At 53.4% G+C, this 57,671-nt stretch carries 44 protein-coding genes and 6 tRNA genes (1 of these 50 running past the window's edge); 28 read left to right on the top strand and 22 right to left on the bottom strand.

Going from position 1 to position 57,671, the window contains the following annotated elements; genetic code table 11:
• Positions 1-581, top strand: partial view of a pyridoxine/pyridoxal/pyridoxamine kinase gene (gene pdxK / locus ABIB59_RS22630; protein WP_039079735.1) — the 3' portion only. It extends 256 nt beyond the left edge of the window; only the last 581 of its 837 coding nucleotides appear in the window; the start codon falls outside the window, past its left edge; the stop codon is at positions 579-581.
• A 48-nt stretch (positions 582-629) separates the two neighbouring features.
• Here pdxK and crr read toward each other — a convergent pair whose 3' ends face one another.
• From crr to cysZ, 5 genes are all read right to left on the bottom strand, one after another.
• Entirely contained in the window at positions 630-1,139 is a 510-nt protein-coding gene (crr, locus tag ABIB59_RS22625; RefSeq protein WP_039079736.1) for a PTS glucose transporter subunit IIA, read from the bottom strand.
• A gap of 40 nt (positions 1,140-1,179) precedes the next feature.
• Positions 1,180-2,907 carry a phosphoenolpyruvate-protein phosphotransferase PtsI gene (ptsI, locus tag ABIB59_RS22620; protein ID WP_039079737.1) on the bottom strand — a complete coding sequence of 576 codons (1,728 nt, stop codon included), beginning with the start codon at positions 2,905-2,907 and terminating at the stop codon, positions 1,180-1,182.
• Between the two features lie 44 nt (positions 2,908-2,951).
• Complete coding sequence (gene ptsH / locus ABIB59_RS22615) at positions 2,952-3,209, bottom strand: phosphocarrier protein Hpr (RefSeq protein WP_039079738.1); 258 nt, start codon at positions 3,207-3,209, stop codon at positions 2,952-2,954.
• 382 nt (positions 3,210-3,591) lie between these two features.
• Positions 3,592-4,563 (bottom strand): cysteine synthase A, encoded by a 972-nt coding sequence (gene cysK, locus ABIB59_RS22610; protein ID WP_039079739.1) that lies wholly within the window; start codon positions 4,561-4,563, stop codon positions 3,592-3,594.
• Positions 4,564-4,704: 141 nt separating this feature from the next.
• Positions 4,705-5,466 carry a sulfate transporter CysZ gene (gene cysZ / locus ABIB59_RS22605; RefSeq protein ID WP_039079740.1) on the bottom strand — a complete coding sequence of 254 codons (762 nt, stop codon included), beginning with the start codon at positions 5,464-5,466 and terminating at the stop codon, positions 4,705-4,707.
• A gap of 230 nt (positions 5,467-5,696) precedes the next feature.
• Between cysZ and zipA the strand changes: the two genes are divergently transcribed.
• The 3 genes from zipA to ABIB59_RS22590 all read left to right on the top strand — a co-directional run bounded on the left by zipA (position 5,697) and on the right by ABIB59_RS22590 (position 8,977).
• Complete coding sequence (gene zipA, locus ABIB59_RS22600) at positions 5,697-6,674, top strand: cell division protein ZipA (RefSeq protein WP_354037117.1); 978 nt, start codon at positions 5,697-5,699, stop codon at positions 6,672-6,674.
• 71 nt (positions 6,675-6,745) lie between these two features.
• The gene (gene ligA / locus ABIB59_RS22595) at positions 6,746-8,761 is read left to right on the top strand and encodes an NAD-dependent DNA ligase LigA (protein ID WP_071193714.1); all 2,016 of its coding nucleotides are present in this window, start codon (positions 6,746-6,748) and stop codon (positions 8,759-8,761) included.
• A complete protein-coding gene (locus ABIB59_RS22590) occupies positions 8,762-8,977 on the top strand; it encodes a DUF3820 family protein (protein WP_039079743.1) in 216 nt (71 codons plus the stop codon).
• On the opposite strand, the gene ABIB59_RS22585 is transcribed toward ABIB59_RS22590, so the two are convergent.
• On the bottom strand, positions 8,974-9,963 hold the full coding sequence (locus tag ABIB59_RS22585; protein ID WP_354037115.1) for a bile acid:sodium symporter family protein: 990 nt from the start codon (positions 9,961-9,963) through the stop codon (positions 8,974-8,976). The two genes, ABIB59_RS22590 and ABIB59_RS22585, sit on opposite strands and share 4 nt — an antisense overlap.
• An 89-nt stretch (positions 9,964-10,052) precedes the next feature.
• On the opposite strand from ABIB59_RS22585, the gene ABIB59_RS22580 reads away from it, so the two are divergent.
• Positions 10,053-10,982: a LysR family transcriptional regulator gene (locus ABIB59_RS22580; RefSeq protein WP_354037113.1), complete on the top strand. Its 930-nt coding sequence runs from the start codon at positions 10,053-10,055 to the stop codon at positions 10,980-10,982.
• Here ABIB59_RS22580 and ABIB59_RS22575 read toward each other — a convergent pair.
• From ABIB59_RS22575 to ABIB59_RS22555, 5 genes are all read right to left on the bottom strand, one after another.
• Positions 10,973-11,356, bottom strand: coding sequence for a FlxA-like family protein (locus ABIB59_RS22575; RefSeq protein ID WP_107223183.1), 384 nt, complete (start codon positions 11,354-11,356; stop codon positions 10,973-10,975). The genes ABIB59_RS22580 and ABIB59_RS22575 overlap by 10 nt on opposite strands.
• Before the next feature lie 591 nt (positions 11,357-11,947).
• A tRNA-Lys gene (locus tag ABIB59_RS22570) sits at positions 11,948-12,023 on the bottom strand.
• Between the two features lie 4 nt (positions 12,024-12,027).
• Positions 12,028-12,103, bottom strand: a tRNA-Val gene (locus ABIB59_RS22565).
• A gap of 46 nt (positions 12,104-12,149) precedes the next feature.
• Positions 12,150-12,225 (bottom strand) — tRNA-Val (locus ABIB59_RS22560).
• 44 nt (positions 12,226-12,269) lie between these two features.
• Positions 12,270-12,345 (bottom strand) — tRNA-Val (locus tag ABIB59_RS22555).
• Between the two features lie 257 nt (positions 12,346-12,602).
• On the opposite strand from ABIB59_RS22555, the gene gltX reads away from it, so the two are divergent.
• Positions 12,603-14,018: a glutamate--tRNA ligase gene (gene gltX, locus ABIB59_RS22550; RefSeq protein ID WP_107224722.1), complete on the top strand. Its 1,416-nt coding sequence runs from the start codon at positions 12,603-12,605 to the stop codon at positions 14,016-14,018.
• A 45-nt stretch (positions 14,019-14,063) separates the two neighbouring features.
• Here gltX and ABIB59_RS22545 read toward each other — a convergent pair whose 3' ends face one another.
• Both ABIB59_RS22545 and ABIB59_RS22540 read right to left on the bottom strand, forming a co-directional pair.
• Positions 14,064-14,459, bottom strand: a complete 396-nt coding sequence (locus ABIB59_RS22545) for a YfeC-like transcriptional regulator (RefSeq protein WP_079496194.1) — start codon at positions 14,457-14,459, stop codon at positions 14,064-14,066.
• 1 nt (position 14,460) lies between these two features.
• A complete protein-coding gene (locus ABIB59_RS22540; protein WP_039079749.1) occupies positions 14,461-14,823 on the bottom strand; it encodes a YfeC-like transcriptional regulator in 363 nt (120 codons plus the stop codon).
• 220 nt (positions 14,824-15,043) lie between these two features.
• Between ABIB59_RS22540 and ABIB59_RS22535 the strand changes: the two genes are divergently transcribed.
• Both ABIB59_RS22535 and ABIB59_RS22530 read left to right on the top strand, forming a co-directional pair.
• Positions 15,044-15,119: transfer RNA gene (locus tag ABIB59_RS22535), tRNA-Ala, on the top strand.
• Positions 15,120-15,159: 40 nt separating this feature from the next.
• Positions 15,160-15,235, top strand: a tRNA-Ala gene (locus ABIB59_RS22530).
• Positions 15,236-15,500: 265 nt separating this feature from the next.
• Here the strand turns inward: ABIB59_RS22530 and ABIB59_RS22525 are convergent.
• The gene (locus ABIB59_RS22525; protein ID WP_039079750.1) at positions 15,501-16,688 is read right to left on the bottom strand and encodes a NupC/NupG family nucleoside CNT transporter; all 1,188 of its coding nucleotides are present in this window, start codon (positions 16,686-16,688) and stop codon (positions 15,501-15,503) included.
• 351 nt (positions 16,689-17,039) lie between these two features.
• Here ABIB59_RS22525 and ABIB59_RS22520 point away from each other — a divergent pair, with 351 nt between their 5' ends.
• A complete protein-coding gene (locus tag ABIB59_RS22520; protein ID WP_039079751.1) occupies positions 17,040-18,278 on the top strand; it encodes an Nramp family divalent metal transporter in 1,239 nt (412 codons plus the stop codon).
• Positions 18,279-18,338: 60 nt separating this feature from the next.
• On the opposite strand, the gene ypeC is transcribed toward ABIB59_RS22520, so the two are convergent.
• The 3 genes from ypeC to ABIB59_RS22505 form a co-directional block, all read right to left on the bottom strand.
• A complete protein-coding gene (gene ypeC / locus ABIB59_RS22515) occupies positions 18,339-18,671 on the bottom strand; it encodes a DUF2502 domain-containing protein YpeC (RefSeq protein ID WP_039079752.1) in 333 nt (110 codons plus the stop codon).
• Between the two features lie 113 nt (positions 18,672-18,784).
• A complete protein-coding gene (gene mgrA, locus ABIB59_RS22510; protein WP_110294596.1) occupies positions 18,785-19,783 on the bottom strand; it encodes an L-glyceraldehyde 3-phosphate reductase in 999 nt (332 codons plus the stop codon).
• Positions 19,784-19,889: 106 nt separating this feature from the next.
• Entirely contained in the window at positions 19,890-21,122 is a 1,233-nt protein-coding gene (locus ABIB59_RS22505; protein ID WP_354037109.1) for an ion channel protein, read from the bottom strand.
• A gap of 205 nt (positions 21,123-21,327) precedes the next feature.
• Between ABIB59_RS22505 and glk the strand changes: the two genes are divergently transcribed.
• Entirely contained in the window at positions 21,328-22,293 is a 966-nt protein-coding gene (glk, locus tag ABIB59_RS22500; protein WP_039079755.1) for a glucokinase, read from the top strand.
• Here glk and ABIB59_RS22495 read toward each other — a convergent pair.
• Both ABIB59_RS22495 and ABIB59_RS22490 read right to left on the bottom strand, forming a co-directional pair.
• Entirely contained in the window at positions 22,290-23,018 is a 729-nt protein-coding gene (locus ABIB59_RS22495; protein ID WP_039079756.1) for a LytR/AlgR family response regulator transcription factor, read from the bottom strand. The two genes, glk and ABIB59_RS22495, sit on opposite strands and share 4 nt — an antisense overlap.
• A gap of 12 nt (positions 23,019-23,030) precedes the next feature.
• Positions 23,031-24,728, bottom strand: coding sequence for a sensor histidine kinase (locus ABIB59_RS22490; RefSeq protein WP_039079757.1), 1,698 nt, complete (start codon positions 24,726-24,728; stop codon positions 23,031-23,033).
• A 388-nt stretch (positions 24,729-25,116) separates the two neighbouring features.
• Here ABIB59_RS22490 and alaC point away from each other — a divergent pair, with 388 nt between their 5' ends.
• The gene (alaC, locus tag ABIB59_RS22485) at positions 25,117-26,358 is read left to right on the top strand and encodes an alanine transaminase (protein WP_039079758.1); all 1,242 of its coding nucleotides are present in this window, start codon (positions 25,117-25,119) and stop codon (positions 26,356-26,358) included.
• A gap of 80 nt (positions 26,359-26,438) precedes the next feature.
• On the opposite strand, the gene ypdK is transcribed toward alaC, so the two are convergent.
• Positions 26,439-26,510 (bottom strand): membrane protein YpdK, encoded by a 72-nt coding sequence (gene ypdK, locus ABIB59_RS22480; protein WP_099458783.1) that lies wholly within the window; start codon positions 26,508-26,510, stop codon positions 26,439-26,441.
• A gap of 808 nt (positions 26,511-27,318) precedes the next feature.
• On the opposite strand from ypdK, the gene ABIB59_RS22475 reads away from it, so the two are divergent.
• The 4 genes from ABIB59_RS22475 to ABIB59_RS22460 all read left to right on the top strand — a co-directional run bounded on the left by ABIB59_RS22475 (position 27,319) and on the right by ABIB59_RS22460 (position 30,806).
• Positions 27,319-28,545, top strand: coding sequence for an EAL and HDOD domain-containing protein (locus ABIB59_RS22475; protein ID WP_071196160.1), 1,227 nt, complete (start codon positions 27,319-27,321; stop codon positions 28,543-28,545).
• Positions 28,546-28,737: 192 nt separating this feature from the next.
• Positions 28,738-29,484, top strand: a complete 747-nt coding sequence (locus tag ABIB59_RS22470) for an SAM-dependent methyltransferase (protein ID WP_125124107.1) — start codon at positions 28,738-28,740, stop codon at positions 29,482-29,484.
• A 170-nt stretch (positions 29,485-29,654) separates the two neighbouring features.
• A complete protein-coding gene (locus tag ABIB59_RS22465; RefSeq protein ID WP_039079761.1) occupies positions 29,655-30,284 on the top strand; it encodes an ECs1377 family protein in 630 nt (209 codons plus the stop codon).
• Positions 30,285-30,557: 273 nt separating this feature from the next.
• Positions 30,558-30,806 (top strand): hypothetical protein, encoded by a 249-nt coding sequence (locus tag ABIB59_RS22460; RefSeq protein ID WP_039079762.1) that lies wholly within the window; start codon positions 30,558-30,560, stop codon positions 30,804-30,806.
• 111 nt (positions 30,807-30,917) lie between these two features.
• On the opposite strand, the gene ABIB59_RS22455 is transcribed toward ABIB59_RS22460, so the two are convergent.
• Both ABIB59_RS22455 and ABIB59_RS22450 read right to left on the bottom strand, forming a co-directional pair.
• The gene (locus ABIB59_RS22455; protein WP_354037106.1) at positions 30,918-34,262 is read right to left on the bottom strand and encodes a CapA family protein; all 3,345 of its coding nucleotides are present in this window, start codon (positions 34,260-34,262) and stop codon (positions 30,918-30,920) included.
• 10 nt (positions 34,263-34,272) lie between these two features.
• Positions 34,273-35,166 carry an alpha/beta hydrolase family protein gene (locus ABIB59_RS22450; protein ID WP_354037104.1) on the bottom strand — a complete coding sequence of 298 codons (894 nt, stop codon included), beginning with the start codon at positions 35,164-35,166 and terminating at the stop codon, positions 34,273-34,275.
• A 119-nt stretch (positions 35,167-35,285) separates the two neighbouring features.
• Here ABIB59_RS22450 and ABIB59_RS22445 point away from each other — a divergent pair, with 119 nt between their 5' ends.
• The 13 genes from ABIB59_RS22445 to ABIB59_RS22385 form a co-directional block, all read left to right on the top strand.
• Positions 35,286-36,989 (top strand): condensation domain-containing protein, encoded by a 1,704-nt coding sequence (locus ABIB59_RS22445; protein ID WP_354037102.1) that lies wholly within the window; start codon positions 35,286-35,288, stop codon positions 36,987-36,989.
• 3 nt (positions 36,990-36,992) lie between these two features.
• Positions 36,993-37,691: a cysteine protease LapG gene (gene lapG, locus ABIB59_RS22440; protein WP_193794031.1), complete on the top strand. Its 699-nt coding sequence runs from the start codon at positions 36,993-36,995 to the stop codon at positions 37,689-37,691.
• 9 nt (positions 37,692-37,700) lie between these two features.
• A complete protein-coding gene (gene lapD, locus ABIB59_RS22435; protein WP_354037100.1) occupies positions 37,701-39,647 on the top strand; it encodes a cyclic di-GMP receptor LapD in 1,947 nt (648 codons plus the stop codon).
• Between the two features lie 26 nt (positions 39,648-39,673).
• Entirely contained in the window at positions 39,674-40,018 is a 345-nt protein-coding gene (locus ABIB59_RS22430; protein WP_317077083.1) for a tryptophan synthase subunit beta, read from the top strand.
• A gap of 280 nt (positions 40,019-40,298) precedes the next feature.
• Complete coding sequence (locus tag ABIB59_RS22425) at positions 40,299-44,171, top strand: retention module-containing protein (protein ID WP_354037098.1); 3,873 nt, start codon at positions 40,299-40,301, stop codon at positions 44,169-44,171.
• 180 nt (positions 44,172-44,351) lie between these two features.
• Positions 44,352-45,701, top strand: coding sequence for a TolC family outer membrane protein (locus tag ABIB59_RS22420; RefSeq protein ID WP_039079767.1), 1,350 nt, complete (start codon positions 44,352-44,354; stop codon positions 45,699-45,701).
• A 101-nt stretch (positions 45,702-45,802) separates the two neighbouring features.
• Entirely contained in the window at positions 45,803-47,989 is a 2,187-nt protein-coding gene (locus ABIB59_RS22415) for a type I secretion system permease/ATPase (protein ID WP_354037096.1), read from the top strand.
• Positions 47,976-49,340, top strand: coding sequence for an HlyD family type I secretion periplasmic adaptor subunit (locus ABIB59_RS22410; RefSeq protein ID WP_039079769.1), 1,365 nt, complete (start codon positions 47,976-47,978; stop codon positions 49,338-49,340). The genes ABIB59_RS22415 and ABIB59_RS22410 overlap by 14 nt, the downstream gene beginning before the upstream one ends.
• 397 nt (positions 49,341-49,737) lie before the next feature.
• The gene (locus ABIB59_RS22405) at positions 49,738-50,346 is read left to right on the top strand and encodes a hypothetical protein (RefSeq protein WP_354037094.1); all 609 of its coding nucleotides are present in this window, start codon (positions 49,738-49,740) and stop codon (positions 50,344-50,346) included.
• Between the two features lie 645 nt (positions 50,347-50,991).
• Positions 50,992-52,350, top strand: coding sequence for a TolC family protein (locus ABIB59_RS22400; RefSeq protein WP_354037092.1), 1,359 nt, complete (start codon positions 50,992-50,994; stop codon positions 52,348-52,350).
• A complete protein-coding gene (locus tag ABIB59_RS22395; protein ID WP_079496206.1) occupies positions 52,350-54,575 on the top strand; it encodes an ATP-binding cassette domain-containing protein in 2,226 nt (741 codons plus the stop codon). The genes ABIB59_RS22400 and ABIB59_RS22395 overlap by 1 nt, the downstream gene beginning before the upstream one ends.
• Positions 54,565-55,815, top strand: a complete 1,251-nt coding sequence (locus tag ABIB59_RS22390; RefSeq protein WP_079496207.1) for a beta-barrel domain-containing protein — start codon at positions 54,565-54,567, stop codon at positions 55,813-55,815. The genes ABIB59_RS22395 and ABIB59_RS22390 overlap by 11 nt, the downstream gene beginning before the upstream one ends.
• A 78-nt stretch (positions 55,816-55,893) precedes the next feature.
• Positions 55,894-57,671: cadherin repeat domain-containing protein (locus ABIB59_RS22385; RefSeq protein WP_354037090.1), on the top strand; the 1,778-nt coding region annotated here is incomplete at its 3' end.

The following is a 57,671-nucleotide window of genomic DNA, read 5'->3' as shown; positions in this document are numbered from 1 at the left end:
GCGAACTGAAAGCGGTAACAACAGGTTATATGGGCAGCGCCAGCCAGATTGCGCTTCTGGCGCAGTGGTTAAAAACGCTAAAAGAGAAACACCCACATTTGCCGGTGCTCGTCGACCCTGTCATCGGCGATATCGACAGTGGTATGTACGTGAAGCCTGAAATTCCCGAAGCCTATTGCCAACATTTGTTGCCGCTGGCGCAGGGGATTACACCCAATGTCTTCGAACTCGAAATTCTGAGCGGTAAACACTGCCGCGATATGCAAAGTGCGGTGGAGGCAGCGAAAGGGCTGCTCTCTGACACCTTGCAGTGGGTTGCCATTACCAGCGCGCCAGTCCCTTCTGATGATAACTGCATCCATGTGGTTCTGGTGACGAAGGAGAGCGTTGAAATAAGTTCTCACCCGCGTATTGCGGCGGATTTAAAAGGAACCGGGGATCTGTTCTGCTCTGAACTGGTCAGTAATATTGTCCAGGGGAAACCGTTGGCCGAGGCGGTAAATGGGGCGGGGGCGCGCGTGACTGACGTTATGCGCTATACGCTGGAGAAAGGCTACGACGAGCTGATTCTTCCGGCGTAACAAACAAAAATGGCACCGCAAGGGTGCCATTTTTATATGCATCAAGAATTACTTCTTAATACGAATAACCGGGGTTTCACCAACGGTAACGCTACCGGTCAGTTTAATCAGTTCTTTGATTTCGTCCATGTTGGAGATAACAACCGGAGTCAGGGTAGACTTGGCTTTCTCTTCCAGCAGCGGCAGATCGAATTCAATAACCGGGTCGCCGACTTTCACGCGCTGACCTTCTTCTGCGATACGTTTGAAACCTTCGCCTTTCAGTTCAACGGTGTCGATACCGAAGTGAACGAACAGCTCAATGCCGCTATCGGATTCGATAGAGAAGGCATGGTTGGTTTCAAAGATTTTGCCGATAGTACCGTCAACAGGCGCTACCATTTTGTTGCCAGTTGGTTTGATAGCAATGCCATCACCAACGATTTTCTCAGCGAATACAACATCCGGAACATCTTCAATGTTGACGATTTCGCCGGAAAGCGGAGCAACAATCTCAATGGTTCCAGTGTCTTTTTTATCATCAGAAACCAGAGATTTCAGTTTATCGAACAAACCCATGATCTTCTCCTAAGCAGTAATTTGGGCCGCATCTCGTGGATTAGCAGATTGTTTTTTCTTCAATGAACTTGTTAACCAGCGTCATTAACTCGTCCGTTGTCGGTTGGGCAAGAGCCTGCTCTGCTAAAACCTTCGCATCTTCGAAGTTAGTATTGCGAATAATCTTCTTAATGCGCGGGATAGAAATGGCACTCATACTGAATTCATCCAGACCCATCCCCAGCAACAGAAGTGTAGCACGTTCGTCGCCTGCAAGCTCACCACACATACCGGTCCACTTACCTTCTGCATGAGATGCATCAATAACTTGCTTGATGAGAGTCAGTACAGACGGCGACATCGGCTGGTAAAGATGTGAAATCATATCATTACCACGGTCAACTGCCAGAGTGTACTGCGTTAAATCATTGGTACCGATACTAAAGAAATCAACTTCTTTGGCTAAATGACGAGCAATAGTGGCGGCAGCAGGGGTTTCGACCATCACGCCAACTTCAATTGTCTCGTCAAAAGCTTTACCTTCGTCACGCAGTTCCTGTTTGTAGATTTCGATCTCTTTTTTCAGTGCACGCACTTCTTCAACAGAGATGATCATTGGGAACATGATGCGCAGTTTACCGAAAGCGGAAGCACGTAGAATCGCACGTACCTGGTCGCGCAGGATCTCTTTGCGATCCATGGCGATACGCACTGCACGCCAGCCCAGGAACGGGTTTTCTTCTTTCGGGAAATTCATATATGGCAGCTCTTTGTCACCGCCAATGTCCATGGTACGTACGATAACGGCCTGAGAACCACAGGCTTCGGCAACCGCTTTGTATGCTGCAAACTGTTCTTCTTCAGTCGGCAGGGACTCGCGGTCCATGAACAGGAATTCGGTACGATAGAGACCTACACCTTCCGCGCCGTTACGCTCAGCGCCTGCGACGTCGCGCACGGTACCGATGTTGGCACAGACTTCGACCTGGTGGCCGTCCAGCGTGATGGCGGGCAGGTCTTTCAGTTTAGCCAGTTCGGCTTTCTCTTCGGCTACCTGAGCCTGCGTGTTACGCAGCGTCTCAACTTCTTGTTCGGTCGGGTTAACGTATACTTTGTTGTTAACCGCATCGAGAATCAGATAGTCGTCATTTTTTACCTGAGAGGTGACGCTGCCGGTACCCACAATCGCAGGCAGTTCCAGAGAACGCGCCATGATGGAGGTGTGGGAAGTACGGCCACCCATGTCAGTAATGAAACCGAGGACCTTGTTCAGGTTCAACTGTGCGGTTTCTGACGGGGTCAGGTCAGCGGCAACCAGAATCACTTCGTCCTGAATAGCGCTCAGGTCGATGATAGGCATGCAAAGAATATTGCGCAGCAGACGCTTACCGATATCACGTACGTCAGCCGCACGTTCTTTCAGGTATTCATCGTCCAGCTCTTCAAGGGCAGTCGCCTGACCTTCGATAACTTCATGAGCCGCCGCGTCGGCAGTCATGTGCTTATCTTTAATCAGGGCTATGATTTCCTGCTCCAGCTCCTCATCTTCGAGCAACATAATGTGGCCTTCGAAGATAGCTTCTTTTTCTTCACCGAAAGTTTCGCCAGCTTTCGTTTTGATCGCTTCAAGCTGCGCTGATGCCTTGGCACGACCGCTCAGGAAACGCTCAACTTCCTGGTCAACCTTATCGGCAGAAATTTTTTTCCGGTCAATGACGATTTCGTCTTCTTTCAGCAGAAGTGCTTTGCCAAAAGCGATACCCGGGGATGCTAAAATGCCTGAAATCATAACCCTACCTTACTTGTGACTGATCTTTAAAAGAACCCGGGAAATTACTCGAGTTCTGCCATCAGTTTAACCAGATGTTCAACTGCTTTTTGTTCGTCTTCGCCTTCTGCGGTCAACGTCACGACAGTACCCTGAGTCAGGCCCAGAGTTTGCAGTTTGAACAGGCTTTTTGCGCTGGCGCTTTTGCCGTTGGAAGTCACAGTGATCTCAGAAGTGAAGCCTTTCGCTTCTTTAACAAACTGAGCAGCAGGGCGGGTGTGCAGACCGTTCGGAGCGGTAATGGTAACTTCTTGCTGGAACATTGTATTTCCCCAACTTATAGGTTTAGTGTTGTGGAACTAAAGTCTAGCCTGGCGGCTGGACTTTAGCCTGTATCGTTAGCGCCGGCGTTACGGTATACGACTCAGAAGCGTGGAAAACACGATCCGGTGCTGGCGCTTCTGGCCTTTGACGTTTCGCACGTCATTAAACATTATGCAGCGAAAGCGAGAATTGAACCAAATCATAAAATCGATTCAGCTTCGTGAAATCAGAAACCGATTAATTTCGCGCATCAAAATAAATGTGATGGTTAAATACCAGACCCGAGGAGTCTAATCAATGCCAGGAGGGGTGAAACTTTGATGTGCTCCACAAAAAAGCACCTTCTCAGGTGCTTTTTTGCGCTTTTTTAACAATCTGGCATCACTGTTGCAGTTCTTTTTCAGTAAACAGATCGGCAAACAACGCGGTGCTCAAATAACGCTCACCGGAGGATGGCAGGATAACCACAATATTCTTGTTAGTAAAGGTTTCATCTTCCTGCAGTTTCAGTGCAGCGGCGACGGCAGCACCGGAAGAGATGCCCGCAAGAATACCTTCTTCTTCCATCAGACGGCGTGCAGTACTGATCGCTTCTTCATTGGTAATTTTTACCACTTTGTCGATCAGTTTTAAATCAAGGTTGCCCGGAATGAAACCAGCGCCAATCCCCTGGATTTTGTGCGGACCTGGTTTCAGCTCTTCGCCTGCCAGCGCCTGGGAGATAACCGGGGAATCGGTCGGCTCAACCGCTACGGTGATCAGGTCTGATTTGCCTTTTGTGCCTTTAATATAGCGAGACACGCCGGTCAGCGTACCGCCGGTGCCCACGCCAGAGATAAATACGTCCACCTGACCGTCGGTATCTTCCCAGATTTCCGGGCCCGTGGTTTTTTCATGAATTTCCGGGTTAGCCGGATTGCTGAACTGCTGCAGCAGGAGATATTTAGAGGGATCGCTGGCGACAATTTCTTCCGCTTTCTGAATCGCGCCTTTCATGCCTTTCGCGCCTTCGGTCAGCACCAGATTCGCGCCCAGCGCTTTGAGCAGCTTACGGCGTTCGATGCTCATGGTTTCAGGCATTGTCAGGGTCAGTTTATAACCGCGAGCTGCGGCAACGTATGCCAGTGCGATACCGGTGTTGCCACTGGTTGGTTCAACCAGTTCAATACCCGGTTTCAGCACGCCGCGTTTTTCGGCATCCCAAATCATATTGGCACCGATACGGCATTTAACGCTGAAGCTCGGGTTACGGGATTCTACCTTTGCCAGGATGCGTCCATTACCGATGCGGTTCAGTCGAACCAGCGGCGTGTGACCGATAGTCAGCGAGTTATCTTCAAAAATCTTACTCATGGCCTGTCCTTAACTGTATGAAATTTGGGAACCACCCCAGCATACCCACTTACTGTCCCTGGGGAAGTAAGGAATTCGCATATCTATATGCTGAGCCGAAATAATGGTAACCAGTATGGAATAAGAACCGGAATAATTCCTTTAGCGCCAGGCGGCGTTCTTTTCACGATAACAGTCGACCCACATTGCTGTTGCACCGCAGACTGCAACTGGCATCACGACCAGATTCAATACCGGAATCAGGGTGAACAGGCTGGTAAGCGCGCCAAATTGCATGTTCGTTACCTTACGTGTCCGCAAGGCGACGCGCATCTCTTTGAACGGCACTTTGTGATTATCAAACGGGTAATCACAGTACTGGATGGCCAGCATCCAGGCGCTGAACAAAAACCACAGCACAGGCGCGACGGTTTGACCGATACCCGGAATGAAATAGAGCAGTAATAAAACGAGCGCGCGTGGCAGATACCAGGCAAGCTTCTGCCATTCGCGCTTCATAATACGCGGGATATCTTTAATGATGGCGGATACGCCGGCATCGGGCGGCGTCGCACCGGTTAAGCGGGCCTCAAGCTGTTCGGCGAGCAGGCCATTGAACGGTGCGGCAATCCAGTTGGCGATAGTGGAGAAGAAATAGCTGAACACCAGCAGGATTGACACAACCGCAATTGGCCAGAGCAAATAGCTGAGCCACTGTAGCCAGTCAGGAACATGGCTCATAAGCGCGGGGATCCAGTTGTCGAGGCGGGTAAATAGCCATGCAAAAGCGCTCCCCATCAATATGATATTGACGAGAAGCGGCAAAATGACGAAACGGCGAATGCCCGGCAGCGTGATGAGCTTCCAGCCTTGAGAAAAATAGAAAACGCCGCTGCGTGATGAGGTTGGGGAAGATGAAACCATAGCCGGGCAATACTCCTTTTATTACAGCCAGAAAAGCAAAAACCTATATTATCTGTTCGCAGGTGAAAAAACCCGTTCGGAAATGTTCGAAAAAACAGCAAAAAGCACAATTTCGTTCATCTTTATGCTGTGAAAGGCATGTGTACACTTGCACTTGACGTAATCGGCAAATACTCTTAGTGAGTAAATGTTTGCCGTGTTGGCAAGGTGTTAGAACAACAGAGAATATAATGATGCAGGATTTGCGTCTGATATTAATCATTGTTGGCGCGATCGCCATAATCGCTTTACTGGTTCACGGTTTCTGGACCAGTCGTAAAGAACGTTCCTCAATGTTCCGCGATCGACCGTTAAAACGTATGAAGTCGCGACGTGACGACGATGACGCCTACGACGAGGATGTCGAAGAAGATGACGACAGCGTGGGCGAAGTCCGCGTTCATCGGGTAAACGCGCCGCCAAAAGCGGGAAGTGAACCTGAGGCTCCGCGTCAACAGCCACAGCATCAGTATCAACCCCCGTACGCGTCGGCGCAGCCTCGCGCAACTGCTGCCCCTGCCCGCCATGAAGAGCGCCAGGCTCAGCCGGTACAGCGTGCGCCGCAGGTGGAGCCGCAGCAGCCCGTTCAGGAGCCGCGTGAGCGCGAATTTGCTCAGCCTGTGGCACCTGCACAGCCACAGCAACCTGCGTTTACGGCGGCACAGCCGTCGCATCATGAACCTGTCGCGCAACCTGAGCCTGAACCTGAGCATATTGAAGAAGCCCCGGTTGCGGAAAAACCGCAGCGTAAAGAGACGGTCATTATTATGAACGTCGCGGCGCATCAGGGCAGCGCGCTACAGGGTGAGCTATTGCTCAACAGTATTCAGCAGGTTGGTTTCAAGTTTGGCGATATGAGCATTTTCCATCGCCATCTCAGCCCGGACGGTAGTGGTCCTACGCTGTTCAGCCTGGCTAATATGGTTAACCCAGGAACATTTGATCCGGAGCGGATGAGCGAACTCACCACGCCTGGTATCACTATGTTTATGCAGGTGCCATCTTACGGTGACGAGCTGCAAAACTTTAAACTGATGCTGCAAGCCGCGCAGTACATTGCTGATGAAGTTGGCGGCGTGGTGCTTGATGATCAGCGTCGTATGATGACTCCGCAGAAGCTGCGTGAGTATCAGGACAGAATCCGTGAAGTCAGGGACGCAAACGCGTAACGGCCACGGTTGCTTCGTTATTTCCCCAGAACCCCCGCCCGTCGGGGGTTTTTTATCATTGATGGTGCGACATGGAATCAATCGAACAAAAGCTCACTGAACTACGAACCACTCTTCGCCATCACGAATATCTTTATCATGTCATGGATACGCCTGAGATCCCGGATGCGGAATATGACAGGCTGCTGCGTGAACTCCGCGAGCTTGAGGCGCAGCATCCTGATCTCATCACGCCGGATTCACCCACACAGCGTGTGGGTGCCGCGCCGCTGGCCTCATTTAGCCAGGTACGCCATGAAATCCCGATGCTGTCGCTTGATAACGTCTTCGATGAGCAGAGCTTTCTTGCCTTCAATAAACGCGTTCAGGATCGGCTGAAAAGTACCGATGCGCTCATTTACTGCTGCGAGCTGAAACTTGATGGCCTGGCTGTCAGCATCCTCTATGAAAACGGCGTGCTGGTGCGTGCCGCAACCCGTGGCGATGGGACGACCGGTGAGGACATTACCACCAACGTACGCACGATCCGCGCTATTCCGTTGAAACTGCATGGCGACAATATTCCGGCGCGTCTGGAAGTGCGTGGTGAAGTTTTCCTGCCCCAGGCCGGGTTTGAAAAAATTAACGAAGAAGCGCGTCGCACCGGAGGCAAAGTGTTTGCTAACCCACGTAATGCGGCGGCTGGCTCTCTGCGTCAGCTTGACCCACGTATTACGGCGAAGCGACCACTTACTTTCTTCTGTTATGGCGTGGGCGTGCTTGAAGGCGGTGAACTGCCCGATACCCACCTCGGACGCTTGTTGCGCTTTAAAGAGTGGGGTTTACCGGTCAGCGACAGGGTGACGCTGTGCGACTCGCCGGAGGCGGTGCTGGCTTTTTATCACAAGGTAGAAGAGGACCGCCCGACGCTGGGCTTTGATATCGATGGCGTGGTCATTAAGGTCAATTCCCTGGCGCTCCAGGAACAGCTTGGTTTCGTTGCTCGCGCGCCGCGTTGGGCGGTGGCTTTCAAATTCCCTGCCCAGGAGCAGATGACGTTTGTTCGTGACGTCGAATTTCAGGTGGGGCGTACGGGGGCGATTACCCCCGTTGCGCGGCTGGAGCCGGTACATGTCGCAGGCGTGCTGGTGAGTAATGCCACGTTGCATAATGCGGATGAAATTGCCCGTCTTGGTCTGCGCATTGGCGATAAAGTCGTGATTCGTCGTGCGGGCGATGTGATTCCCCAGGTGGTCAATGTGGTGGAGTCTGAGCGTCCTGATGGTACCCGGGAAGTCGTATTTCCAGCCCACTGCCCGGTATGTGGTTCGGATGTAGAGCGCGTGGAAGGCGAAGCGGTTACTCGCTGTACCGGGGGGTTGATTTGCGGCGCACAGCGCAAAGAAGCGCTGAAACATTTTGTCTCCCGCCGGGCAATGGATGTTGACGGGATGGGCGATAAAATTATCGACCAACTGGTGGAAAAAGAGTACGTCCATACGCCTGCCGATCTGTTCCGTCTGACGGCAGGTAAGCTGACAGGTCTGGATCGTATGGGACCGAAATCGGCACAAAACGTAGTTAATGCATTAGAAAGTGCAAAAGAGACCACATTTGCCCGTTTCCTGTACGCGCTGGGTATCCGCGAAGTAGGCGAAGCCACAGCGGCGGGGCTTGCGGCGTACTTCGGTACGCTGGAGGCGCTGGAAGCGGCTTCCATTGAGGAACTGCAAAAAGTACCCGATGTAGGCAAAGTGGTCGCGGCGCATGTCTTTAACTTTTTTGCCGAAGAGAGTAACCGCGATGTGATCGGCCAATTGCTGGCAGAGGGCGTGCGCTGGCCTGCGCCGGTAGTCGTCAACGCCGAAGAGATAGACAGCCCGTTTGCCGGTAAAACCGTAGTGCTGACCGGTAGCCTGAGCCAGATGTCGCGCGATGATGCCAAAGCCCGCCTGGTTGAGCTTGGCGCGAAAGTGGCAGGCAGTGTGTCGAAAAAGACGGATCTGGTTATCGCCGGCGAGGCCGCGGGTTCCAAGCTTGCGAAAGCACAGGAGTTGGGCATTGCGGTGATTGATGAAGCGGAAATGCTACGGCTGCTGGGTGCGTAAATGGAAAAAGAACAGCTTATTGAGATTGCGAACACTGAGATGCCATTCGGGAAGTATCAGGGGCGGAAGCTGATTGATTTACCTGAGGAGTACCTGCTGTGGTTTGCCCGTAAGGATTCGTTTCCTGCCGGGCATCTGGGCGAACTTATGCAACTGGCTTTGCTGATTAAAACGGAGGGGCTGGCCCATCTGGTGCAGCCCCTGAAACGCCGTTAGGCCTTCGCCGTTTCCTGTGCCTGCAGTTTTTCTGTCTGGCGTTTGTAGCGACGTGCCAGTACCGCGCAGACCATTAGCTGGATTTGATGGAAAATCATCAGAGGCAGCACCATCATCCCTATCACTGATGTCGGGAACAGAATGTTGGCCATCGGAATACCGTTGGCCAGGCTTTTCTTGGAGCCGCAGAATACGATGGTGATTTCATCCGCTTTATTAAACCCGAGTTTACGGGCCGCGAAGATATTAATCGCGATAACAATCGCCAACAGAACCATGCTGAATACCACGATAAACAGCAGTGAACTTACGCCTACCTTGTGCCAGATCCCATTAACAACGGCTTCGCTAAACGCGGAATAGACGACCAGCAGAATGGATGTTTGATCGGTTTTCGAAATCCACTTCTTATTACGCGCCACCCATGCACCCGTCCACCGGCGTGACAGATGACCCAGGACAAATGGCAACAACAGTTGCAGCATAATTTTGCCAACCTGTTCCAGGCTCCCGTCAGCGCCATGCAGATTCATTAGCAGGCCAACCAGCAGCGGGGAGAGGAATATACCTAACAGGCTGGAGGCGGAAGCGGAACAGACGGCAGCCGCGACATTTCCTCCGGCAAGTGAGGTAAAGGCAATAGCCGATTGTACGGTCGCCGGCAGAATACACAGATAGAGGAAACCGGTGTAGAGCTCCTGGCTCACATTGACGGGTGACCACCAGACAAACAGTACCCCTAAAACGGGAAATAAAATGAATGTGCTGCACATCACCCACAGATGCAGTCGCCAGTGGCTACCCCCGGCAATAATCGCTTCTCGAGACAGTTTCGCGCCATGCATAAAGAACAGCAACGCAATGGCTGCGGTGGTCAGCCCTTCAAAGAAGGGAACAAAACCGCCGCGGGCCGGGAAGAAAGTGGCCAGCAGAACGGTACACACCAGCGTCAATGTAAAAGGGTCAAGGACACGAAAAAGTTTCATAAACACTCCTGAAATTCGGTGCCAACAGTTTGCGTTTTTTGTTTTGAGAAATAAAATTAATTTATTGAATCAATATATGAATTTATTAGATGAATTATTCGTTGCGACAGCTTCGTGTCTTTGTCACGGTAGCACATGCCAGAAGTTTCAGCCGGGCAGGGGATATTATTGGGTTAAGCCAATCGGCAGTGAGCCACAGCGTAAAAGAACTGGAGCTGCAGACCGGAGTCCGATTACTCGATCGTACTACGCGTGAAGTGGTGCTGACAGAAGCCGGGCAGCAGCTCGCAGCCAGACTGGAAAGATTGCTTGAGGAACTGAATGACACGTTACGTGACGCCGGACGTGTGGGTCAGCAACTATCCGGTACAGTGCGCGTGGCGGCAAGTCAGACGATTTCGGCTCATTTGATTCCGCAATGTATTGCGCAGAGTAACCGTCTCTATCCAGAGATCGACTTTATGCTGCATGATCGGCCGCAACAGTGGGTACTGGAGAGTATTCGTCATGGTGAAGTGGACTTTGGCATCGTTATCGATCCCGGTCCGGTGAGTGATTTGCAGTGTGAAGAGATCCTGGAAGAGCCGTTCTTTTTGCTCTGCCATCACGATCACGCCTGGGCGACATCGCAAACCATACCCTGGTCAGCACTGCAAGATTCACGTCTTGTGGTTCAGGACTACGCTTCGGGCAGCCGTCCATTGATTGATGCCGCCCTGGCACAATTTGGCATCACAGCCGCTATCGTTCAGGAGATAGGGCATCCGGCTACGTTATTTCCTATGGTAGAAGCGGGGATTGGGATTAGCATCATGCCCGCGCTGGCGTTACCGTTGCCGCAGGGGAGCCAACTGTGTGTGAAACGCTTAAAGCCAGAGATTAAGCGTAAGATCATGCTGGTGCAGCGAAAAAATCGTTCGCTTTCGGGAGCCGCGCAGGCGCTATGGGATGTGGTGCGTGAACAGGCCCGGTGTTTGAACCAGGCCCGGGAAGACGACCCGCTATTCCATCAGATGTAAATATCGATCTGGTTGTTGTCAGAAGGGGTGTTAACACCTTCTGGTTTAACAGCGGACTGGCTCTGTTTTTCGTCATTTTTTTTCTGCGCTTCCTCTGCCTGTTTGTATTCCAGTTGGGCCAGTTGCGCTTGTAACTGCTTGATCTCAGCCTGTAGCAGCTCCCGTTGTTTCTGGCTGTCAGCATCGGCACTGCCTGATGTCGCGAGATCTTTCAATTGCTGACTCAATTTAGAGATTTGCTGCATAATGTTGCTGATCTGCGAAGCAATATCGCTGTTTGAGGAAGACGAGCCGCCGGTGCTACTGGTGCTGCTTTTGCCACCGCTGATGCTGCTGGAAATCACAGTTGATGTGGTTGCCTGAATTGTTGTCATTTCTCTTTCCTCTCTAGCCCAAAACACCATTAACGGTGGAAAAGTACCGCTGGCACATGCGGATCCGTGCCGCGCTCAGGGTATTATATCTCTATATTAAGCATAAATTATGGCAAAGCGTTATCAGACCTGCCTGCAGATAACTTAATGGTTTTATTGTTTTTACTGTATGGGATAAGTTGGTTTTTTCGACTGGCTTTTTGGTGTTTTTAAAGGGTTTATTATCTTGCCAGGTAGGGCGAGTTTAATGGTTTTTATTCTTTCCTGTTCCTGGGCAGAGAGTAAGGAACAAAATACGTGTCGGAAGAAGAACGGTATATTGCAGATAGCAAAAAAGCGCCGCCAGCGCCATTTTTACATTGGTGGGTCGTGCAGGATGACTCGGCTTTGCCTCGCCCTTCGGGCCGTCGCCGCAGGCGGCTCCGTTGTCTCACTTCGCTACTCGTCTCATCCTGAGACTCGCCCTTCAGGCCAACGCTATCGCGTTGTTCAAAATTGTTCCCGACAATTTTGTCGACTCGAACCTGCAGCAGGTTCGAATCTTGTATATTGCAGATAGCAAAAAAGCGCCTTTAGGGCGCTTTTTTACATTGGTGGGTCGTGCAGGATTCGAACCTGCGACCAATTGATTAAAAGTCAACTGCTCTACCAACTGAGCTAACGACCCGAAGTGGTGGGTGATGACGGGATCGAACCGCCGACCCCCTCCTTGTAAGGGAGGTGCTCTCCCAGCTGAGCTAATCACCCACTTCGGTACTTCATATTGTTGTAAGAAATCCAGCTGGCGAGAAAGTGGTGGGTGATGACGGGATCGAACCGCCGACCCCCTCCTTGTAAGGGAGGTGCTCTCCCAGCTGAGCTAATCACCCACTTCTCAATTTCTTACATTACACGGCGGAGACTACCTAAGTAGTGGTGGGTGATGACGGGATCGAACCGCCGACCCCCTCCTTGTAAGGGAGGTGCTCTCCCAGCTGAGCTAATCACCCCCGCTGTGTGGAGTCGCATTATAGGGAGAGTTGAAAATGAGTCAACGCATTTTCAAAAGAAATTGTTCGTTCGTCGTAAAATTAAACAAACCGCTGTTGAATCGAGCGTGGACGCATGATTTATATACAAAATACATATAGAAGCTTGTGATTGTGGCAACAACATTGAGGAATCACCCCACAGTGATAGAATATTGCGACCTCAATTTCCAGGATTTGCCGGTTGTCGGCATATTTATCAAACGTAAGGCCTTTTCATGAAAATCAAAACTCGCTTCGCGCCAAGCCCGACTGGCTATCTGCACGTCGGCGGTGCGCGTACTGCTCTTTACTCCTGGCTTTTTGCACGTAACCACGATGGTGAGTTCGTGCTGCGTATTGAAGACACCGATCTTGAGCGCTCAACGCCAGAAGCTATTGAAGCCATCATGGATGGTATGAACTGGCTGAATCTGGAATGGGACGAAGGTCCGTATTTCCAGACCAAACGTTTTGATCGCTACAACGCGGTTATTGATGAGATGCTGGAAGCGGGCACTGCTTATAAATGCTATTGCTCCAAAGAGCGTCTTGAAGCGTTGCGTGAAGAGCAGATGGCGAAAGGTGAAAAACCGCGTTATGACGGTCGCTGTCGCCATAGTCACGAACATCATGCCGCGGATGAGCCATGCGTTGTTCGTTTTGCTAACCCGCAGGACGGTTCCGTTATATTTGACGACCAGATCCGCGGGCCGATCGAATTCAGCAACCAGGAACTGGACGATCTGATTATTCGTCGTACAGATGGATCTCCGACCTATAACTTCTGCGTAGTTGTCGACGACTGGGATATGCAGATCACACATGTGATCCGTGGTGAAGACCATATCAACAACACACCGCGTCAGATCAACATCCTGAAAGCACTTAATGCCCCGGTGCCGGTTTATGCGCATGTATCCATGATTAACGGTGATGACGGTAAAAAGCTCTCCAAACGTCATGGCGCGGTCAGCGTGATGCAGTATCGTGACGATGGCTACCTGCCGGAAGCGTTGCTGAACTACCTTGTCCGCCTGGGCTGGTCGAGCGGCGATCAGGAGATTTTCTCCCGTGAAGAGATGATCAAGCTGTTCTCACTTGGCGCGGTGAGCAAATCTGCGAGTGCGTTTAATACCGATAAACTGCTGTGGCTGAACCACCACTATATCAACACCCTGGCGCCTGAGTATGTGGCGACCCATTTGCAGTGGCACATTGAGCAGGAAAATATCGACACCCGCAACGGCCCGCAACTGGCGGATCTGGTGAAACTGCTGGGCGAGCGTTGCAAAACGCTAAAAGAAATTGCGGCAAGCTGCCGTTACTTCTATGAAGATTTCGCTGAGTTTGATGCTGATGCCGCGAAAAAACACCTGCGTCCGGTCGCACGTCAACCGCTGGAAGTGGTGCGCGATAAACTCGCCGCGCTGGCTGACTGGACTGCGGAAAACGTGCACCACGCGATCCAGGCAACGGCTGATGAGCTGGAAGTAGGGATGGGGAAAGTCGGTATGCCTCTGCGCGTCGCCGTAACGGGGGCAGGGCAGTCTCCTGCGCTGGACGTTACCGTGCATGCGATTGGTAAATCCCGTAGCATTGAGCGTATCAATAAAGCGCTGGATTTTATTGCTGAGCGCGAAAGTCAGCAGTAAGACGGCACATAAAACGAAAACGGCAGGTTTTACCTGCCGTTTTTTTTACTCCGCATCTATCGCTGTAATGCCAAGTCTTTGTAGAAAACCCTGAATTCCTTCGCGCGCGAGTAACACCACCAGCCGTTCTTGCTCAAGCGGCGTCATGTTTTGCAGCACGCCATTAATTTTCAAAAGCGCCGAGGTCTGTTTATCCGCCTCATAGTGTGGAAAGGGCTCAGCCAGCGAGGCCGGGGAGTGGCGTTGGCGCATGGTGGGTGTTTTCATAATGAAATGACGAACATTTTTATCGATATGGATAAGACGCGCACGACCACCTTTTACGCCGGGCAAATTTTCCGTTGACCATTTTTGCTCGCGGATCCAACGATTCACCGTCTGTTTTGCCACGCCGAGAAAATCCGCCAATTCCTCAGTCGTCATTTTATCAGGTAGTTTCATCTTATTTCTGTTCACGAATACCCAGACGAGACAGCAAACCGGTAATGCCGTCGCGAAGTAACAATGAGGAAAGCTGTTTCTGTTCGGGCATTGTCATCTCTTTGGCCAGCGTCAGAAGCAGTGTTTCCAGAGTAGGGTCTTTAGCAGTAAGAGAAGAGAACGTTATTTCATGGGCCGAGCGTTGGGCATTGCGGATAAATTCACGGACCTGCTCATTAACATGCACCAGCCGGGCTTTTCCACCCTGTACGCCTGGTTTAGGGGAAGTGACCCAGCCTTCTTTACGCACCCATTTGTTGATGGTCTGGCGGCTGTAACCGGTAAGCTTGGCGAGCTCTTCCGGGGTCATTCGTTCCTTGAGCATGTTATTTCCAGAGTGGTTGTAGGGATAATTAGTGAATAATGTTATAGCATCATTTTATGCGAAAATGTGACATGTTTAACTACTGGCTGCGAGATGTTTCGCAATGTCTTTCATTTGCATGCTTTTTCAGCGATTGATTGCGACCAGATAATTTTGCCGTTGACACCTGGCGAGGGAATTCATATTATGCCGCCCGTCAACACGACACGCTTTACGCGATGGGGCTATAGCTCAGCTGGGAGAGCGCTTGCATGGCATGCAAGAGGTCAGCGGTTCGATCCCGCTTAGCTCCACCAAATCCTCCACCCAGGTGATTTGGTGCGTAAAGAACATTGTGGGGCTATAGCTCAGCTGGGAGAGCGCTTGCATGGCATGCAAGAGGTCAGCGGTTCGATCCCGCTTAGCTCCACCAAAATTCAAACCCTCGCTACGGCGGGGGTTTTTTATTTCTCCGTTTTGTCTCCTCATGTACATTCTTTCCAGGTTTAACTGCAATTATGGGTTTATGAATATTGCGCCGGTAAAAACAGTGATTGGGGAATTTGCCGAGACCGGGAAATAGTGCGCATTGTTAATGAACGCATCGGGACTATCTGCAAGGGATATTAACGGGGAAAGCGTGGCCGTTATTTGCGGCGGGGAAGAAATAAACCGGGGTTGCCCCCGGTTTATCTGAATTACAGTACCAGTGCCGCGATAGAGGCGGACAGGACGCTCACCAGCGTTGAACCGTAAACCAGTTTCAGACCAAAGCGGGAAACCACGTTGCCTTGCTCTTCGTTCAGGCCTTTAATCGCACCGGCGATAATACCGATAGAAGAGAAGTTAGCGAAGGAAACCAGGAAGACAGACAGGATGCCTTCCGCACGCGGAGACAGGCTGGATGCGATTTTCTGCAGATCCATCATCGCCACGAATTCATTGGAAACCAGTTTGGTTGCCATGATACTGCCCACCTGCAGCGCTTCTGAGGACGGTACACCCATTACCCAGGCAATCGGGTAGAAGATGTAGCCCAGAATTCCCTGGAAGGAGATGCCGAGGATGGCAGCGAACAGGGCGTTCAGACCAGAAATCAGAGCGATAAAGCCGATCAGCATCGCCGCAACGATAATCGCGACTTTAAAGCCCGCCAGAATATACTCGCCCAGCATTTCGAAGAAGCTCTGTCCTTCATGCAGGTTAGACATCTGCAGGTTTTCTTCGCTCTCATCGACGCGGTACGGGTTGATCAGGGACAGCACGATAAAGGTGCTGAACATGTTCAGAACCAGCGCTGCGACCACATATTTCGGCTGCAGCATGGTCATGTACGCGCCAACAATTGACATCGAAACGGTAGACATCGCGGTAGCCGCCATGGTGTACATGCGGTTGCGGGACATTTTTCCGAGGATATCTTTGTAAGCGATGAAGTTTTCAGACTGACCCAGAATCAAGGAGCTGACTGCGTTAAACGATTCCAGTTTACCCATGCCGTTGATTTTGGACAGGACGGTACCGATAGCGCGAATAATAATTGGCAGTACGCGGATATGTTGCAGGATACCGATCAGCGCAGAAATGAAGACAATCGGGCAGAGCACTTTCAGGAAGAAGAATGCCAGACCTTGATCGTTCATTTTGCCGAAGACGAAGTTTGTCCCTTCGTTGGCAAATCCGAGCAGTTTTTCAAACATCTCGGAGAAGCCTTTCACAAAACCCAGACCCACGTCAGAGTTCAGGAAGAACCAGGCAAGCAAGACTTCGATCACGAGCAGTTGGACAACAAAGCGAATGCGGATTTTTTTGCGGTCACTGCTTACAAGTAATGCAAGCAGCGCCACAACGGCAAGCGCCAGAACAAAGTGCAGAACGCGGGACATATTTGCTCCAAATATGAGACGGGTAGAAATTTCGTGCACATTCTATGTAACAAGCGGAAAGAAAACGAGATCAAACACACAGTATATTAATGACCTGTGACCAGACTCAAAAATAGTGATCCGCCATACATTTCTGTTATGTTAAGTAAAAGAATGAAAAGTTGCACTGTAATGCTAAACTCTTAACAAGACGGTGTGATTTGCATCCCATCGTCCCTGTCTTAAAAACATCCGGCCCGTCATCGTTTCTGACTATCGAAGAAATCAATCGAATCTACTCTAAATGAACTTGATAATCATTCTCATTTTGGTAGCATGAAACATAGCAAAGGCTATATTTAGGGGCAAGAAATGAACAACAGTCGCGTTGAGAGTAGCAGTGGACGTGCAGCGCGCAAGTTAAAGCTCGCGTTAATGGGACCTGCGTTCATTGCGGCGATCGGGTATATCGATCCGGGTAACTTCGCCACTAATATTCAGGCCGGGGCCAGCTTCGGTTACCAACTGCTGTGGGTGGTTGTCTGGGCGAACCTGATGGCCATGCTGATTCAACTGCTGTCAGCAAAATTAGGGATTGCTACGGGTAAGAACCTCGCAGAACAAATTCGCGACCATTACCCGCGTCCGTTGGTCTGGTTTTACTGGGTACAGGCGGAAATTATCGCCATGGCCACGGACCTTGCCGAGTTTATCGGCGCCGCCATCGGTTTTAAGCTGATCCTCGGCGTGTCGCTGTTACAAGGTGCGGTACTGACCGGTATTGCCACTTTTTTAATTCTGATGCTGCAACGCCGCGGGCAGAAACCGCTGGAAAAAGTCATTGGTGGGCTGCTGCTGTTTGTTGCGGCGGCTTATATTGTTGAGCTGGTTTTCTCACGTCCTGAACTGGCTCCGCTCAGTAAAGGCATCTTGATCCCAAGCCTGCCGGGTACCGAAGCCGTGTTTCTTGCCGCCGGTGTGTTAGGGGCAACAATCATGCCGCACGTGATTTACCTGCACTCCTCATTGACCCAGTATCTGCATGAGGGAACGCGCCGCGAGCGGTATTCCGCGACCAAATGGGATGTGGGTATCGCGATGACTATCGCCGGATTCGTCAATCTGGCGATGATGGCGACTGCCGCTGCCGCATTTCACTTCAATGGTCATACCGGCATTGCCGATTTGGACGAAGCCTATTTAACGCTTGAACCGCTGCTCAGTCATGCGGCGGCTACCGTGTTTGGCCTGAGCCTGGTGGCTGCCGGGCTTTCTTCCACCGTGGTAGGGACGCTGGCCGGGCAGGTGGTGATGCAGGGGTTTGTGCGTTTCCACATTCCATTATGGGTACGCCGGACCATCACCATGATGCCATCGTTTGTCGTTATCCTGATGGGGCTTGATCCCACACGCATTCTGGTGATGAGCCAGGTACTGCTCAGTTTCGGCATCGCCCTGGCGCTGGTGCCATTGCTGATCTTTACCAGTGACCGCGGGTTAATGGGGGAACTGGTGAATACGCCGACGGTCAAGCGCGTTGGCTGGCTGATTGTGATCCTGGTGGTGGCGCTAAATGGCTGGCTGCTGGTGGGAACCGCTTTAGGGGTATAACGCTAAATATTGGCAAAGAAAAAGGAGCGCATGCGCTCCTTTTTGCTTATAGCCTGTTTGTTAACGCCAGTGACCATGGCCGTGACCACGTCCCGGGCCGCGACGATCATCGCGATCATTCCAGCCCTCACGGTAACCGCGTTCGTAAGCATCACGTTTATCCCAGCCACGGTGGTAGCCACGGTCATGCATACGCCAGCGATGGTCACGCCATTCGTAATTACGATGCCAGTAGTCGCGGTCGCGCCAGCGTCCGCCGTCCCAATAATTGCCGTAATTGTCGCGATCGCCAATTTGCAATTTTACAGAAGGCAGCAGTGTTATTTCGCCAGCGTTAGCGACCAGCGGGGCACATGCCATTAATACTGCTGCGAGAATCAGTGACCTGAACATAGTTTTCTCCTTCGCGATCGGGTCTGTTGCAGCAATATTATGTAACGTTTATGCCCGCATCTTCGGCGGAACTCCTAAATCCGCAGTGACAGCACTTTTTGCTAAAAGTGCTGTTATTTTGCGCTGTTCAGGATCGCGTCGATGTTGGCGCATTCCGCTTCGCTGAACTGGCGATTAGCCAGCATGCCGACGGCGTCATCGAGCTGGCTGGTTTTACTGGCGCCAATCAGCACGGAGGTCACCTTGTCCCCGCGCAGAACCCATGCCAGCGCCATTTGCGATAATTTTTGCCCACGGGCAACCGCCAGATCATTCAGCTTGCGGACTTTTGCCAGCTTTTCATCCGTAATCTGATCGGGATTGAGGAAACGGCTACCGCTGGCGGCGCGTGAATCTGCCGGAATACCATTCAGATAACGGTCGGTAAGCTGTCCGCCTGCCAGCGGCGAAAACGCAATGCTGCCGACCCCTTCTTGTTGCAGCACAGTCAACAGCTCGTCTTCCACCCAACGCTCGAACATCGAATATTTGGGCTGATGGATAAGGCAGGGCGTGCCCAGATCATTGAGTATCTCAATGGCCTGGCGCGCCAAATCGGCCGGGTAATTCGACAGACCGACATACAGCGCCTTGCCCTGGCGGACAACGTGGTCCAGCGCTCGCATGGTCTCTTTCAGCGGCGTTTCTGGGTCCGGACGGTGGTGATAGAAGATATCGACATAATCGAGCCCCATCCGGCGCAGGCTTTGATCGAGGCTGGCAATCAGGTATTTGCGTGAACCCCAGTCCCCATAGGGGCCATCCCACATGGTATAGCCTGCTTTGGTCGAGATGATCAGTTCATCCCGATAAGGCAAAAAATCTTCCTGCAGCAGACGACCAAAATTGCGCTCGGCAGAGCCGGGAGGCGGCCCGTAGTTATTGGCGATATCGAAATGGGTTATCCCCAAATCGAAAGCATGTCTGAGTAGCTGACGGCTATTTTCAATGAGTGTGGCATCGCCAAAGTTATGCCACAGTCCAAGTGAGATTGCCGGAAGCTTAAGACCACTGTCACCGCAGCGGCGAAATTCCATTTTCTGATAGCGATCCCCGGAGGCCAGATAAACCATACATATGCCCTTAATGTCAGTGTATACGTTTACACACGTGGTCTTCGAGCTTACACCAGCTTGCCGGTTCTCGCTGATTTCCTCTGCTAAATTCTGCCGTTACGCACTATTTTTTGCGTGGTGCGATCATTACCGGCTTTCCTGCCAGCAGCAGCCAGGCGGGTAACATCACAATGCATAACAGGGGCAGCAGACTGGTATCCGGCACCACGGCGGCAGCCATGAACAGGCTCAGCCAGGCGTCGCGGGTGACGACCAGCACCATGCCGAGAATGGCACACGAAATAGTGATTGCTGCCGGGACGGCGTTGACATGTTCATGCAGCATCAGGCCGAGAGCGACGCCAACAAACACCGCCGGGAAGATGCGCCCGCCGCGAAAACCACAGGCCGCCGCAACCACCAGCGCCGCCAGTTTTATCACTGCGAATAGCAGATAATCCGTTACGGTAAAGGTCTGCGCGAACGCCATTTGCTGCATCTCATCCAGCCCTTTAAACAGGGTTATATTGCCGCCAATAACGCCGAGCACGCCCAGAATAAAGCCGCCGATCCCGAGCATCAGTACCGGGCTTTTCAGGCGATGCATCAACTGGTGCAAACGTGGCAGGCACCAGACCGCTACCATCCCCAGCGCAATCGCGATGGCGCAGACGACCGCACCGCTGATGATATCGACCAGATGCATTTGCGGATAATGCGCAACAGGCAGAGCGAAGTGGGGATGGAAAAACAGCCCGGTGGTCAGGGCGCCTGCGGCGGCGGCCATCAGCGGGGCGAACAGGCGGTCCCATAGCGGCAGGTCAGTATTTGAATTCAGTGTCTGGGAGAAAATCAGCGCGGCTGCCACGGGGGTGCCAAACAGTGCGCCAATGGTTCCGGCAGAGGCGAGAATAGTCCAGTCGAGAGGGGCAACGCGCGGGAACAATTTTCCACCCAGTGCCACAGCCAGGGCAATATTGAGCACCATAATAGGATGCTCCGGCCCAAGGCTCACGCCACCGGCCAGGCCAAGTACCAGGGCAACCAGCAGGCCGGGCAGGGCAGTGACATGTACAGGTGCGCCAATCAGCGGCTCGGTTGCCGGATCCGGGCCGCCGTGTCCGGCGCTGTAACGAATCACCAGGCCGACCGCCAGCCCGGTCAGGGTCAGCATCATAATCACCCAGAAAGGGGAGTCAGGGGTAAAACCCAGACGATAAGGCAGCCCATTCCACAGTATCAATTGCAGAACGGCGGCCACTTTCATGACCAGCAATAACACCAGACTGGATGCGACACCGATAATCAGCGCGGGAAGCGCCAGTAGCAGCATCGTTCGGGCTCGCGGATGGAGCATGTTCATTTCCTTTTAACTGAGCACAGAGGTCACAGCACGCTCGTGGAAAATATCCGGCGAGTGCAGATATTGCTGAAACCGTTACGTTAATTTGTGACGAAGATCGATAATCCCGGGGCACTCATGCTATGTTCGTTGTCGTTACAGCGCCTTGAATTTACAGTGTGCCAAAGATTTATTCTGACTTTAGCGGAGCCGTAAAAGAATGACAAAATATGCTTTAGTAGGGGACGTGGGCGGCACGAACGCACGATTAGCGCTCTGCGATCTCAGTAGCGGAGCCATCTCCCAGGCCAAAACCTATTCCGGCCTTGATTATCCCAGCCTTGAGGCGGTGGTACGCGTGTACCTCGATGAGCATAAGGCAGAGGTAAAAGATGGCTGTATCGCCATCGCTTGCCCTATTACCGGTGACTGGGTGGCGATGACCAACCACACCTGGGCTTTCTCTATCGCAGAGATGAAAAAAAACCTTGGCTTCGCACATCTGGAAATCATTAACGATTTCACCGCTGTCTCTATGGCGGTGCCGATGCTGAAACCAGAGCATCTGACTCAGTTCGGCGGCGGTGAGCCGGTTGAGGGCAAGCCAATCGCGGTCTATGGCGCGGGCACGGGCCTTGGCGTATCACATCTGGTGCATGTCGATAAGCGCTGGGTCAGCCTGCCGGGTGAAGGCGGACACGTGGATTTCGCGCCGAACAGCGAAGAAGAGGGCATTATTCTGGAGGAGCTGCGCGCGGAGATCGGCCATGTGTCTGCCGAGCGTGTTCTGTCCGGTCCGGGGCTGGTCAATTTGTACCGCGCAATCGTGAAATCGGACGGACGGCTGCCGGAAAACCTGCAACCGAAAGATGTCACCGAACGTGCCCTGGCGGATAGCTGTATCGATTGTCGCCGCGCGCTGTCGCTGTTTTGCGTCATTATGGGGCGTTTTGGCGGCAACCTGGCGCTCAATCTCGGTACGTTTGGCGGTGTCTATATCGCGGGCGGTATCGTGCCGCGCTTCCTGGATTTCTTTACCGCCTCCGGTTTCCGCGGTGGTTTTGAAGATAAAGGTCGCTTCAAATCCTACGTACAAGACATCCCGGTCTTCCTGATCACGCATGATAACCCAGGCCTGCTCGGCGCCGGCGCGCACCTGCGCCAGTCGCTGGGGTATTATCTCTAAAGATGCATTAACTGCCTGAATTCTTTTACCTTACTGCGGCTGACGGGTACCTGGAAATCCAGGTCTCTCAGCCGCACGATATAGGTGTTATTGAACCAGGGCTCAATTTCGCGAATTTTATCCAAATTGACGCAGTAGGAGCGATGGCAGCGGAAAAAGTGCGCCGCCGGGAGCTTGCTGCAAAACTCCGTAATATTCATTGGCATGACATAGGATTCACGTTTGGTGTAGACAAACGTCATCTTTTCATGCGCTTCTGCGTAATAGATATCGTGAATACTGGTGACGATGATGCGTTCATCTTTCACCAGGTTGATTGTCGCATTCTCGCGTGGGGCAGGGCTGGCACTGGTGCCGGTTTGTTGCTGCCAGGCTGTTTCCAGCTTTTGCAACATGCTAATAATGCGCGATTCCTGATACGGTTTGAGAATATAGTCAAACGCTTCCAGTTCGAATGCTTCTACCGCATGCTCTTTCCAGGCGGTAATGAACACGATAAACGGTTTATGGGCGAACTGACTGATATTCTGCGCCAGAAGGACTCCGTCCAGGGACGGGATGTTGATATCAAGGAAAATGGCGTCCACTTTGTTGTGCTGTAAATATTTCAGCACGTCGAGACCGTCCTCAAATGTACCCACAATGTCCATCTGGCTGTGCGTTTTGATAAGCCAGCTCAACTCCTGTTGCGCCAGGAATTCATCTTCAACAATGATGACCTTCATTCACTTCCCCCGTTAAGGCAACAGCGTGGCCGGCGTGGTCACAGGTGTGGTGTGCAAGGGCACATAAAACGCAATTTCGGTACCCGGCGTCAGGCGGCGGATATGCAGCCCCTCGCCATACAGTAACTTCACGCGCTGGTGGACATTGAGCAAACCGATTTTATTACCCGGCATTTCGTCGGCTTCCACACGGGCGATCATCTCGGGTGCAATGCCGTTCCCCGTATCGCGTACGGCAATACGCACGCGGTTGCCGCACTCCGCCACGCTGATGGTCACTACCCCTTTTCCTTTACAGGGCTGAATACCGTGAACGATGGCATTTTCGACCAGCGGCTGAATCAGCAGGCTGGGAATAACACAGCTCACCTCTTCATCAATGTCATAAATGACCGTCAACTTGTCGCCAAAACGGGCCTGTTCAATAGCGATATAGTCTTTGATTTGATAGAGCTCTTTTTTGATATCAATCTGCTCATCGTCTTTTAATTCAATGTTATAGCGCAGGTAGCGCGACAGATTGAAAATCAACTGACGGGCGGTGTCCGGATTAAGACGGATAGAGGATGAAATCGCATTGAGGGCGTTAAAAAGAAAGTGTGGGTTAATCTTGCTTTGCAATGCGCGCAGTTCCGCTTTATTGGCCATCTCACGTAGCTGCTCGGCACGGGAAACTTCCAGTTGCGTAGAGATAATTTGCGACAGACCAACCGCCATCTCCTGCAGCGAGGAGGTGATTTGATGCGCATGGCAATAATAGATTTTAAGCGTGCCGGTGACGATCCCCTTTTCCCATAGCGGGATCACCAGCATTGAGTGGATCTGCGGCGTTCTGTGGGCTTCATCATTGTTTTTAATGATGATCTCCCCGGTATCAATCGCCTGGCGTGTTGTCGGGCTAATGATATCGTCACTGTCCCGGTAGTTGTCTTCGCCCACGCCGACATACACCAGCACATGGTCGGCGTTGGTGATGGCCACGGCGTCGGCATTAATATCGCGGCGAATGATGTCGCATACCTGACGCAGGGATTCGCTATTGACGTTGCGAAACAGCGGCAGGGTTTTATTGGCGATATCCAGCGCCAGTTTGGCCTGGCGTCCGGCAATGGCTTCTTTTTCACCTTCCACGCTTTGTACCAGCAAAACGATAAAGCCCACACAGACGCTACCCAGAATCATCGGCACGCCAATTTTCGATACGATATCCAGGCCCAGTGCGGTCGACGGCGCCCAAAGTACCACCAGCGTCATGGTCAGGGTTTCGCACAACATCCCGGCGATGATGCCCACGCTCCAGTGCTTTTGCTTAGGGATTTTGCGATTTATCCAGCCAGAGAGAACACCGGCAATAATACTGGTAATCAGGCAGGGTACGGCTGTTACGCCGCCGATATCAATCAGATAGCGGTGTATCCCGGCGATAACGCCGGTAATAATGCCCACCCAGGGGCCAAATAAGATGCCGCCGGACATCACCGCAATAATGCGCACATTTACCAGCGAGCCTTCGACCGGTACGCCGGACCAGGTGCTGAACAGCGCAAACATTGAGAAGATAGCCGTGACGGCGAGCAACTCTTTTGGCGTGTGCGCCGTTTTATGCAGTAACTCGCGGAACAGGCGGATACGGATCAGAAAGAAAAGGCAGATCAGCATCAGCGCCGCGCGATCAAATACCGCCAGCAGCATGTTGAATATTTCGTGCACGGGAAGGCTCATGTAAAAGGCGTGAAAAAGCTATGATAAAAAACATCGCCGCCAATGACCAGTCAGGTGCGCGTATTTGGCAATGAGGAAAACCCCCTTCCTTAAAAGGGGATTGATACCGGTCGGAAGATGTTTCGCCACATGTGAAAAAATGCCTTATTAGAACGTAACTTCATTGATATCAGCTTGTTAAATTTGAGGGTGTATATTTTCTCTTGTTGCCAGGGTTTTGTTTTGCGCATTTTTTTGGCTTCCCCTTTTTTAGACGTAAAATTTTTTCACATTTCCTCTCGACAGCAGGTTTTTTTTCAGGCTATGTTCAGGAAACGCCACAACCGTGGCGGCGTCGCTCGGACGGTCCGGGCGCTAACGTTAATCTGAGGAAGTTATGGCTGAATTCAGTCCTGAACGCCGTTTTACGCGTATCGATCGTCTCCCCCCTTATGTTTTCAATATCACGGCTGAACTGAAAATGGCTGCGCGTCGGCGCGGCGAAGATATTATCGATTTCAGCATGGGTAATCCTGACGGTCCGACACCGGCCCATATCGTTGAAAAACTCTGTACTGTTGCCCAGCGCCCGGACACGCACGGTTATTCCACGTCGCGCGGCATTCCGCGTTTGCGCCGTGCCATTTCTCGCTGGTATCAGGATCGCTATCAGGTCGATATCGATCCGGAAAGCGAAGCGATCGTCACCATCGGTTCAAAAGAGGGGCTGGCGCATCTGATGCTGGCAACCCTGGACCATGGCGACACGGTTCTGGTGCCCAATCCGAGCTACCCGATTCACATTTACGGTGCGGTGATTGCCGGGGCTCAGGTGCGTTCTGTGCCGCTGGTGGAAGGCGTTGATTTCTTCAATGAGCTGGAGCGCGCGATCCGCGAAAGCTACCCTAAACCGAAGATGATGATTCTGGGCTTCCCCTCCAACCCTACCGCGCAGTGCGTAGAACTGGAGTTCTTTGAAAAAGTGGTCGCTCTGGCAAAACGCTATGATGTGCTGGTCGTTCACGACCTGGCCTATGCGGATATCGTCTATGACGGTTGGAAAGCGCCGTCGATCATGCAGGTTCCCGGTGCTCGCGACGTGGCGGTTGAGTTCTTTACGCTCTCAAAAAGCTACAACATGGCGGGATGGCGTATCGGCTTTATGGTCGGCAATAAAACGCTGGTGAATGCGCTCGCGCGTATTAAAAGCTACCACGACTACGGTACCTTTACGCCGCTGCAGGTGGCAGCCATCGCCGCGCTCGAAGGCGACCAGCAGTGCGTGCATGATATTGCCGCACAGTATAAGCGTCGCCGCGATGTGCTGGTAAAAGGCCTGCATGAAGCCGGATGGATGGTCGAAATGCCAAAGGCGTCAATGTACGTCTGGGCGAAAATCCCTGAACCTTATGCCGCCATGGGTTCGCTGGAGTTTGCTAAGAAGCTGCTACAGGATGCCAAAGTTTGCGTGTCGCCGGGCATTGGGTTTGGTGATTATGGCGATACGCATGTGCGTTTTGCCCTGATTGAAAACCGCGATCGTATTCGCCAGGCGGTAAGGGGCATCAAAGCGATGTTCCGCGCCGATGGTCTGCTTCCCGCTACCACAAAATCCACGGCGGAAGACACAGAGCAGTAAGCCTGGGCACACAGGCCTTTTCACAAATGAAAACAGGAGCCAAATGGCTCCTGTTCTTCTTTTCGTTCTACGAACGTTGCTCAGATCATCAGGGCAAATGTACCGGCCCAAACAATGACCATCACCGAAATGCCCATAAAGAAATATTTCACGCTTCATCGCTCCGCATACATACGTATGCATTCATGACCAGATCAGGACTGAGTATAGAGAGGTGAAACTACGCCAAATTGAAAATGGGAATTTTCTCCCTTTCGGCCACAGCTCCATCTCAGAATTCTTGATGCGTATCGCATCAGACGGGGCTAATGTACGCCTAAATTTTGCGCCTTACAAGGGGCATTTTTTTAAATACTTTCCGCAACTTACAGAGTGTCGGGCTTTGGCGACAGATTAATTTCTTTGCGGAATAAATGCCCGTTGAGCGACGCGTTGTCACAGGATTGAAACCTGTAATTTGACCGTTGAATTACAAGGTTATTTTGTGATCGGTCGCACGTTTTGTGCTCGCCACTGCGAATGGACAGGCGAGTCGATACAGCATTGTCAGTGGGGGTGTCTTTTCAAGAGGTATGCATCACCGACCTGAAAACAGTGCTTTTTACCGAACAGCAAACCTGTATTTGTGAGTTATGCCTTCATTGTTATCACTTCAAAAATTGCGATGTCTCTCATTTTTGCCATAAAACTGCGTATAACATCATTTATAAGTTTAACTGGCAGTGAATGAGATGATAATAATTTGCTATTAAAATGGATTTGCATAATTTTCATGGAATTTGGTTTGCAGGCTAATTGTATTCTCTGAAACTGAACGCCTGGGGGAAATTTACTTAGCCTGATCATGGCTACGCGAGAATAAGTATCTTTCAAATAACTCAATTAAATAAATGAACAATCGGATTAAAGTTAAATTTAATTTCTGGTTCACTTAATCTAATGGATACTTAGGGGGAAGCTATGGACTCTTTCGTTGCCAGACAGCCGATATTCGATCGTGACTTGCATACCGTAGCCTATGAGCTCCTTTTTCGTTCTGGAATGAATAATTATTTTCCAAACGTACCGGCCGATTATGCGACCAGCCAGATGATCTCCGACCAGTTCCTGGGTATCCCAACTTTTCGCTTTGTAGGGGAGAACATCTCTTATATTAATTTCCCCTATCAAATGATTGTTCAGGGGATGGCTGACATCTTACCTCGCGAACGCGTCGTCATTGAAATATTGGAAGATGCTGTCCCTGATGATGCGCTGTTCGAGGCCGTGCGCTATCTCTTCGCCTCAGGCTATACGCTGGCATTAGATGATTTTGCGATGGACGAGGCGTGGGATCGTTTTTTACCCTATATAACTATCCTGAAATTTGACGTTAAGGCAAATTCGTTTGAAGAAATCAATGGATTTCTGAAACGTCATGCATTGCAGTTAAAAACAAAAAATCTGCTGGCGGAAAAAATCGAAACATATGACGAGTTTAAACAATATAAAGACCAGGGCTTCCATTTGTTTCAAGGTTATTTTTACAGTAAGCCGGAAATTATTCAGAGCAAACGCCTGCCACACAAAGCTGCACACCTCTTCCAGTTGATGAGCGAAGTTAACGCGCCAGAGTTAGATTTTGATAAAATCGGGCGTATACTCGAACATGATTTATCGTTGACTTACAAGATCTTAAAATATGCCAAAAATATTGTGCATCGCGTTAGTGGCATAAGCGCTGTCGACAACTTAACGCTCAAAAAAATTGCTATCTATTTGGGGCGAAGTGAATTAACTCGCTTTGTTTCGCTGGTTTGCCTGGCCAATCTCTCTAATAAAGACACTAACGAGCTTTATCATCTTTCCCTGTCCAGGGCTAAATTCTGCGAAATCATTGTTGCGCGTACACATTCAACGTGTTGTGCGCAGGAGGCATTCTTATGCGGATTGTTTTCATTACTGGATGCCATGCTGGAGATCCCGCTTGAGGAAATTTTCGAGCAAATAACACTTCCTTTATCCGTTCGCAATGCGCTGGTGCACAAACAGGGTACGCTTTATGACCTGCTTAGCCTTGTACAAAGTTATGAGCGCCGTGAATGGGAAGCGGTACAGCAACAGGCAAAAAAACTGAATATTCCAGGCTGGGCGGCTGTTGATGCAATGGGGGAAGCTCTCGCCTGGGCGGATGCGACAGTCTCATGACACCGCTCCAAAGAGGGCATTTTTCACACGGCAGATTAATCATTTTGGCGTATGAATGCGGTCATTATCACGAAACATGCAGGCGATATTTCGTACTGTTGAGATAACGTTTAGGTTAAGGTGATATATTTTTAATCACCACAACCTTTAAGGTTATTGGTCGTTACATCAACAGTAAAAGGAATTTCTGCATTGGATATCCCCCGTATTTTCACGATCACCGAAAGCGAACACCGCATTCATAACCCCTTTACGCCAGAAAAACTCGCGACACTCGGTGCGGTACTACGCCTGAAACCGGGCATGCGCATACTTGATCTTGGCAGCGGTTCGGGTGAAATGCTCTGTACCTGGGCGCGCGATTATGCCATCACCGGCGTCGGCGTTGATATGAGCCAGCTTTTCAGCGAACAGGCGAAACAGCGTAGCGAAGAACTTGGCGTCAGCGAAAACGTGACATTTATTCATGGCGATGCGGCAGGTTTTGTCACGGATGAAAAATGTGATGTGGCAGCCTGTGTGGGCGCAACCTGGATTGGTGGCGGGGTAGCAGGGGCTATCGCGCTGTTACAAAAAAGCCTTCGCCCCGAAGGGATTATCCTTATTGGCGAGCCTTACTGGCGGCAGCTACCGCCAACGGAAGAGGTAGCCCAGGCCTGTTTCGCCAATGCGATAGCAGACTTTCACACGCTACCTGAGCTTGTCGCATCATTTGATGAGCTGGGTTTTGACGTCGTCGAGATGGTACTGGCAGACCAGGAAGGGTGGGACCGGTATGAAGCGGCGAAGTGGCTGACGATGCGCCGCTGGCTTGAGGCCAACCCTGATGATGATTTCGCGCCAGAGATTCGTGCGACGCTTACGGCAGCGCCAAAACGCCATGTTAGCTGGACGCGTGAGTTCCTGGGCTGGGGTGTATTTGCGTTAATGGCGCGCTGACCGTCCCGTCATAACGTCCCTCCCTGAGCGGGGTATCTTCAGATACCCCGTTTTTCTGTTGGTATGGCGTCGGGATATCTTAAAACAAGAGTGCTTTCGACCACGCCGCTTCGTTGCTAAAATAACCGCCCGGCAGATTTACACTTATCCGCAGGAATGAGGGAGACGCAGTGGTGGATCGTATTGATTATGAAATCGAAAAATATAGCTTCACCGAACTGAATGAATCTCCCCGTATCGCTCGCCAGTGGGCAGACACGCTTGACGAGTGCCGTCAGACGCAGGCGAACGCCGAAGAGCGATTACGCATTGCGCTGCTCAACGTCGATTACGTGACCAGCTTTGAGCTTCCTTTTCGCTTATTGTTAATTCGCGCGCCGCAGTTGATTGCCAGCCTGCGTGATGAGCTACAAATCGGTCAGAAAAACGTTATTTTCAACGGTAAACGTTTCGGCTGCGTCTATACCCTGAAAACCGATTTAAGCGATATACCGGATGCATTCCAGTATCGCCTTTCAACCCGTATCCGGCGGGTAGATGCCTCCGGGTCAGTGGCTACGCCTTATCAGCAAATCGCCAAAGAGGTAAAAGCTCCACGCGAACGACTCAAACTGGCGCTGGAAAGAGGGCTGCCGGTTACAGCGCTTGACGGGCTTTTCTGGTTTGGGATCCAGCGTATTGCTGCCGATGTGCAACGGTTGCGAAAAAGCGGTATGGCGATCGCCACGGCGGAAGTGGATATCTTTGACAACCTGACGGGTACTACCCGGCGAGTCCCGGTGTATCGCAGCGTGACGTAAATTCGCCTGCCGATGTTCACCGAACAGATGTGAAAACCCTCCTTTATGTTTGAGCAAACGTCGGCTGGCTGCGTTTGCTCTTTTGCGCACGTCAGTGATATCTCTTTATCCTTTATTGATACTTATATTATTACGCCACATTAACTGAAATTTTCAGGTTTAATATATGAGAGTTTGAGTTAAGTTTTATTTTAATATTCTTTTTATAATCTCCTTAATTTGTTCATCTTTCAGGCATTACTATTTCTATGGTTTTGCTTAAGGATGAATAAAATGAAAATAATTGGATTGGATGAGCATCGCAGTTTACGTGGGAACGGCGCGCTTAAATATTTCGAACTTGAAGGTGTACCGAGTGACGAATGGGCGCGTATTTTTCAAAGCCACTTTGTGAATCAGGATATAAAAGTATGGATTGAGGGATATTGCATAGTCCTCCAGTGCCAGACTGAAGAGATCCCGAAATACAGAGAGCTTTTACAAGCTAAGTGCGATGAAATCACAGCACAATTAATACCTTAGGGACTTATAGCCCGTTAAAAAGGCGATAAGTATCCGGTCAAAATAAGTAAACGGCATCTGAAAAGTGGGATATCCACTGTGTAAGATGCCGTTTTTTATGCCAGAGCGGTGTTAACTTTCGCCAAAGCACTCACTAAGCGACATGACCAGCCTGCATTCATTATCGACAGTCAGCGCACGCCAGCCCGTGCCCGTTTCTCCTTCCCGAATAACAGGCATTCCCTGTTGCGTCAGATGCGTAATCAGCGTTGAAAACTCCACCTCATTCACCGGACGGGGCTGCCAGAAGGTCTTTTTATTATCAGTAAAGATGGGCAGCAACTGAATTTGCGGCTGCCGGGTACCCACTAACAGACGAACGATAAAACCGTAAGCCGGCATGCCGCGCTCCTGATATTCACCGTTACTGTTAAACACTGCATTACCGATGCTGTAAATCACCAGGCTTTGATCCTGCTGCGTCGCTTCGCCTGCCATATGGGGCCCGGAGCCAATAATCAGATCGGCACCGGCATCACTCAGTTGCTTAGCCAGGGTGCGCTGCCGGGCGGTGGTCCAGCGGTAGTCCAGCCCCCAGTGAGCAAGAACAATCAGCGTGGCGGGGTGAGCGCTCGCTTTCTCTTTGCGAAGCTGTTCAATCAGCCCACCACTGATACAGGCGACGCCCGCGCGGCGAGGGCGGGCATAAAAGGCGCACTCCTCTTCCATATAACGTCGATACCAGTAGGCGCTGAAAATCTTGTACGTCCGCTTGCCCACGGTGACGACCAGCGGCGCTTGCGCCTGCTGCGCGTTTATCCCGGCGCCCACGCAGGCGATTCCCGCCTCGCGAAACGCTGTCAGCGTGCTATACAGACCGGGTAACCCGGCGTCCATCGCGTGATTGTTGCCCAGCGCCACCGCATTGATGCCCTGTTTGCGCAGGGCGGCGACAGAGGCGGCCGGATCGCCTGTCAGGCAGAACGGTTTACGGCCAGCAAGACTGGCGCTGAGATCGGTGGTCAGCGCCGCTTCAAAGTTGGCAAGCGTCATGTCGCTGTTGTGAAGAAGGGGTGCGATAGCCGCAAAACTATAGTCATAGCCGTAGCGCTGGAGTGCGTCATCAATACCGCGGGCCTTACGCCGGGCGGTGTACCACTCACCGAAATAGGTATCCCCCAGAAATGTCAGCGTCGCCGTCGGTGAGTCAATCTGGCGAACGCTGGGGGCACAGGCGACCGGTTGATGGGCGGTATCGGCCTGCGCCAGCAGTTCATCCAGAAGATAATCAAGGTGGAAAGCATCGTTTGCTCCCGCCGCGCAGGCCAGCCAAAGTTCGCCTGAAAACCATTGCAGCGCGAAACCCCAGTTTCCGGCACTGAATTGCCCCCACGCGCTGCCGTTACTGTGCAGATTGCCAGTTTTGCGATAGATGCGCTCGCCGATGACGGCTTCCTGTTCGCAAAACCACGGCAACAGATGCGGATAGCGCTGGTAGAAATGGCGCACAAGCCTGGCGATATCCAAAAGTGCCGTGCGCTGCCCTGGGCGCACGCGACCGGAGACGGTATTCATATGCGTGTGCGGCATGCCGATAGTGGCGCTCAGTTCCCGCAACTGGGCCAGCGCTTTTGCACTGCTGCCAGCCAGATGCTCTGCCAGGTTAATGGCCGCATCGCAGGCGTTATGTAGCAACATTCCCTGTAGCAGGGACTTCACGGTCAGTTTGTCACCCTGCCTGAGTGTCAGCGCCGGGTTACCTTTCAGGATATCCGCCGCGATCTCCCGCACGGTGATGGCGGTCTCCAGGGTGGTTTTTTTATTTAACAGGCGATCGGCGACACAACAGGCCAGCAGTAACTGGCTGAGGTAGTGCGACGCAAAGGGGCTATCGGCCCGTTCCGCGACGCGTTGCTCACCGGTCGAGAGGTTGATCAGCAGGCGCGCGGTGTGCCCTTTACGCAGCGCGGGCAGGGCGGCAAGTCGGGTTTTCAGTAGACTGACAACCTGCCTGAAATCCGAGTTTCGCACGCTGCCTTTTACCAGCACGATATCGCCGGGGCGCAGCGACGGGGCGGCGGCGTCAACCAGCGCCTGCGCCGTCAGAAAATGACCACCCCGCGTGGCTTCCGGCAGTGTCTCATATAATGCCTTCATCTCCTCGCCGTGCAGAAAGGCGTGCTGGCAGCCAGCTTCCAGTAATGGCGTCGCCAGAGAACGGTGAATGGCCTGGCTCTGATCGCCGAGATTAACAATGCGTCCCAGCAGGGCAATGACACGCCCGCCATGAGCACGGGCACGTTGCGCCGCCACCGCAAACGCATTGAGCATGGAAAGATATTCGGCGTTGTAACTGTCATTAATCAGCGTGGCTGTGCCGCCGCCAGGCAGGGACAACGGGGTAATGCACAGATGCTGACCATCGCTGCGATAACCCTCAAGGCCTGCGATAATCTGCGACAGGTTCACGCCCAGCAGATCGGCGGCAATCAGCGATGCAACCGAATTGAGCGCGCCACCGTTACCGGGCACGGCCAGCCGGTAGCTGACGACCTGCTTATGAAAAGTGACCGTGACTCTGCTTCCGTTGTCGTCTGGTGTTATCCCGGTGATACGTACATCTGCGTCCGGGGTGAATCCGTAACTGATAATCCGCGCGCCGTCGCGTTCAACGCTTGCCGCGACAGTCGCATACTCGGCCATATCGCGGTGCAAAATGGCGTAGCCACCGGGGATAAGACCATGACTGATGCGCGCCTTATAGCGTGCCACGTCATTCAGGGTGGTCACGTTCTTGCCCACCTGAGTCATCCCGATTTCGGTAATGATAACGATGTGCGGCTTAATGCGATGCCCGACGCCTCCATTACGCATCCAGAGCGCGGAGATGGCCACTTCCATCACGACGGCCTGTGGGTTCGATACTGCACGCGCCAGGGTGACGGAGGCGCCGGTACGGGTGTTGTGATTGCCGCGGCTGGCTATCACAGACAGGTTGTCGGTCAGGATCGCCTCCAGCATCTCTTTGGTCGAGGTTTTGCCGACGGTACCTGTGACGGCCACCAGTTTGCCGTTAAAACGCCGCCGTGCTTCTTCGGCCAGTAAGTGAAGCGCCTGATAACTGTCACCTACCACCAGTTGTGGAAAGCCAGGCGGCAGGCCTGCGAGTTTGCGCTGGACAATCGCGCCGCAGTAGCGGGAAGCCTGCTCTGGCAGCAGGGTGTGCGTATCCTTCCAGCCCGCGTAAATACCGGTATTACCTGAGCCTTGCAGCCAGGTATCGGTGTCGATCGCAACGAACAGACAAGGGCGGTCATACGGCGTGTTGTCATGCAAAATGGCGATGTCGCCCGCAATCCAGGCGGCATCCGGGCGGTTGTGCCAGAGGCTGCCGGGCAACAACTGCGTAAGATCTGCGGCGGTCCAGCCCGGCGTGTTGGGGCCAGTGTTGCGCGGACGAGGGGGTTTCTGGCGCATGGTTGTATCCTTACTCATTCAGGGCAGTGCCGTGGTGCGGGCAAAGGGCTATCGCATTAACCCCCTGATTACCCTGTAAATCATGGTATTCCGGCGCGACGGCGGGGCGTTCGAGTTGCTTCACCTGATGGCCATGTTCACGCAAAGCCTGTACGAACCGGGTTTGCAGATCGAACGGCGTGTTACGATCCTGCCGGTTGCCGATCACCAGGATTAATCGTGCGGGATCGTTCGCTATACCCGCTACGTGGTCGAGGGGATCCCACGGGTTAGCGAGCCCGGTGCCGTCCAGGCCTGGGGCTGATGCCTCGTCACGTTCTTTCCGCATACGCCCGGCCCGTTCCAGTAGCCCCCATGCGCCGGAGGTGAGCACGGCACAGTCAATATCCCGGCGTCCAAACGTGAGCAGCGCCGATGCGGCCGTTGCGCCACCGCTGTGTCCGCTGAGGATAAAGCGCGCAATACCGTAGCGTGCTTTGATGGCATCTACGGCGGCATTCAGCGCGAGAAATTCTTCTGCCTGGCGGCGGCGATAGTGGTTGCCGCTGGAACCATAGGTTCCCGGACGGGCAACAATTAATGTTGGTAGCCCGCTTCGACGAAAAATGGCCTGCGCCTCGCGGCGTTGCGCGTCGGCTGTATTGGCCGGGATCTGGTCTGGCGGGCGCTTAATCAGCGATACCCGATCGCCTTTAAACATCACCAGCGCCAGAGGCGCATCGTGCAGGGAGCCCGCACTAAAGTAGCGAATACAGGCCGCGCCGCCCGCATACTGAACCCACACGGCGTCATCGCCAACCGGACAGGTCTGCGGGTTAGCGGGCTGGTTCCACAGTAGCGGCGTGTCGGCATGGGCGACCACACCGACAAGCAGCAACAGAAAAAGTGCGTAAAAGGGCCTCACAGCACCGCCTCAACGGGCAAAGATATAGATGTACAGAATACACAACCAGGCATTCATAATGTTATTATGATACAAGGATTTTCAGCACTGGGGATGCCCGGAAGCAATTAAGGAGTCAAATGTCGCTCAGCCACTTACTTGCGCAAACCCGCCCGGTGATGGAAACGCTGGATGTAGCGGCGAAACCGTCTCTGTGCCCGTCCTGGGTCATCTTTTTTAGCGTGTCCGACAGTAAAAGCCGTGCCCACGTTGTGCGCGGCTGCGGCGAGACATTCGACAAAGCCTGGCAAGAGGGAACGCAGGCGCTGCAACAGTGGCGTAAAAAGAGCGGTCTTAAGGCCTGCTGGCTGCGAGTTGACATGGTCGACAAGGTCGACGCGCTACGTTGGGATACGCTGCAAGCTCGTCTGGCGAAGACCAAACGGAACTATTTTCGCTTCGGGCTGAGTCTGGACCCGGCTTTTTGCTATGCCATGCTGGAGCAAGAGATCGCCGCCAACGCGCTGCTCTATAACGGCGATCACGGCGTCGCTACCCCTAACGCCAGTAACCTTGCCCATTATTCCCGTCGTCGCTTTGGGGCGGTCTTGAACTGGCCTGAGCACCCTGACCAGACGCTGTGGCGTTTCACTACCCGCGCGCTGTTTTGCGATGGTGAGCAGGTATTGCCCATCGAGTCGGACGGACGTAACAGCGGCTATCGCCAGTTGCCCGAGTGGCAGGAGACTGCCCTGGAGCCGATGATTGACTCGGCGACAGATTACCTGGCACGCCAGGTGACACCTTCCGGACGTTATCATTACGGCTGGTTCCCCTGCTTTGATCGCGCCATTCCGACCTATAACGCCTTGCGCCATGCCAGCTCGACCTACGCCTTGCTCGAAGGGTGGGAAGTGACGCAACACCCCGCCCATTTTGCGGCTATTGAGCGGGCGCTGGATGCCCTGTCTACCACGTTTATTCGTACCTGCTCCTTGCCCGATGGCGGCGAAGCCGATTTCCTGGTAGATACGGGTGATGAGATCAAACTGGGCGGTAACGCGGTCTGTATCCTGGCGATGGCGAAATATACAGAACTGACCAATGACGAGCGCTATCTGGGTGCGATGGCGCGGCTGGCGGCTGGCATCGGTTTTATGCAGAACGCGCAGAACGGGGGCTTCGTACATGTGCTCAATGCCGGGGATTTATCACTCAAGGCGGAGCACCGCATTATCTATTACGACGGGGAAGCCGCCTTTGCCCTGATGCGTCTCTATGGGTTGACGAAGACACCGCGTTGGCTGGAGATGGTCGAGCGGGCAATGGACTATTTTATCGAACAGAAACACTGGCAGGCCCACGACCATTGGCTCAGTTACTGCGTTAATGAACTGACGCTCTACCGGCCGCTGGAACGCTATTATCAGTTCGGTCTGGATAATGTGCGCGGTCATCTCGATTTTGTGCAGGAACGTATTACCACTTACCCCACGTTGCTGGAGTTGATGATGGCGGCGTCGCGGATGATAGAACGGCTTGCCGTTTCGCCATATCAGCACCTGTTAGTGGACTTCGACATGACCGTGTTCAACCAGGCGCTGGAAACCCGTGCCCGCTACCTGGCGAATGGTTTTTTCTGGCCGGAGCTGGCCATGTTTTTTAAAAATCCGCCGCGTATTGTCGGCAGCTTTTTTATTCGTCACCACAGCTATCGCGTCAGGATTGACGATGTCGAGCATTACCTTTCCGGCTATGTCGCGTACCGTAAACGCTGGCTGACGCGACCTGAGCGCGCCATGCAACTGACAATGCCCGTTAGCAACGTTGCCCGGACAGGCTGATGTATGCGGCGCCCCCATCGTCATTTGTTGTGTGCAACGCTGCGACGCGGGTTATCCTTCGCGCTGGTGGTGTTGCTTATTTTCTCTCCAGGACTGGGCGCCGGGTGGGATTTTAACGCCATCTCCACGCAAACTGAGCGGCTCTACGGCCCGGCGACGCCAGCCGCCAGGCAGCGGATTGATGAGTGGGCCGCCTTGCTTAAAAATCCACCGCAGGGCACGATTCAGGATAAATTGAATCAGGTAAACCGGTTTTTTAATGCCCGAATGGCGTTCAAAGATGACATTGTCGTCTGGCATCAGCAGGATTATTGGGCAACGCCGATAGAATTTTTACGTAAAGGGGCAGGGGATTGCGAAGATTTTGCGCTGGCGAAATATTTTACGCTGCGTGAGATGGGAGTTCCCGCCAACCAGTTGCGTATTACTTACGTTAAAGCACTTCAGTTAAATCAGGCGCATATGGTGGTGACGTGGTATGCCACCCCTGATGCGATCCCATTAGTACTGGATAACCTGAAAACCGCCATCTTGCCTGCCACACAGCGTACAGATCTGCTCCCGGTTTATGCTTTTAATGGGGAAGGGCTGTGGTTGCCGCAATCCGGCGGGAATAAACGCGTGGGGGACAGTAAACGACTCTCCCGCTGGCAGGATCTTCTCACCAGAATGCGTGCAGAAGGATTTGAAATTAATGAATAGGATGTGGCTATGTCCCTTTATAAGCAGCTACTGATCGGCATCTGTTTATTTACGCTCGTCATTTTCTGCGGCAACTTTTTTGTTTCTCTGGAGGGTTCCAGGGAGCAATACCGGAATCAGCTCAGCGCCCACGCACAGGATGCGGCAACGGCGCTGGGGCTGTCATTGACGACCCATATTGATGATCCGGCAATGACGGAACTGATGGTTAACTCCATCTTTGACAGCGGTTATTTTTACCGTATTCGGGTGGTGGATATTAAAACCAACAAACCCATCATTGAACGCACCGACAATCCGCAAAGCGCCAGCGTGCCGGACTGGTTTGTCCGCATGGTAAATCTGAGTCCTGGGGAGGGTGACGCCATTGTCACGCATGGCTGGACGCAGGTTGCCAGGGTTGAGGTCGTTAGCCATCCGATGTTTGCCCTGGCGCGTCTTTGGGACAATATGGTCGCCAGCTTTTTGTGGCTTATCGGCTGTAGCTTGTTATTTATTCTCGGCGTAACTCTTCTGCTGCGCCGTCTCTTGCGACCGCTTAACTACATTGTGGAGCAGGCGATGGCTATCTGTCGCCGCGAGTTTCTCAATGTTCCCGCGCTGCCGAAAACGCCGGAACTGCGCCGGGTCGTTGAGGCGACCAATCTGATGGTGACGCAACTTGAGGCGTTGTTTGGCGAGCAGGCGCAGCGCACCGAATCCTTGCGCCGGGAGGCTTACCACGACAGCCTGACGGGCCTGAACAACCGTCGCGCTTTTGATATGCAATTGCAGTCGCGTCTGAGCGATGAAGAGAATGACGCGGGTCACCTGATCCTGTTGCGGGTTCAGGATCTTATCGGCCTTAATCAGCGTCTTGGCGGCGCGAAAACCGATAAGCTGCTGATCGCGGTGGCAGATATTCTCAATGGCCTGCAAAAGCATTACTTCCGTAATGAAGGTTTCCTGGCCCGTGTGCGCGGCGGGGAGTTTGCCATCCTTGCCCCGCAGTTCCTGCATAATGAACTCGACAACCTGACTAACACCCTCAGTACCCAGCTTAAGGCGCTGTCAGAAACAGGAATGAGCGACGTGACACCGGTCGCCCATTTCGCGCTGGTGCCCTTCCATGTTGGCGACAAGCCACAGACGATACTGATGCAGGCAGACCAGGCGCTGGCGATGGCGGAAACCGAAATGCGCTTTTTTGCCAGCACGGATATGACGGTTACAGACGATAGCGAAGAGGATCATCATAGCTGGTATACCCGTCTGGATGCGGTACTGACAGACGGTGCTTTCGAGCTTTTCTCGCAGCCGGTTTATGAATGCAACAATGCGCATGTTGTTTTGCATCATAAAGTGCTTGCCCGTATCAGAACGCCGGAGGGCGAGCTGATACCCGCAGGACGTTTTATGCCGTGGATCCACCGCCTCGATCTCAGTCGCCGCATGGATATTGTGATGTTGCAACAGACGCTGCGCGAGATGGAAAAATCAAACCGGCCACTTGCACTGAGTATTAGCGGTGCCAGTGTGGCTGATGACCAAAGCCTTCATGCACTGTTACAACCCTTGGTGAGTGCGCCACAATTGGCATCGCGCCTGACGCTGGAACTGGATGAAAACGAGCTACCCGATGCCGAGCGGGTCACTATTCTGGTCAAACGGCTTAAAACGCTGGGCTGCCGTTTAGGGATCCAACATTTTGGCGGCCGGTTCCATCTCATCGGCAATTTGCCGCAGTGGGGGCTTGCCTGGCTCAAAGTTGACGGTAGCTACATTCGTAATATTGATAGTGAAGAAGATAAAAAACTGTTTATCGAGGCCATTTATTGGGCAACCCGACAAATTAATTTGCCACTGATTGCTGAACGTGTGGAAACAGCGGGCGAACTGGCGGTTCTCGAAAATATCGGCCTGTATGGCGCAATGGGGCGCTATTTTGCTGATGCCAGCACCCTGGGTGGAAATTAACCTGTCAGGCTAAAAAGAGGCTGAAAATGTACTACATAGAACGCGATGAAGCGGGGCGTATTATTCAGGTGGAGCTTGTCCCTTTTCATGCCATGACAGAACAAAGTGAAGTCAGCACAGCAGAAATTGACGAATGGATGCGGCAGAGAGAAATTCGTGAGGCATCGCTACTGCAATTGCGGCAGAGCGATCTTGAGATGGTTCGCGTCCTGGAGGACCTGATCGAAGTGCTGATGAGTAAAGGCGTCATCAGCATTACCGATCTGCCACCGGTCGCTCAGGCAAAGCTGACCAGCCGTGCACAGGCGCGTCGTTCGTTGAGTGGTCTGGAAGGATTAATTTCCGATGATGACGATGAGGGATATATATAATTCGTCATTTTTACTTACTTAATATATATCATGTACGACACAGGGACTATTGACAAAGTCCCTTTTTTTTAACCTAAATTCCTGCCCGCACTACTATTCATTCACTTCATCTATTAATATAAGGTCCTTAAGCGAAGCGGCATCAATAAATCCTCTGCCGGAACGTGCTTTCATTACCTTTGTTACATGTTGCATTACAAATACTAATTAAATTCTCTTTTAGCATTCTACGCCTGGTCAGTGGATGAATTGGGCGAGAACAGGATCGAGGGAACTACACATGAGCGGCGTCTCTGGGATCGTCAAAGCGGTAATAGGACAAGTGTTTGCAGTAGCACCTGATGGCAGCCAGCGTTTATTGGTTGAAGGTGACAGGGTCCTTGAAGGAGAACAGGTCGAGACAGGGGCTTCTGGTGCAATTACCTTGTCTTTGGCGGATGGCAAGCAACTGGACCTTGGCCGTGACAGTCACTGGGACAGTACGGGCAGCGTGACCACTGAACCTACGGCTACTCAGCAACAAAATGTTGCCGCTATACAACAGGCGATCGCAGATGGGCAGGATCCGACGCAAACCCTTGAAGCGCCAGCCGCGGGTCCCCAGGCAGGTGGCACTGGCGGAAGTGATGCCGGCGGAAGCGGCGGCGGATCGCACACACATGTGGTCCTCGATTTAACCGGTCAGATCGTTGACCCTGGTGCCGGATACCCAACGGTTGGCATTGATTTCCCTGATGCCGAACGCCCTCAGGAATTAACGCGGCTTGATCCTGGCGTTGCCACTGCATCAACGCCTGCCGATCCCAATACGAATCCGAACCCGCCCGATGATTCCGACGCAGATGCGGATTCCGATGCGGATGCGGATGCCGATGCAGATGCAGATGCAGATTCCGACGCGGATGCTGATGCCGACGCTGACGCCGACTCTGACGCCGATGCCGATGCTGATGCAGATTCTGATGCAGACGCAGATGCTGACTCGGATGCGGATGCCGATGCCGATGCGGATGCCGACGCGGATGCGGATTCCGATGCGGATGCAGATGCGGATGCTGATTCCGACGCGGATGCCGACGCTGATGCAGACGCAGATGCTGACTCGGATGCGGACGCCGATGCCGATGCGGATGCCGACGCGGATGCAGATTCCGACGCTGATGCAGATGCAGACGCGGATTCTGATGCCGATGCAGATGCGGATGCTGATGCGGATGCTGATGCAGATGCGGATGCTGATGCAGATTCCGATGCCGACGCAGATGCTGATGCAGATTCCGATGCCGACGCGGATGCAGACGCGGATTCTGATGCAGATGCCGACGCGGATGCGGATTCCGATGCGGATGCGGATTCCGATGCGGATGCCGATGCGGATGCCGACGCGGATGCGGATTCCGATGCGGATGCGGATTCCGATGCGGATGCCGACGCGGATGCGGATTCCGATGCGGATGCGGATTCCGATGCGGATGCAGATGCGGATGCTGATTCCGACGCGGATGCCGACGCGGATGCGGACGCCGATGCAGATTCCGACGCGGATTCCGACGCAGACGCTGATGCAGATGCGGATGCAGATTCTGATGCGGATGCCGACTCTGATGCCGACGCTGATGCAGATGCAGACTCTGATGCGGATGCGGATGCAGACTCGGATGCCGACGCGGATGCTGATTCTGACGCTGACGCTGACGCCGATGCCGACGCCGACTCTGATGCGGATTCCGACGCAGACGCCGACGCAGACGCCGACGCAGATTCTGATGCCGATGCAGATGCGGATGCAGATGCGGATGCTGATGCAGATTCCGATGCCGACGCAGATGCTGATGCAGATTCCGATGCCGACGCGGACGCGGATGCGGATTCCGACGCAGACGCCGACGCCGACGCAGATTCTGATGCGGATGCGGATGCTGATGCAGATTCCGATGCCGACGCAGATGCTGATGCAGATGCTGATGCAGATTCCGATGCCGACGCGGATTCAGACGCGGATTCTGATGCAGATGCCGACGCCGACGCCGATTCAGACGCCGATGCCGACGCCGATGCCGACGCAGATGCCGATGCCGATGCCGATGCGGATGCCGATGCGGATGCCGATGCGGATGCCGATGCGGATGCAGATGCGGATGCTGATTCCGACGCGGATGCCGACGCTGACGCCGACGCAGACGCCGACGCAGACGCCGACGCAGATTCTGATGCAGATGCGGATGCTGATGCAGATTCAGACGCCGATGCAGATGCAGATTCCGACGCAGACGCGGATGCGGACGCCGACGCCGACGCGGATGCCGATGCAGACTCTGATGCAGATGCAGATGCGGATTCTGATGCCGATGCGGATTCTGATGCCGATGCGGACGCGGATGCAGACTCTGATGCCGATGCAGATTCCGACGCGGATGCGGATGCCGACGCCGATGCTGATGCCGATGCAGATTCTGATGCCGATGCAGATGCAGATGCAGATGCTGATGCCGACGCCGATGCGGATGCAGATTCCGATGCTGACGCCGACGCTGATGCGGACGCGGATTCCGATGCGGATGCAGACGCGGATGCTGATGCTGATGCTGATGCAGACGCGGATTCCGATGCCGACGCCGATGTGAAGCTGACCGTGACGATCACGCCTGGCGGCAAAACAACGGATACGTCAGATAATACGATCACCCATATCAATGGCGGCAGCGGGAACCCGAACGGATACGATATCCAGAACGGCGTGATCGTGGCGATTGGCAGTAACGTACATGTCTGGCTGACGCCGGATAGCCCGGATGGCGCCATCAAGGGCGACTTTGTGCCGAAATCCGACAGCGCGTCGCAGATTCACTACTACACCAGTAGCGGTAATGCCAACACCGACGATAGTGCCAAAGGGCACACCGATATCTTCGTTGTCGGTGACCATACGGGCGGTTATTACCAGCAGAGTGACTGGCCGAACAGCAAATATAATTTCGTCTCCCTCAAAGGGATCACTGGCAACGGCAACGTAACGGAAGGCGATGTCGGCAAAGACTATATTTTTGTTCAGGGTAACAGTGAGGACTACAAGGTAACAGGGGTTCCTCATCCGCAGAACCATCAGAACAACGATATTGATAATCTGCAGATTACCGATGAGAACGGTAAGCATCCTTTTGAAAACGCGAACCATATTGAGGGCGTGGTCTTTGGTGACGGGCCATCGTCATCTCACGGCGGCAGCACCACCACAAGCTACACGGTCACGTTGAATCTTGACGTTAACCTCGAAAGCTCCGACAGCAATGACCATCTGAACGCCATTACGGTTGGCGGGATCCCTGAACACGCGACCTTTAGCGGCAATTACACGGATGTCACTTATGATGCGGTCAACAAGGTCTATGTTCTGACCTTTGCCAGCGACACGACACACTATTCCGGACAGGTCAGCGTTGAATTACCGGATGGCAAGAGCACACTTGGCGATATTACTCTGGATGTCGACTCCACCGCGTCCGATCAACTCGAACACCATTTCACCTTTGATGGTGAAGAGGGCGGGCAGCACATCAGCGACAGCCATAGTGATGGCGCAGATGTAAACCATCTTGCAGATACGTCTGACGAGACACATATGACGTTGAGTCATATCGCCGATGAGAGCCATTCAGACAGTGACTCGCTGTCGGATACCGACAGTCAGGCGCGGATGAGCAGCAGCGCCGCAAATGACACGCAAACGACAGAAGCTGATCACAGTTTGCTCACTGACAGTAGCCACGGCGCATCGTTAATTGATGACACAAGCTTAATGCTCACCCCGCTGGCTGCCGATAACACATCCGGTCACGCAGAGACACCGACGGCATCGGCGGATAACGCGATGACGCCTCTCTCTGCCCATGCGCAGGAGGAGGCGGCAAACACCCCGACCACCGCCGTGGACAATGACCAGCAGTTGAACTTTAGCGACATCATCCATGATGAAGAACATCACGACCTCAGCAGTTTGATCCAGGCGGGGCCGCAGAGTGAAACGGCGAATAACCCGACGGAAGCCGAGCATGTCCCGGCCGAAGGCGGTATGACTGCGAATACTGATAGTTACGATGCTGGCCACGAAGCGATGGTTGATAACCTGATCTCTAAACCGGAAGAAACAACCTGATAAGCCGCCGCTTAGCGCCCCCGGGTGGCTAAGCGGCCTGTCACCGCAATGTGAATTCAGGGCTGGCGAGAGATTACGAGCAATTAAAACAGCCAGGACGCAATTTCTCCCCCGGTTCCGTGGCATTTTCCCTGGTGGGTCATCCCCACAATCAGGGGCATAACGAAAAGGAAGACAAGAATGAAATATGGTAGCCAGTTATTCATGGGTGCAGCGTTGACTGTGTGCGCGACACAGAGCCAGGCTACTACCCTTGAGCAGGCGGTAAAAGACAGCCTGTTATGGCACCCACAAGTTAACGCCTCGGCAAACAGTCGATACTCCGCTGAACAGGATCTTCGCGCCGCCAAAGGCGGCTATCTGCCTTCGCTGGATCTCACCGCCGGTAGCGGCTGGGAACAAACCGACAATTCCACGACCCGCGCGGCGGGCGAGCATTTGCGTAACCTGAACCGCAGCGAATCGGCTATTAACCTTACGCAAAACGTCTTTAATGGCTTTGCGACTACCAGCGAAGTCGCTCGCCAGAAAGCAACGGTAAACTCGCGCGCCTGGACCGTGTTGAATACCAGCGAAAGCACCGCCCTGCAGGCTATTCAAAGTTATCTTGATGTGCTGATGCGTGAGCAGATGGTAAAACTGGCGGAAGACAACCTGCACAATCACGAGCGCGTGTTTGATCAAATTCGCCTGCGCACCGCCCAGGGGGTAGGCCGCCAGGCCGATTACGATCAGGCGGAAGCCCGCCTGGCGCAGGCGCGGAACAATCTCCTGACCGAACAAACCAACCTTGAAGACTCCAGAGCTAATTATCAAAGCGTTACCGGCAAAGATGCCGACACGCTGGTGATGCCAGGCAAAATTACGGTTCCCGCCTCACTGGAGGCCGCCCGCAAAGTGATGCTGGAAAACAACGCGCTGCTCAAACAGGCTGATGCCGATGTGGAAGCGACACGCCAGCAGTATGAAGCGCAGAAATCGCGTTTTTACCCAAATGTTAATGTCGAAGTCGGTCGCACGATGGACAACAACCTTGACGGTACGCGCGGACATAACCAGGAATGGCAGGCAATGGTGCGTATGCGCTACAACCTGTACAACGGTGGTAGCGACCAGGCGACACTCACCTCTTACGCCTACAAAATGAAAGAGGCTCAGGATGTGAAAAATAATGCCCTGCGCCAGTTAAACGAGGAGTTGCGTCTTGCCTGGAATGCGAAGAACAACGCTGAACAACAGGTGCCGATCGCCAAAGAATATGCTGAGCGTAGCGTGACGGTGCGCAGCGCCTATCAGGAACAGTTCAGCCTGGGCGACCGTACGCTGCTCGATATGCTCGACAGTGAAAATGAAGTCTTCACGGCACAACGCCGTTACGTTGAACTGCAATTTGTCGACATGTTTACGACCTATCGCATCAGTGCCCGTACGGGGGAACTGCTTAAGAGTCTGAACATTCAGCCGCCATCGGCCTCACAGCCGCTTGATCAGGCTCAGCGTACGCAGGCGGAACTGCCGGAACTGAATTAATACGGCTCTAAAGAGTTGTGGGGTGACTGGCGGCATAAAACCGGCGCTCACCTCGCTGTTTATGACCTGCGGCCTGAGTCTGCAGAACACTGAGGCAAAGAATGACGCCTGCTACTGACACGCCTGAGAACGTCGACATTTCCCCCGAAGCCCCGGTCAGGCACGATCCCCGGCAAACCCATGATGATCCGTTGCTGGACGCGCTGATGATCATCTGCAAGATGCATAACATCGCAACCAGCCGTACTGTTCTGACGACCGGGTTGCCGCTGGCGACCCATTCGCTGACGCTGGAGGCGTTTCCACGTGCCGCGGGGCGTGCGGGGCTGAAAGCGCGTGTGGTACAACGCCCTCTTGATAACATTACCGCGCTGTCGCTGCCTGCCATTCTGTTGCTGAAAAACGATCAGGCGGCCGTATTAATCGGCTGGGATGACAACCAGCAGGCCCGACTGCTGCCCAGTGAAACGGAAGGCGGGGAAATTACGCTATCACGGGAAACGTTGGCGGAAAATTACAGCGGCAGGGCGATTTTTATCTCCCCGGAACATGAGTTTGACGCCCAGCCGACGGCCACGTTACCGCGAACGACCGCCTGGTTTCAGGACACCCTTAAACTCTCAAAATTCCTCTACTTCGATGCGGTAATCGCCAGCTTTCTGGTCAATCTTGTGGCGCTGTGCGCTCCATTGTTTGTGATGAACGTTTATGACCGGGTTGTGCCTAATCAGGCAACGGCCACCCTATGGGTACTGGCCATTGGGGTGAGTATTGCGTTTGTTTTCGATTTTGTACTGAAAATCTTGCGGGGGATTTGCCTCGATCTGGCGGGTAAAAAGACCGACCTGGTGGTCTCCTCGGCGCTGTTTGAGCGGCTTTTAGGGATGAAGATGAAGCTGCGTCCAAAGCGGGTGGGCAGCTTTGCGCAGAACTTCCAGGAGTTCCAGTCGATTCGTGATTTCCTGTCGTCGCTGACGCTGACGGCCTTTATTGATTTCCCCTTCACCTTGTTAATTTTATTGGTGATTGGAGTTATTGGTGGCCCACTGGTGCTGATCCCGCTGCTTTCCTATCCGCTGGCGTTGCTGGTGAGCTGGCTTATTCAGCGCCCGCTGATGTCACGGGTACAAAAAACCTATCAACTGGCCAATGAGCGTCAGGCGATGCTGGTAGAGACACTGACCGGCCTTGACGCTATCAAAATCAATAACGCGCAGAGTGAGCGCCAGTACCAATGGGAGCATCTCACCGGCCAGTTGAGCAAACTGGAGCTGCGGGTGAAATCACTCTCCTACGTGGCGGTGAATTTTACCTCCTGGCTGCAACAGGCCAGCGGCGTGGCAATTATTGTCGCCGGGGTATATGTCATCATCGGCGGCAATCTCAGCATGGGGGGGCTGATTGCCTGCTACCTGTTGCATCGCCGTGCGATGATGCCCATCGGCCAGCTTTGCAGTCTGATTACCCGTTACCAGCGTGCGCGAATGACGAAATCGACCATCGACAGAATGATGGGGCTGGAGCAGGAAGTGCAGGAGGGTGAGGTACCGCTTAAGCGTGAAACCCTTTCGGGGGCAATTGAACTGCGTGATGTGGCCTTTTGCTATCCGGGCAACCAGTATGCCTCGCTAAGTAACGTTTCACTGGTCATTAAGCCCGGTGAAAAGGTGGGCATAATCGGTCGTAGCGGTTCAGGAAAAAGCTCGCTGGCGAAATTGCTGGTCGGTTTTTACCAGCCGGACAGCGGCAGCGTGTTGATTGACGGTATCGACCTTCGCCAGATCGATGTGCACGATTTGCGGCATAACATTGGCTACGCGCCGCAGGACATCCACCTGTTCAACGGCACGCTGCGGGAAAACCTGCTCTACGGCGCAAGCTATGTTGACGACGAGACCATGCTGCGGGTCGCGAACCTGACCGGCGTGCATGAGTTTGCCCGCCGTCATCCCTCTGGCTACAACATGCAGGTTGGCGAACGTGGCATGAGCCTTTCCGGCGGGCAGCGTCAGGCGGTTACGCTGGCGCGGGCGTTGTTGCTCGACCCGCCGGTCCTGCTGATGGACGAGCCCACCAGTTCAATGGACAACACCAGTGAAGATCTGATTAAAAAAGCGCTGGCACCGGTTATCAGCAACAAGACGCTATTGCTGGTGACGCACCGTGCGTCGCTGCTGTCGCTGGTTGATCGGCTGATTATCGTCGACAACGGTAAGATCATTGCCGACGGCCCGAAAGAGAGCGTCATGAACGCGCTGAAAAAGGGACAAATTCATGCGAATCGTTGATGCGCTTAGCCGCCTGATGAACTGGCTCTCAGGAGAGAAACCGTCAGCAACCTTTACCACCAATGAGGTTAACAAGGCGCTACTTGATGATGCGCCCCGCGTGGTGCGGGTAACCTTATGGGCCATTTTCGCTTTCTTTATTGCGATGATCGTCTGGGCTTCGCTGGCCGAGATTGATGAAGTGACACGCGGGGAAGGGCGGGCCATTCCCTCATCCCGTCTGCAGAAAGTCCAGAACCTTGAAGGGGGGATCGTTGCCGAAGTTTTTGCCCATGAAGGCGAAGTGGTACAAGCCGGTGCGCCGCTGCTGCGTCTGGATGACACCCGTTTTCGCTCTAACGCCGGAGAAAGCGAGGCCGATAAGCTGGCGCTCGAAGCACGGATCCAGCGCCTGACCGCTCAGCTTGATGAGGCCAGCGAACTGACGCTGTCGCCGGAAATAGTCAGTCAGGCGCCGGAAATCGCCAGCGGGGAAATGGCGCTGTTCACCAGCGTCAATAAACGCATTCAGAGTGAACTTGCCGGACTGAACGAACAGTTGATTCAGAAGAAACAGGAATTGCTCGATTTCCAGGGCAAACTGACGCAGTACCGCCGCAGCCTTGAGTTACAGCAGCAAGAGATCACCATGTCTGAACCACTGGTGGCAAAAGGCGCTATCTCAAAAGTAGAAATGCTGCGTCTGCGTCGCGCCGGGGTTGAGACGCAGGGGCAACTGGACTCCGTCATTCTTGCTATTCCGCGCGCGCAGGCGGCAATCAAGGAGATTGAAAACAAGGTCAGTGAAACGCGAGGGCGCTATCGCAGCGAAGCGCTGGAACAACTGAACCAGGCCCGTACCGATCTGAGTAAAATTGAAGCATCAGGTAAAGCAATTACCGACCGGGTGAACCGCACACTGGTGACTTCACCGGTTCGCGGCATCGTCCAGCAATTGCTGGTGAACACCATTGGTGGGGTGATCCAGCCGGGCAATGACATTGTGGAAATTGTTCCGCTTGATGACACGTTGCTGGTTGAGGCCAAAATTCGTCCCCAGGACATCGCCTTTTTGCGACCGGGGCAGGAAGCAACGGTAAAATTCACCGCCTATGACTACACCATTTACGGTGGGCTTAAGGGCAAACTAGAACAAATAAGCCCCGATACGGTGACCGACAAAGACGGGAAGAGTTTTTATATTATTCGCCTGCGTACCGATAAAAACCACCTCGGCACGGATGAAAAACCGCTGTTGATTATTCCTGGCATGGTGGCCTCGGTGGATATCATTACCGGCAAGAAAACCATTCTGGCGTATTTGCTCAAGCCTATTCTGCGCGCCAAAGCAGAAGCGTTCCGCGAGCGCTAAGCGTTGAAGTCAAAAAGCCTGCGGCAAGCAGGCTTTTTATTTGTTAAAGAGTCCAGGCCTGCACCAGTCAGATATCCTTAAATCCGCCTCAATAACCCCCTATTTTTTATGGTCTTGAGTCTGCAAGGTGCGTAACGAACGCCGTCTTCTCCACCTGCCTTTTGTACGCTGATTTTCACTTCCACTTTGAGTTTAACTCACAATGAGTTGCAGTTTTTATCGTTTTGCAAACGAGAATCTTTCAACAATACTGAGACAGTAAACCAGACCCAGAGGTTTTTTCATTAACGAACACACTATTTATCTGGTGGAGAGTTGTTTGCATTTATCGGCCTTTTTAAGGCTCTCAAAATAAACTCTTTTTCACGTTGCGATACGTTATTTCAGCATCTTTGGGATGAAGGTATTTATTTTGGTGAGTCACGAGATTAAAGCAATAGATAAAAATCCTCACTACAAGTTGAATGAAGACTGTCAGTTTTACAAGGTGCATAAGATGACATTAGAGATGTTGAATTATTTAATTGAATTAGCATTAAACAATACCTCGAGCTCACCTGATATGAAAAAAAACGCAGATGGTCATCAACAGCCAGCAGATGATGAATTGTCAGCTTTTATTGCATCCCTTTCACAACAAAAAGAGAGTGGTGATACGCTGTCAAAAATGAAATATCGCTTAGCACTGCTCTCTGCTGCACAACAAGACTCGAAAAAAGCAGAACAATTATTAGCTGCTAATACCCCGACGGAAGAAGAAGCCTGGCCGATAATGGATTTCACACACTGGCCTGCGGTGCGTTATGCCGGCTCAGGTGAGGCACAGACGCCTGAATCCGAAGCCTATTTTCAGCGTATCTCAGCCGCGGCGGCGACGATACGCTCTGCCATTACCGATGCAGAACGCGCTAAAGGTACCTCTTCATTCCATATTCTTGAAAAGATTCTGGCCCTGAATAGCGCTTTGCCTGAACGGTATAAAGCGATGGCAAATATTCAGTATTAGTCGCCAGGTATATCTTCAGGATAATAAGGCGGGTATGACGATGTATTGTTATTTGCCGTAAATATGAGGTAAATAACAAGCAAGTATTACCCGAGGTTTACCCATGCTGGTGCCATACCTGCACAGACCGGGTGAGAGATGTCAACGACAGCTTTCCCCGCGAGCTGGCCTGCGGCTGCAAGACGCCACGATATATTTTTAACAAGCAACACTCTTCCAGTCGTTATCTTCACTTTTAACCAGTACAGAAGTCTGGCCGGCGTGAAAACCCTGTATAAGGTTTCGCCGCGCTGGACTCAGGCTCGCTCTGGCCATTCTACGCTCTCCACATCCTGCAATCCGTCAGTTCTCTACAGCTTCATCAGATAGCCCGCTGATAATAATTTTTCAGCCGATGCGAATATTTGCGTTAGGTAAACTTAACTTAATAATTGACTATGTTTTACAGGTTTTATTACACGATTACATACCTTGACACAGATGTTATCAATAGGTAATTATGACGTGAAGCAATAGTCTTTTTCTTATTTATGACTCGTTATACCGGCCACGCCATTTATCCACTAACGGTGACGTCGGGATAACATGAGCAACATCAGGATCGACGAGTCTTTTATCTTTCTTTAATAAAGGGCTCATCAGACAATGGGGATTCGTTCAGATCGTCACTGTTATTACATACTTACTGTAATCAGTCTTTTTTTACCCTTTGTCATTTCAATCACCCAGGCTGAGGCCGCCACCCTTTCGTCGTCATCACACCGTATTTCTGAGGATACCTCGCCGGGTGGTCTGTTTGCCGCGTTGCGCAGCACGATGCTCCATCACCCCAGTCTGGCCAGTCAGCAGGCGCTTGTGCGTTCCAAAGAGGCCAGCGCCGACAGCGCCCGCGCGGCACGTTTGCCAACGCTTGGTGCCAGTGCCGGGACGGGGCAAATTTCGGGTTACAGTGATTCCCGTACGACCACGCTGAGTGTTTCGCAACCGTTATGGGCTTTTGGGCGTATCGACAGTGCTATTGACTACGCCGACAATGACACCCTTGCTCAGCAAGCCACGGCCTGGGCTACCCGTCGTGAATTGCTGGAAGATACTGCGGTGGCTTACGCGAATATACAGGGTATTCGCGAGCGTCTTGCCGTTGCTGAATCAAACGTTAACAATCATCAGGCGTTGCAGGAACAAATCCAGCGCCGCGCGCAAGGGGGGCTGGCTTCTCCAGCCGATGTCAGCCTTGCGAAGGCCCGGTTGTTACAGGCACGCTCATCGCTCGAACAGGCCAAATCGGACCTGCGTACCGCCGAATCCACGCTGTTATCCTTGACTCAGGTGCCGATCGCAAGCGAACTGCCGATCCCTGGCAGCATCCTCAAGTTGCCTGCGGATACTTCTATACAGGAACAAATCCTTGCGCAGAGTGCGACGGTGCGAGCACGTGAAGCGGCGGTTACGCTTGCCGAAGCTGATGTGGAACGTCAGCGCACCTCATCGCGACCGACCGTCTCCCTGCAAGCCGCGCGCAACGAATATTCAGGTATGCCCAACCAGAGAAATAATAATACGGTCAATGTGGTTGTGACCGGCACGATGGAGGGGCTGGGGCTGGTCTCCCGTGGCCTCCAGAACGCGGCGCTGGAACGCGTGGAATCCGCACGACAGGATCTGGCCGAACAACGCCACAGCGAAGACATTCAAACGCGCCAGTTGCTTGATCAGCGTGATGCTAACCAGACGCTGATTGCCGGTTATGAACAGTCTGTCGTCGAACTTAGCGGCACGCTGGCCTCGTTCCGTCGCCAGTACGAATCGGGTTACAAGAGCTGGCTGGATGTCCTCAACGCCGTGCGCGAATTAACCGAACAACAACAAGCACTGGTATCGGTGCGATCGGCATGGCGGGTCGATTGCCTGCGCCTGGCCGCACGCACGGGCCGTATGGACGATACCACTGGCGCCCTGACCACGGGCACTCAATTTGCTAACACGTCTGCGAGCCATCCCTGATGATACCTGTTCCTCTTCCTGAATTACTGGCCTTGCTGGACAAACTACATGCCCCGGTGAATAAAGCGGCATTAACGCAGGCGTATGCCCGCGCGCAGGCCGTTCCACCGTTAACCGATCGTCCACAGGATTATGTGCGCGGTTTGCTGTCAGACGCGGGAATGAAAGATATCCGGCTGGCGTTGTTCCCCTGGCGGCGTTTTGATCCACGTCACCTCCCGGCACTGATGTGGCACGAACAGACATGGTGGCTGGCTGAACGGCACAACGAAGAGGGGAGAGCCGATACCCTTACGCTGACCCGTGAAGGTGTCGAACCCCGAACGCTGGCGATAGACGACATTGTGACCGGCGCGCCGGGGACGGCGGCGGGTGACGAAACGGCTGTACTCTGGTTCAGCCTGGCTTCACACGTACAGTCAGAGAACCTCTCTGACAGCGAAAATCCGGCTATGCGCCTGGTCTGGCGAGAGCTGTTGCGCGATCGCCGCTGGGTGTTCCGGGTAGCTGCCGCCACGCTGCTGGTGAACATTCTGGCCATTCCCACATCCCTCTTCGCCATGCAGGTCTACGATCGTGTCGTGCCCACCCTGGCCTGGGCGACACTGACTACGCTTGTGGCGGGGATGGGGCTGGTTGTAGGACTGGACTGGCTGCTCAAAACATTGCGTGCCCACATCATGGACAGCGTTGCCAGCAGTGTGGATAAACGCCTTTCCCAGCATGTTTATGAACATTTGTTGCACCTGCAACTCGACCAACAGCCCGGTAGCCTGGGCACGCTGGCCGCGCAGGTAGGGGCGCTGGATTCGGTTCGACAAGTTTTCTCTGCCGGTCTTGTCTTCGGAATCGTGGATCTGCCGTTCGCATTGCTGTTTATCGGGATTATTGGTCTGATCGGGGGGCCAGTCGGCTGGGTTTACCTGGGAATGCTCCCCATCGCGCTGGCGCTGGGTCTGTATACCCGTCTGCGCTTACGCCGTCTCACGCGCCAACAAATGCTGCGCAGCAATGAGCGTCTGGGGCTGTTAGTCGACAGTATTCGCGGTGCCGAAACCCTGCGCGCCAGTCATGCTGGCTGGCGTTTTGCGCAAGACTGGCAGACGCTCAGTCATTCCATCGCAGGCTACAGTATTCAACAAAAATCCCTCAGCCAGTTCTGTACGAACACCACCGCCAGCCTGTCGACGCTGGCCTATATCATGGGGATTGTTGTCGGGGTTTGGGGCGTTGAAGCCGGCTATTTGACCACCGGGGGCATGGTCGCGTGCAGTATTCTGGGCGGCCGTGTTATCGGGCCGGTGAGCCAGGGCGTTCAGTATCTGATGCAGTGGCAGCAGGTCCGGGAGGCGCTGGATATGGTGAACAACCTGCTGCGCAAACCTACAGAGCGCCGCGCCGGACAGACCCTGCTGCTGCCCGATCGCCTGCCAGAACATATTAGTGTCGAAAAGCTGCGCTTTGCCTTTCCGCAGTCTCCGGTACAACAACTCAATATTCCCGCACTCCACTTTCACGCTGGTGAACGTGTTCTGCTGTTGGGCCCTGTTGGCGGAGGTAAATCAACGTTGCTCAAGATCCTGGCCGGACTCTATCGCCCCGGTGAGGGCCGTGTCCGCCTGGGCGATGTGGATCTGTGGGAGATCGATCCCCAGGTGGTCAGCGCTCAGGTTGGCTATCTGCCACAAGCGGTGCAGCTCTTCAAAGGGACGCTGCGAAGCAATCTGATGCTCGCAGGCGCAGTCAGCGACACTACGCTGACAGACATCACCCGCGATCTGGCGCTGGATCAGGTGGCGGCCAGTAATCCGCTGGGTATGGATATGCCTATCAGCGAGGGGGGCTCAGGTCTCTCTGGCGGTCAGCGCCAGCTTGTTGGCCTGGCGCGTGTGCTGATGTCCCGTCCTCGTATCTGGCTTCTGGATGAACCGACGGCCTCGCTGGATGGCGAAGCGGAGACGCGTGTCTGGAAAGCATTACAAGCCAGGCTGCAGCCGGAAGATATCCTGATCGTCGCCACTCATCGTCCGATGGCGGCCGTTAATTTTGCTACCCGCGTGCTTGTCGTACAGGAAGGTACTGTCGTACGTGATGGTACTCCTGACAAGGTGTTGCCAGGACTGATGGCCCGCGCCACTGGCTCGCGTCCCGCCGCTGAGGTAACGAACGTGAAAACACACATGCCCGCAGCATCACATTCAGCAGGAGTCCTTCATGGCCGTTGAACTGTTTGACGACGAGGTCGCTGACGCCGCTCGCGTGAATCGTCTGGAAAATTACTACCGTAGCCGAGTCCCGGCAGGGCTTATCTGGAGCATCGTCGTACTGGTGCTGGGTTTTGTCATATGGGCTATGTATTTTCGCATTGATGAAGTGGCTCGGGCACACGGTGAGGTTATCGCCAGCAGCCGTGTGCAGATCATCCAGACCGTGGACGGTGGCGTACTTTCCGAACTGCGTGTCAAAGAGGGTGATCATGTTAAGGCGGGGCAGATTCTGGCTCGCCTTGATCCAACTCGCGTGGAGGCGGCGGCAGGTGAAGTGGACGCGCGCATCGCCGGTCTCAGGGCGCGCATTGCCCGACTTCGCGCAGAATCAACGGGACAATCCGCTCCCCAGTTCCCCGCCGATCCCGGTCCGGCGTTACGCGAGCAGGCCGATATTGAACGCGCACTGTTTCTGCAACGCCGTCAGAGCCTGCAGGAAGATATAACAGCGCTGCAAACCGCCGTGAATTTAGCCAACCAGAAGCTCAGCCTGGTGAACGGGCTGGAACGCTCTGGCGATGTTAGCGCCAGTGAGCGGCTTAATGCACAGCGCGAGCTTAATGAGGCTCGTGCCCGCCTGCTTGGTCGGCGCAATAAGTTTTTGGATGATGCGCGGGCCGATCTCACCAAGGCAGAAGATGATCTGGGCCAGACCTTGCAACAGATGGCCGGTCGTCGCCAGCAGGTACACGATACGGTGTTTACGGCCATGGGGCCTGGGATTGTTAAAAATGTCCGCGTCACCACGCTGGGCGGGGTATTACGTGCCGGTGATGAGATTATGCAGATCGTCCCGTCAGATGATGCCCTCATCATAGAAGCCAAGGTTCTACCTGCTGATATTGCCCGCGTTCAGGTTGGATTACCGGCTACTGTGCGCCTTGATCCCTTCGATTACACCATTTATGGGGCATTGCAGGGCGAAGTGATTTACGTATCGGCCGATACCCTTAAAGAAAACACCTCGCGTGGCGAGGAGATCTACTACCGCGTCCATGTTCGTTTGAAAAGCCATGCAGAAGGTCTGTCAGACCATCAGGAAGATGGGCAACTTGTGCGCAGTACGACAGGTCGTCAGCTTGACATCCTGCCGGGCATGACATCCCAGCTCGACATCCGTACCGGTGATCGCACGCTGATGGACTTCTTACTTAAACCTTTGCGTAAAACACTCAGTGAATCATTCCAGGAGCGATGACACCGCCGGTGACCGTTGCAACCCGATTTTCCTGTCCGCCCCAGAGAGAGATAACACATTATGAAACCCGAGACCCAGATGAAGCCACGCCAATATACGCTCAGTACCGGTAAAACCCGCATCTCCCTGCAGGCCGGGCAGACCAATATTCACAAAGCTGCGCCGGGTGAATCTTACCGGGTGCTTAAACGCCAGGGTGAAAATGATCAGGAAAAGCTGGCTGATGACGTAGTGGCTTCACGTCACGGACAGGATCTGCAACTGGACTATGCCGATGGCACCACGCTGACCCTACAGGGCTGGTATACCGAAAGCGATACCAGTGTAACCCTGCCTGCCGATGGCACCTCTACCCAGGTGATTACGCCGGGGAGCACCGAAGGGGCAGCCCTGTCTGACGGCAGCCATGTTCTTTATGCGCACGGTTCTCCTGACGCGCTGGCCAGCATGACCTCAGGCCACCCCGGGCTGGAAGGTATCTTAGCTGGCCTGCATGATGGCTCGGTAGTGACTGGCCATCCTGTCACGTACCTTCCTCAATCGCACTCTTATGCGGGCTATATCGCCGGTGCCCTCGGGCTGGGGGGCGTGATCGGGGTTGCAGCGGCAAGCGGTGGCCATGGCGGGCATGATAAGGGTGGCGATAACAACAATAACGGTGGGGGAGAAACCCCGGTCCAGAACGCTGTTCAGCTTAATTTTGTCGGCGGCCCGGCGCTCAGCAGTAATGATTTGAAAGTAGAGATTTATCAGGCCGATGGCAAAACGCTGATTGGCACGGGGACTTTGGGGGCCGATGGCTCGGTCACGGTGTCTGCGGGCAGTTACACCGGCGTCGTTATTGTGAAACTTGTCAACAGCGGCAGCGCCGCTGACTACCTGGACGAAGCCACTGGCGCGGGTAAAGACCTCTCTGCTCAGCTTTGGAGTATGGGGGTTATCTCCGGAAATAACAGTACTCTTGTGCTCAATGTTAACGTGTTGACCACGCTCGCCTATACCAAGGCCCAGGAGGCCCTCGGTGGCACGCCTGACAATCCTGCCACCCTGAGCGCAACCCAGGTGACCGACACGGCAACGGCCATCAGTAACCTGTTTGGCGTGGATAATATTCTGAACACCACGGTTACCGCTACCAACGGCGGCAGTTTTGATGCTGCCGATGGCCTGAGTGCCGGTGAAAAATATGGCCTCCTGCTGGCGGCCTTCTCCGGTGCTGAAGCCAATGCGGGGGCGACCACCCAGACCATCCTGGACACCGTCGCTGCCGGAATTACACTCGGCAGCACTAACAATCTGTCCGATGGCGCGCAGTCGTTACTGATTAAAGGCGCGGCGACCGCCAGTGATGCATCCGGCGGCGTCAGCCTCATTATTGATACCCATGCGCCTGTCTTTAGCAGCGCCACGACGGCCAGTGTGGATGAGAACATCGGGGCCGGTAAGGTGGTCTGGACTGCTGTTGCTACCGACCCCAGTCAATTCAGCTATAGCCTGGGCACCACCGGTGACAGCGCGCTGTTTAGCATCAATGCCTCTACCGGCGCGGTCACACTGACCGGCAACCCGGATTATGAAAGCAAAGCCAGCTACAGTTTCACCGTCGTCGCCACCGATGCCGCCGGCAATGCCAGCAGTCAGACGGTCACCCTGGCGGTTAATAACCTCGACGAAGTGGCACCGACCATCACCAGCGGCACGACGGCCACGGCGATCAACGAAAACAGCGGCGCGGGTCAGGTGATTTACACCGCCACGGCCACCGACAGCGGCGATATCAGCGGTGGGGTGACCTTCTCGCTCAAAGCGGGCAGCGACGCGGGTCTGACCATCAACCCGACCACCGGTGCGGTCAC

The sequence above is a fragment of the Citrobacter sp. UYEF32 genome (assembly GCF_040546205.1).
Taxonomy (GTDB): Bacteria; Pseudomonadota; Gammaproteobacteria; order Enterobacterales; family Enterobacteriaceae; genus Phytobacter; species Phytobacter diazotrophicus.
This window is presented reverse-complemented; position numbering and strand designations above follow the sequence as displayed.

Excerpts from the sequence above, each read along its gene's own strand:
- ABIB59_RS22445 (WP_354037102.1), top strand. The coding sequence starts at position 35,286 with ATGTCGCTCAGCCACTTACTTGCGCAAACCCGCCCGGTGATGGAAACG.
- ABIB59_RS22405 (WP_354037094.1), top strand. The coding sequence starts at position 49,738 with ATGAAGGTATTTATTTTGGTGAGTCACGAGATTAAAGCAATAGATAAA.
- gltX (WP_107224722.1), top strand. The coding sequence starts at position 12,603 with ATGAAAATCAAAACTCGCTTCGCGCCAAGCCCGACTGGCTATCTGCAC.
- cysK (WP_039079739.1), bottom strand. The coding sequence starts at position 4,563 with ATGAGTAAGATTTTTGAAGATAACTCGCTGACTATCGGTCACACGCCG.
- ABIB59_RS22575 (WP_107223183.1), bottom strand. The coding sequence starts at position 11,356 with ATGACAACAATTCAGGCAACCACATCAACTGTGATTTCCAGCAGCATC.
- ABIB59_RS22430 (WP_317077083.1), top strand. The coding sequence starts at position 39,674 with ATGTACTACATAGAACGCGATGAAGCGGGGCGTATTATTCAGGTGGAG.
- ABIB59_RS22580 (WP_354037113.1), top strand. The coding sequence starts at position 10,053 with ATGAATTATTCGTTGCGACAGCTTCGTGTCTTTGTCACGGTAGCACAT.
- alaC (WP_039079758.1), top strand. The coding sequence starts at position 25,117 with ATGGCTGAATTCAGTCCTGAACGCCGTTTTACGCGTATCGATCGTCTC.
- ligA (WP_071193714.1), top strand. The coding sequence starts at position 6,746 with ATGGAATCAATCGAACAAAAGCTCACTGAACTACGAACCACTCTTCGC.
- ABIB59_RS22520 (WP_039079751.1), top strand. The coding sequence starts at position 17,040 with ATGAACAACAGTCGCGTTGAGAGTAGCAGTGGACGTGCAGCGCGCAAG.
- lapG (WP_193794031.1), top strand. The coding sequence starts at position 36,993 with ATGCGGCGCCCCCATCGTCATTTGTTGTGTGCAACGCTGCGACGCGGG.
- crr (WP_039079736.1), bottom strand. The coding sequence starts at position 1,139 with ATGGGTTTGTTCGATAAACTGAAATCTCTGGTTTCTGATGATAAAAAA.
- lapD (WP_354037100.1), top strand. The coding sequence starts at position 37,701 with ATGTCCCTTTATAAGCAGCTACTGATCGGCATCTGTTTATTTACGCTC.
- ABIB59_RS22400 (WP_354037092.1), top strand. The coding sequence starts at position 50,992 with ATGGGGATTCGTTCAGATCGTCACTGTTATTACATACTTACTGTAATC.
- ptsH (WP_039079738.1), bottom strand. The coding sequence starts at position 3,209 with ATGTTCCAGCAAGAAGTTACCATTACCGCTCCGAACGGTCTGCACACC.
- ABIB59_RS22395 (WP_079496206.1), top strand. The coding sequence starts at position 52,350 with ATGATACCTGTTCCTCTTCCTGAATTACTGGCCTTGCTGGACAAACTA.
- ABIB59_RS22585 (WP_354037115.1), bottom strand. The coding sequence starts at position 9,963 with ATGAAACTTTTTCGTGTCCTTGACCCTTTTACATTGACGCTGGTGTGT.
- ptsI (WP_039079737.1), bottom strand. The coding sequence starts at position 2,907 with ATGATTTCAGGCATTTTAGCATCCCCGGGTATCGCTTTTGGCAAAGCA.
- cysZ (WP_039079740.1), bottom strand. The coding sequence starts at position 5,466 with ATGGTTTCATCTTCCCCAACCTCATCACGCAGCGGCGTTTTCTATTTT.
- ypeC (WP_039079752.1), bottom strand. The coding sequence starts at position 18,671 with ATGTTCAGGTCACTGATTCTCGCAGCAGTATTAATGGCATGTGCCCCG.
- ABIB59_RS22590 (WP_039079743.1), top strand. The coding sequence starts at position 8,762 with ATGGAAAAAGAACAGCTTATTGAGATTGCGAACACTGAGATGCCATTC.
- glk (WP_039079755.1), top strand. The coding sequence starts at position 21,328 with ATGACAAAATATGCTTTAGTAGGGGACGTGGGCGGCACGAACGCACGA.
- ABIB59_RS22420 (WP_039079767.1), top strand. The coding sequence starts at position 44,352 with ATGAAATATGGTAGCCAGTTATTCATGGGTGCAGCGTTGACTGTGTGC.
- ABIB59_RS22545 (WP_079496194.1), bottom strand. The coding sequence starts at position 14,459 with ATGAAACTACCTGATAAAATGACGACTGAGGAATTGGCGGATTTTCTC.
- mgrA (WP_110294596.1), bottom strand. The coding sequence starts at position 19,783 with ATGGTTTATCTGGCCTCCGGGGATCGCTATCAGAAAATGGAATTTCGC.
- ABIB59_RS22455 (WP_354037106.1), bottom strand. The coding sequence starts at position 34,262 with ATGCGCCAGAAACCCCCTCGTCCGCGCAACACTGGCCCCAACACGCCG.
- ABIB59_RS22390 (WP_079496207.1), top strand. The coding sequence starts at position 54,565 with ATGGCCGTTGAACTGTTTGACGACGAGGTCGCTGACGCCGCTCGCGTG.
- ABIB59_RS22425 (WP_354037098.1), top strand. The coding sequence starts at position 40,299 with ATGAGCGGCGTCTCTGGGATCGTCAAAGCGGTAATAGGACAAGTGTTT.
- ABIB59_RS22525 (WP_039079750.1), bottom strand. The coding sequence starts at position 16,688 with ATGTCCCGCGTTCTGCACTTTGTTCTGGCGCTTGCCGTTGTGGCGCTG.
- ABIB59_RS22415 (WP_354037096.1), top strand. The coding sequence starts at position 45,803 with ATGACGCCTGCTACTGACACGCCTGAGAACGTCGACATTTCCCCCGAA.
- ABIB59_RS22495 (WP_039079756.1), bottom strand. The coding sequence starts at position 23,018 with ATGAAGGTCATCATTGTTGAAGATGAATTCCTGGCGCAACAGGAGTTG.
- ABIB59_RS22410 (WP_039079769.1), top strand. The coding sequence starts at position 47,976 with ATGCGAATCGTTGATGCGCTTAGCCGCCTGATGAACTGGCTCTCAGGA.
- ABIB59_RS22460 (WP_039079762.1), top strand. The coding sequence starts at position 30,558 with ATGAAAATAATTGGATTGGATGAGCATCGCAGTTTACGTGGGAACGGC.
- zipA (WP_354037117.1), top strand. The coding sequence starts at position 5,697 with ATGATGCAGGATTTGCGTCTGATATTAATCATTGTTGGCGCGATCGCC.
- ABIB59_RS22540 (WP_039079749.1), bottom strand. The coding sequence starts at position 14,823 with ATGCTCAAGGAACGAATGACCCCGGAAGAGCTCGCCAAGCTTACCGGT.
- ABIB59_RS22475 (WP_071196160.1), top strand. The coding sequence starts at position 27,319 with ATGGACTCTTTCGTTGCCAGACAGCCGATATTCGATCGTGACTTGCAT.
- ABIB59_RS22505 (WP_354037109.1), bottom strand. The coding sequence starts at position 21,122 with ATGCTCCATCCGCGAGCCCGAACGATGCTGCTACTGGCGCTTCCCGCG.